Source organism: Pseudomonas sp. CAN1 (assembly GCF_030462585.1).
In the GTDB taxonomy this organism is placed as follows: domain Bacteria; phylum Pseudomonadota; class Gammaproteobacteria; order Pseudomonadales; family Pseudomonadaceae; genus Pseudomonas.
Window position 1 is genome coordinate 171617 of record NZ_JASMRU010000008.1, and the last position, 55656, is coordinate 227272.

The 55656-nt window shown below is 66.3% G+C and carries 53 protein-coding genes (2 of these 53 only partly in view); 22 read left to right on the forward strand and 31 right to left on the reverse strand.

From position 1 onward, the window contains the following. Nucleotides 1-187, reverse strand: partial view of a Glu/Leu/Phe/Val dehydrogenase dimerization domain-containing protein gene (locus QO207_RS14100; protein ID WP_301532999.1) — the 5' portion only. Its footprint begins 848 nt before the window's first position; the window shows 187 of its 1035 coding nt (coding positions 1-187); its start codon is at nucleotides 185-187; the stop codon falls past the left edge of the window. Nucleotides 188-340: 153 nt separating this feature from the next. On the opposite strand from QO207_RS14100, the gene QO207_RS14105 reads away from it, so the two are divergent. After that, complete coding sequence (locus tag QO207_RS14105) at nucleotides 341-1150, forward strand: SirB1 family protein (RefSeq protein WP_301533000.1); 810 nt, start codon at nucleotides 341-343, stop codon at nucleotides 1148-1150. 5 nt (nucleotides 1151-1155) lie between these two features. Here QO207_RS14105 and QO207_RS14110 read toward each other — a convergent pair whose 3' ends face one another. The 3 genes from QO207_RS14110 to QO207_RS14120 all read right to left on the reverse strand — a co-directional run bounded on the left by QO207_RS14110 (nucleotide 1156) and on the right by QO207_RS14120 (nucleotide 7083). Next, the gene (locus QO207_RS14110; protein WP_301533001.1) at nucleotides 1156-3696 is read right to left on the reverse strand and encodes a LuxR C-terminal-related transcriptional regulator; all 2541 of its coding nucleotides are present in this window, start codon (nucleotides 3694-3696) and stop codon (nucleotides 1156-1158) included. 182 nt (nucleotides 3697-3878) lie between these two features. Further along, nucleotides 3879-5249 carry a DUF1329 domain-containing protein gene (locus tag QO207_RS14115; protein WP_301533002.1) on the reverse strand — a complete coding sequence of 457 codons (1371 nt, stop codon included), beginning with the start codon at nucleotides 5247-5249 and terminating at the stop codon, nucleotides 3879-3881. A 22-nt stretch (nucleotides 5250-5271) separates the two neighbouring features. After that, the gene (locus QO207_RS14120; protein ID WP_301533003.1) at nucleotides 5272-7083 is read right to left on the reverse strand and encodes a DUF1302 domain-containing protein; all 1812 of its coding nucleotides are present in this window, start codon (nucleotides 7081-7083) and stop codon (nucleotides 5272-5274) included. Between the two features lie 303 nt (nucleotides 7084-7386). Here QO207_RS14120 and QO207_RS14125 point away from each other — a divergent pair, with 303 nt between their 5' ends. From QO207_RS14125 to QO207_RS14135, 3 genes are all read left to right on the forward strand, one after another. After that, a complete protein-coding gene (locus QO207_RS14125; RefSeq protein WP_301533081.1) occupies nucleotides 7387-8139 on the forward strand; it encodes a nuclear transport factor 2 family protein in 753 nt (250 codons plus the stop codon). A 113-nt stretch (nucleotides 8140-8252) separates the two neighbouring features. Then, the gene (locus QO207_RS14130) at nucleotides 8253-9674 is read left to right on the forward strand and encodes an FAD-binding oxidoreductase (protein ID WP_301533004.1); all 1422 of its coding nucleotides are present in this window, start codon (nucleotides 8253-8255) and stop codon (nucleotides 9672-9674) included. A gap of 41 nt (nucleotides 9675-9715) precedes the next feature. Then, the gene (locus QO207_RS14135; RefSeq protein ID WP_081516238.1) at nucleotides 9716-10063 is read left to right on the forward strand and encodes a cupin domain-containing protein; all 348 of its coding nucleotides are present in this window, start codon (nucleotides 9716-9718) and stop codon (nucleotides 10061-10063) included. 186 nt (nucleotides 10064-10249) lie between these two features. On the opposite strand, the gene QO207_RS14140 is transcribed toward QO207_RS14135, so the two are convergent. The 5 genes from QO207_RS14140 to QO207_RS14160 form a co-directional block, all read right to left on the reverse strand. Beyond that, nucleotides 10250-11017 (reverse strand): crotonase/enoyl-CoA hydratase family protein, encoded by a 768-nt coding sequence (locus QO207_RS14140; protein ID WP_301533005.1) that lies wholly within the window; start codon nucleotides 11015-11017, stop codon nucleotides 10250-10252. 124 nt (nucleotides 11018-11141) lie between these two features. Beyond that, the gene (locus QO207_RS14145; RefSeq protein ID WP_301533006.1) at nucleotides 11142-12053 is read right to left on the reverse strand and encodes an SDR family oxidoreductase; all 912 of its coding nucleotides are present in this window, start codon (nucleotides 12051-12053) and stop codon (nucleotides 11142-11144) included. 111 nt (nucleotides 12054-12164) lie between these two features. Continuing rightward, nucleotides 12165-12458 (reverse strand): hypothetical protein, encoded by a 294-nt coding sequence (locus QO207_RS14150; protein WP_301533007.1) that lies wholly within the window; start codon nucleotides 12456-12458, stop codon nucleotides 12165-12167. Nucleotides 12459-12571: 113 nt separating this feature from the next. Beyond that, on the reverse strand, nucleotides 12572-13450 hold the full coding sequence (locus tag QO207_RS14155; protein WP_301533008.1) for an alpha/beta fold hydrolase: 879 nt from the start codon (nucleotides 13448-13450) through the stop codon (nucleotides 12572-12574). Continuing rightward, the gene (locus QO207_RS14160; protein WP_301533009.1) at nucleotides 13450-14232 is read right to left on the reverse strand and encodes a class II aldolase/adducin family protein; all 783 of its coding nucleotides are present in this window, start codon (nucleotides 14230-14232) and stop codon (nucleotides 13450-13452) included. The genes QO207_RS14155 and QO207_RS14160 overlap by 1 nt, the downstream gene beginning before the upstream one ends. A 424-nt stretch (nucleotides 14233-14656) precedes the next feature. Here QO207_RS14160 and QO207_RS14165 point away from each other — a divergent pair, with 424 nt between their 5' ends. Beyond that, nucleotides 14657-15370: a WbqC family protein gene (locus tag QO207_RS14165; RefSeq protein ID WP_301533010.1), complete on the forward strand. Its 714-nt coding sequence runs from the start codon at nucleotides 14657-14659 to the stop codon at nucleotides 15368-15370. A gap of 18 nt (nucleotides 15371-15388) precedes the next feature. Here QO207_RS14165 and QO207_RS14170 read toward each other — a convergent pair whose 3' ends face one another. Together QO207_RS14170 and QO207_RS14175 are read right to left on the reverse strand one after the other, a co-directional pair. Then, nucleotides 15389-16075: an LrgB family protein gene (locus QO207_RS14170; protein ID WP_301533011.1), complete on the reverse strand. Its 687-nt coding sequence runs from the start codon at nucleotides 16073-16075 to the stop codon at nucleotides 15389-15391. Next, on the reverse strand, nucleotides 16062-16439 hold the full coding sequence (locus QO207_RS14175; protein ID WP_301533012.1) for a CidA/LrgA family protein: 378 nt from the start codon (nucleotides 16437-16439) through the stop codon (nucleotides 16062-16064). Before QO207_RS14175 ends, QO207_RS14170 begins: the two co-directional genes overlap by 14 nt. Nucleotides 16440-16565: 126 nt before the next feature. Here QO207_RS14175 and QO207_RS14180 point away from each other — a divergent pair, with 126 nt between their 5' ends. After that, entirely contained in the window at nucleotides 16566-17462 is an 897-nt protein-coding gene (locus QO207_RS14180) for a LysR family transcriptional regulator (RefSeq protein ID WP_301533013.1), read from the forward strand. Between the two features lie 30 nt (nucleotides 17463-17492). On the opposite strand, the gene QO207_RS14185 is transcribed toward QO207_RS14180, so the two are convergent. From QO207_RS14185 to QO207_RS14195, 3 genes are read right to left on the reverse strand one after another with little or no spacing between them, the layout of a single operon-like run. Beyond that, entirely contained in the window at nucleotides 17493-18548 is a 1056-nt protein-coding gene (locus tag QO207_RS14185) for a hypothetical protein (RefSeq protein WP_301533014.1), read from the reverse strand. A gap of 10 nt (nucleotides 18549-18558) precedes the next feature. Continuing rightward, nucleotides 18559-19029: a cupin domain-containing protein gene (locus tag QO207_RS14190; protein WP_301533015.1), complete on the reverse strand. Its 471-nt coding sequence runs from the start codon at nucleotides 19027-19029 to the stop codon at nucleotides 18559-18561. Then, nucleotides 19029-19484 (reverse strand): flavodoxin, encoded by a 456-nt coding sequence (locus QO207_RS14195; RefSeq protein ID WP_301533016.1) that lies wholly within the window; start codon nucleotides 19482-19484, stop codon nucleotides 19029-19031. Before QO207_RS14195 ends, QO207_RS14190 begins: the two co-directional genes overlap by 1 nt. A 145-nt stretch (nucleotides 19485-19629) precedes the next feature. Between QO207_RS14195 and folM the strand changes: the two genes are divergently transcribed. The 5 genes from folM (at nucleotide 19630) to QO207_RS14220 (ending at nucleotide 22109) form a co-directional block, all read left to right on the forward strand. Continuing rightward, entirely contained in the window at nucleotides 19630-20355 is a 726-nt protein-coding gene (folM, locus tag QO207_RS14200) for a dihydromonapterin reductase (RefSeq protein WP_301533017.1), read from the forward strand. 32 nt (nucleotides 20356-20387) lie between these two features. Continuing rightward, entirely contained in the window at nucleotides 20388-20948 is a 561-nt protein-coding gene (gene folE / locus QO207_RS14205; RefSeq protein ID WP_301533018.1) for a GTP cyclohydrolase I FolE, read from the forward strand. A gap of 1 nt (nucleotide 20949) precedes the next feature. After that, a complete protein-coding gene (gene folX, locus QO207_RS14210) occupies nucleotides 20950-21321 on the forward strand; it encodes a dihydroneopterin triphosphate 2'-epimerase (RefSeq protein ID WP_301533019.1) in 372 nt (123 codons plus the stop codon). 125 nt (nucleotides 21322-21446) lie between these two features. Beyond that, entirely contained in the window at nucleotides 21447-21758 is a 312-nt protein-coding gene (locus QO207_RS14215; protein ID WP_301533020.1) for a DUF1244 domain-containing protein, read from the forward strand. Nucleotides 21759-21770: 12 nt separating this feature from the next. Continuing rightward, nucleotides 21771-22109: a HopJ type III effector protein gene (locus QO207_RS14220; RefSeq protein ID WP_301533021.1), complete on the forward strand. Its 339-nt coding sequence runs from the start codon at nucleotides 21771-21773 to the stop codon at nucleotides 22107-22109. Between the two features lie 1082 nt (nucleotides 22110-23191). Here the strand turns inward: QO207_RS14220 and trxB are convergent. After that, nucleotides 23192-24136, reverse strand: coding sequence for a thioredoxin-disulfide reductase (gene trxB, locus QO207_RS14225; RefSeq protein ID WP_301533022.1), 945 nt, complete (start codon nucleotides 24134-24136; stop codon nucleotides 23192-23194). Nucleotides 24137-24559: 423 nt separating this feature from the next. On the opposite strand from trxB, the gene QO207_RS14230 reads away from it, so the two are divergent. Further along, nucleotides 24560-26491 carry a diguanylate cyclase gene (locus QO207_RS14230; protein WP_301533023.1) on the forward strand — a complete coding sequence of 644 codons (1932 nt, stop codon included), beginning with the start codon at nucleotides 24560-24562 and terminating at the stop codon, nucleotides 26489-26491. A 97-nt stretch (nucleotides 26492-26588) separates the two neighbouring features. After that, nucleotides 26589-27332: a sulfate transporter CysZ gene (cysZ, locus tag QO207_RS14235; RefSeq protein ID WP_301533024.1), complete on the forward strand. Its 744-nt coding sequence runs from the start codon at nucleotides 26589-26591 to the stop codon at nucleotides 27330-27332. A gap of 40 nt (nucleotides 27333-27372) precedes the next feature. Here the strand turns inward: cysZ and QO207_RS14240 are convergent, their stop codons facing one another. Further along, nucleotides 27373-28410 (reverse strand): hypothetical protein, encoded by a 1038-nt coding sequence (locus QO207_RS14240; protein ID WP_301533025.1) that lies wholly within the window; start codon nucleotides 28408-28410, stop codon nucleotides 27373-27375. A gap of 224 nt (nucleotides 28411-28634) precedes the next feature. Between QO207_RS14240 and QO207_RS14245 the strand changes: the two genes are divergently transcribed. Then, a complete protein-coding gene (locus QO207_RS14245; protein WP_301533026.1) occupies nucleotides 28635-29831 on the forward strand; it encodes a glycosyltransferase family 1 protein in 1197 nt (398 codons plus the stop codon). Nucleotides 29832-29834: 3 nt separating this feature from the next. On the opposite strand, the gene QO207_RS14250 is transcribed toward QO207_RS14245, so the two are convergent. From QO207_RS14250 to QO207_RS14265, 4 genes are all read right to left on the reverse strand, one after another. Continuing rightward, nucleotides 29835-30794 carry a DegV family protein gene (locus tag QO207_RS14250; RefSeq protein ID WP_301533027.1) on the reverse strand — a complete coding sequence of 320 codons (960 nt, stop codon included), beginning with the start codon at nucleotides 30792-30794 and terminating at the stop codon, nucleotides 29835-29837. Nucleotides 30795-31563: 769 nt separating this feature from the next. Next, nucleotides 31564-32676 carry an NADH:flavin oxidoreductase gene (locus tag QO207_RS14255; RefSeq protein ID WP_301533028.1) on the reverse strand — a complete coding sequence of 371 codons (1113 nt, stop codon included), beginning with the start codon at nucleotides 32674-32676 and terminating at the stop codon, nucleotides 31564-31566. 72 nt (nucleotides 32677-32748) lie between these two features. Further along, entirely contained in the window at nucleotides 32749-33339 is a 591-nt protein-coding gene (locus QO207_RS14260; protein ID WP_301533029.1) for a TetR/AcrR family transcriptional regulator, read from the reverse strand. Between the two features lie 74 nt (nucleotides 33340-33413). Then, entirely contained in the window at nucleotides 33414-34304 is an 891-nt protein-coding gene (locus QO207_RS14265) for a LysR substrate-binding domain-containing protein (protein ID WP_301533030.1), read from the reverse strand. A 107-nt stretch (nucleotides 34305-34411) separates the two neighbouring features. On the opposite strand from QO207_RS14265, the gene QO207_RS14270 reads away from it, so the two are divergent. Continuing rightward, nucleotides 34412-34717, forward strand: a complete 306-nt coding sequence (locus QO207_RS14270; RefSeq protein WP_301533031.1) for a carboxymuconolactone decarboxylase family protein — start codon at nucleotides 34412-34414, stop codon at nucleotides 34715-34717. Nucleotides 34718-34721: 4 nt separating this feature from the next. Next, nucleotides 34722-35129 (forward strand): tautomerase family protein, encoded by a 408-nt coding sequence (locus tag QO207_RS14275; protein ID WP_301533032.1) that lies wholly within the window; start codon nucleotides 34722-34724, stop codon nucleotides 35127-35129. On the opposite strand, the gene QO207_RS14280 is transcribed toward QO207_RS14275, so the two are convergent. From QO207_RS14280 to QO207_RS14290, 3 genes are all read right to left on the reverse strand, one after another. Then, on the reverse strand, nucleotides 35116-35856 hold the full coding sequence (locus QO207_RS14280) for a nitroreductase family protein (protein ID WP_301533033.1): 741 nt from the start codon (nucleotides 35854-35856) through the stop codon (nucleotides 35116-35118). The genes QO207_RS14275 and QO207_RS14280 overlap by 14 nt on opposite strands. Nucleotides 35857-35971: 115 nt before the next feature. Then, nucleotides 35972-36457, reverse strand: coding sequence for a glutathione peroxidase (locus tag QO207_RS14285; protein ID WP_301533034.1), 486 nt, complete (start codon nucleotides 36455-36457; stop codon nucleotides 35972-35974). Nucleotides 36458-36674: 217 nt separating this feature from the next. Next, a complete protein-coding gene (locus QO207_RS14290; RefSeq protein WP_192430782.1) occupies nucleotides 36675-37160 on the reverse strand; it encodes a peptidylprolyl isomerase in 486 nt (161 codons plus the stop codon). On the opposite strand from QO207_RS14290, the gene QO207_RS14295 reads away from it, so the two are divergent. The 4 genes from QO207_RS14295 (at nucleotide 37129) to QO207_RS14310 (ending at nucleotide 41835) form a co-directional block, all read left to right on the forward strand. Next, the gene (locus tag QO207_RS14295) at nucleotides 37129-37461 is read left to right on the forward strand and encodes a DUF3565 domain-containing protein (protein ID WP_301533035.1); all 333 of its coding nucleotides are present in this window, start codon (nucleotides 37129-37131) and stop codon (nucleotides 37459-37461) included. The two genes, QO207_RS14290 and QO207_RS14295, sit on opposite strands and share 32 nt — an antisense overlap. Before the next feature lie 2 nt (nucleotides 37462-37463). Next, nucleotides 37464-38654: an acetate kinase gene (locus QO207_RS14300; RefSeq protein ID WP_301533036.1), complete on the forward strand. Its 1191-nt coding sequence runs from the start codon at nucleotides 37464-37466 to the stop codon at nucleotides 38652-38654. A gap of 61 nt (nucleotides 38655-38715) precedes the next feature. Further along, nucleotides 38716-40842, forward strand: coding sequence for a phosphate acetyltransferase (gene pta / locus QO207_RS14305; protein WP_301533037.1), 2127 nt, complete (start codon nucleotides 38716-38718; stop codon nucleotides 40840-40842). 81 nt (nucleotides 40843-40923) lie between these two features. Next, nucleotides 40924-41835, forward strand: coding sequence for an acyltransferase (locus QO207_RS14310; RefSeq protein WP_301533038.1), 912 nt, complete (start codon nucleotides 40924-40926; stop codon nucleotides 41833-41835). A gap of 130 nt (nucleotides 41836-41965) precedes the next feature. Here the strand turns inward: QO207_RS14310 and QO207_RS14315 are convergent, their stop codons facing one another. From QO207_RS14315 to QO207_RS14325, 3 genes are all read right to left on the reverse strand, one after another. Next, nucleotides 41966-42679, reverse strand: a complete 714-nt coding sequence (locus tag QO207_RS14315) for an OmpA family protein (protein ID WP_301533039.1) — start codon at nucleotides 42677-42679, stop codon at nucleotides 41966-41968. An 84-nt stretch (nucleotides 42680-42763) separates the two neighbouring features. After that, nucleotides 42764-43405 carry an MBL fold metallo-hydrolase gene (locus QO207_RS14320; protein ID WP_301533040.1) on the reverse strand — a complete coding sequence of 214 codons (642 nt, stop codon included), beginning with the start codon at nucleotides 43403-43405 and terminating at the stop codon, nucleotides 42764-42766. Between the two features lie 83 nt (nucleotides 43406-43488). Beyond that, on the reverse strand, nucleotides 43489-44508 hold the full coding sequence (locus QO207_RS14325) for an AraC family transcriptional regulator (protein ID WP_301533041.1): 1020 nt from the start codon (nucleotides 44506-44508) through the stop codon (nucleotides 43489-43491). Nucleotides 44509-44629: 121 nt separating this feature from the next. On the opposite strand from QO207_RS14325, the gene QO207_RS14330 reads away from it, so the two are divergent. Beyond that, nucleotides 44630-45469, forward strand: coding sequence for a metal-dependent hydrolase (locus tag QO207_RS14330; RefSeq protein ID WP_301533082.1), 840 nt, complete (start codon nucleotides 44630-44632; stop codon nucleotides 45467-45469). A gap of 438 nt (nucleotides 45470-45907) precedes the next feature. Here the strand turns inward: QO207_RS14330 and QO207_RS14335 are convergent, their stop codons facing one another. After that, nucleotides 45908-46846 carry an alpha/beta fold hydrolase gene (locus QO207_RS14335; protein ID WP_301533042.1) on the reverse strand — a complete coding sequence of 313 codons (939 nt, stop codon included), beginning with the start codon at nucleotides 46844-46846 and terminating at the stop codon, nucleotides 45908-45910. 162 nt (nucleotides 46847-47008) lie between these two features. On the opposite strand from QO207_RS14335, the gene QO207_RS14340 reads away from it, so the two are divergent. Continuing rightward, nucleotides 47009-47881: a hypothetical protein gene (locus QO207_RS14340; RefSeq protein ID WP_301533043.1), complete on the forward strand. Its 873-nt coding sequence runs from the start codon at nucleotides 47009-47011 to the stop codon at nucleotides 47879-47881. Nucleotides 47882-48338: 457 nt separating this feature from the next. Here the strand turns inward: QO207_RS14340 and QO207_RS14345 are convergent, their stop codons facing one another. The 4 genes from QO207_RS14345 to QO207_RS14360 form a co-directional block, all read right to left on the reverse strand. Continuing rightward, the gene (locus QO207_RS14345) at nucleotides 48339-51062 is read right to left on the reverse strand and encodes a LuxR C-terminal-related transcriptional regulator (RefSeq protein ID WP_301533044.1); all 2724 of its coding nucleotides are present in this window, start codon (nucleotides 51060-51062) and stop codon (nucleotides 48339-48341) included. Nucleotides 51063-51297: 235 nt separating this feature from the next. Further along, nucleotides 51298-52665 (reverse strand): DUF1329 domain-containing protein, encoded by a 1368-nt coding sequence (locus QO207_RS14350; RefSeq protein WP_301533045.1) that lies wholly within the window; start codon nucleotides 52663-52665, stop codon nucleotides 51298-51300. 154 nt (nucleotides 52666-52819) lie between these two features. Further along, the gene (locus QO207_RS14355) at nucleotides 52820-54697 is read right to left on the reverse strand and encodes a DUF1302 domain-containing protein (RefSeq protein ID WP_301533046.1); all 1878 of its coding nucleotides are present in this window, start codon (nucleotides 54695-54697) and stop codon (nucleotides 52820-52822) included. 210 nt (nucleotides 54698-54907) lie between these two features. Continuing rightward, a protein-coding gene (locus QO207_RS14360) for a fatty acid--CoA ligase (protein ID WP_301533047.1) crosses the window boundary here: on the reverse strand, nucleotides 54908-55656 show its 3' end. It continues 934 nt past the right edge of the window; only the last 749 of its 1683 coding nucleotides appear in the window; its start codon lies beyond the right edge, outside the window — the gene reads right to left on this strand; it ends in the stop codon at nucleotides 54908-54910.

Below are 55656 nucleotides of genomic sequence, written 5' to 3' on the forward strand. Positions count from 1 at the left end.
TGCCCTGGGCCAGGCGCGCGGCGTCGCGCAGGGCGGCGTCCTGGCTGGGGTACGGCAGGTAACGGCAACCACCCAGCGCGGGGCCGAGGCGGGAGTTGTGGATGGCGATGATGGCCTTGAGTCCCGTGGCCGGGTCCTGGGCAAGATGCAGTGACTCGAGCCGGGTGGCTTCCATCATGTCGAACATGGCGGCGCTCCCTTGCTGTGAAAGGTCGGCTGTCCGGTACGGACCTGATCAGTATAGGCAGCGCCTGTCACATCACCTTGACGGGCGACGACCGCACCACTGGACGAGTGCCCGGCGCTCCGGTTACAACCGCAGGGTCAGCCGGAGAACGCCATGGACCCGCGTCAAGCCTGCCTTGCCTGTCTTGCCCAGGACCCGCCCGCCCTGTTCGAAGCGGCCCTGTGGATCGCCGCCGAACACGAACCGCAGTTGCCGCCGGAGCAGGCGCAGCGGCAGTTCGACTCGCTCGCGCACCAGGTCGCGGTGGCGCTGCCATCGGGCGCGGGTGATGCCGAGCGCGCGCAGTTCCTGCTGCGCCGGCTGAGCGAGCTGGGTTTCGCCGAGGATGACCAGTACCCGCTGCACCCGCGTGCCGCCCTCCTCCCCCAGGTACTGCAACGGCGCCATGGCCAACCGCTGTCGCTGGCGCTGATCGCCCTGGAACTGGCGCGGCGCAACGGCATCACCCTGGTCGGGGTGAACTTCCCCGGACGTTTCCTGCTGCGCGTGCCCGGCGCCGATCACCTGCTCGACCCCGCCACCGGTCGCCGCCTCTACACCCGCGATTGCCGCGACCTGCTGGTGCGCCAGCTGGGCGCCAATGTCGAGCTTTCCGCTGCGCACCTGCGCACCGCCAGCGCGGCGGACATGCTGCAGCGCCTGTCGCGCAACCTGCGCCAGTTGCACCTGGCCTCCGGCGAGCCGCTAGCGGCGCTGAAGGATGCCCAGCGCGTGCTGGAGCTGGGCCCGCCCAGCGCGAGCGACCACCTGGCCCGCGCCGATCTGTACCATGTGCTGGATTGCCCGCAGGCCGAACGCTACGACCTGGAGCGGGCGATGCTGCTCAGTGACGACGCCGCCGAGCAACTGCGCCTGGCCCAGCGCCTGGCCGAAATCAGCATCCCGCCCAAAGCGCTGCACTAGGCAAGTCAGACCTTCAGCAGGCCCAGCTCCTTCGCCCGCGCCACCGCCTGGGTGCGCCGCTCCACCCCGAGCTTGCCATTGATGCGACGGGCGTGGGTCTTCACCGTGTGCAGGGAGATGTACAGGCGCTCGCCGATTTCCAGGTTGGAGCAACCGCGGGCGATCAGCTCCAGCACCGAGAGTTCGCGCAGGCTCAGCAGGTTGTGCGGGGCCATTTCGCCGGCGTGGGGGCGCAGGCCGAACAGGCCGGGCTGGCGGCGCTGGGTTTCGCGCAGGGTCGCCACCAGGCCGAAGCGCTGGGCCAGGGCGACGCCTTCATCCAGCGCGCTACGCGCCTCATCCAGGCTGCCGGAGAGGAAGTAGGTTTCCGCCAGCGCCAGCCAGACATCGCAGGCCAGGGTATTGCGGCCCTGGCGCAGCAGGTCGGGGAGCATGGCCAACAGGCGCTGCTGGGCAGCGTCGGCATCGCCGTCGTAGAGCTCGGCCAGGGCCAGGTGATGCTCGACCCGCAGGATCTGGTCCGGTGCCGCCGCCGGCGGGCAGAGGTGATCGGTGCGGTAGCGCGCGGCCACCCGCTGCAGCACCTCCCGCGCCGGGCCGGGGCGGTTCTGCCGCAGGTTCAGCGCGCCGCTGGCCAGCAGCAGCGGGCCGCGGTAGATGGGTTCGGGTACATGTTGCAGCTGCATCAGCCGCTCGACTTCCAGCAGGCGGCTGAAGGCGCCATCGGTGTCGCCGTCCAGCGCGTCCAGCCAGGCCATCCCGGTGAAGCCGTAGATCAGGCTCGGATCGTGGCTGCGGCGGGTTTCGGTGAGGCCGGCGATGAACAGCTCGCGGGCCTCCTCGTCGCGGCCCTGGCGCAGGCACAGCCAGCCCCGGCGCAGGGCAACGCGGCCGGCCATGGCGTTGCAGGTGATGCGCATCTCGTGGAGGTATTCCTGCACCCGCGCCAGCAGCGTGTCGGCACGTTGCAGTTCGCCGCGCTGCTCCAGCCACTGGGCGCGGTCCAACTCCAGCAGCGCCTCGAAGGTGGTGCTGCCTTGCAAACGCGCGCGCCGCAGCGCCTCGCGGTTGATCAGCCGGGCTTCCGCCAGCCGCCCTTCGGCCTGGGCCTGCTGGGTCAGCGCGGAGAGGCAGATCAGCGTCTGCGCCCAGGCTTCCTCGGGCAGATGTTGCAGGGCCTCGCGCAGCTGCTCGCGGGAGCCGGGCAGGCCGCGGGCATGGGTGAGCATGCCGTTGAGGCCCTGCCACTGGGCGATCAGCGAGCGCTGGCGGTGCTCGCCGGGCATCGGCAGGAAGCGGGTGAAGCCGGCCAGCAGCGATTCGACGTCATCCAGGCGACCGACGAAGAGCAGCGTCCAGGCATTGAGGATCAGCAGGCGCGGGGTGCTGCACAGCAGCTCCTCGGGCAGCGACTCGCGCAGCTGCAGCACACGTTCGACGTTGCGCCCGTGCAGCAGCTGTTCCTCGGTCAGGCGCTGCAGCAGGCTGGCGGAGACGTCCGGCTGCTCGGCGTAGAGGGAATGTTCGAAGGCGGAATGGATTTCCCCGCCCTGGGTGAACCACTGGCAGGCGCGCCGGTGCAGGGTCGCGGCCGGCCAGCGCGACAGGCTGGCCAGGGCACGGGCGAGCATGGGCGAGACCTGGAACCAGTGCTGGGTGTTGTCCACCGGCTCGATCAGCACGCCCCAGGCCTGCAGGCCGTCCAGGCCGACGCCGGGTTCGTCGAACAGGTAGTCGCACAGCTCGCGGTTGAAGCGTGCGATCAGCGCCAGGCCGCAGAGGGTTTCCGCCAGCTCCGCCGGCAGGCTGGCCAGCACTTCGCGCTGCAGGTAGTCCTGCAGCAGGCCGCTGCCGGTTTCGCCGATCTGGGTAACACAGGGGGCGATGGGTTCGTTGCCGAGGCTGAGCAGGCGCAGCCGTACGCCGGCGAACCAGCCCTGGGTCGACTCCTGCAGGGCCAGCCGCTGGGGCTGCGGCCATTCGAGGCCGGCGGTGTGCAGGTAGGCGTCCAGCTCGCACTGGGTCAGCGCCAGCGCGTGGGCGCCCAGCTCCAGCAGTTCGCCTTCGAGCAGCAGACGGGTGAGGTTGCAGGCTGGCCGGCGGCGGCTGCCGAGCCACCAGCCGACCTGGGGCGAAGCCACGGCGAGCAGGCGGTCGAAGCAATCGTCGAGGGCTGCGTCGGGTGCGCGGGGATAGTCGTCGAGCATCAGCCAGAGCGGCTCGCTGGCGTTTTCCAGCCAGGCGCCCAGTGACTCTTCGCCAGACCACGGCACGCCGAGGGCTTCGCCCAGGCGCTCGCAGAACTGCTCGGGCGTCAGGCTGCGGCCACCCAGGCCGAGCCAGACGACACGGGTGCCGTTGGGCGCCAGGCGCGCGCACTCGCTCATCAGCACCGTCTTGCCGCAACCGGGCGGCGCCACCAGCAGGCGCAGGCGGCATTCGGCGCCGCTCAGGCTGGCGTGCAGCCGTTCGCGGGGCAGGTGCTGGCGGGGCAGGCGAGGCAGCGCCGCACCATGCTGTGGACCGTGCAGGGCGATTGTCGACATGGGCTTCTTCCGGCCATTTGCTGGCCAGACTATGCCCGCGCGTGGACCCGCGGAAAGGACCATCAGCCAGATTCATGGGGCGTCATAGCGCAGCAATGCCCCATGGCAGAGCTTTCGTTGCCCCTTAAAAAAAGAAACCCGGCATCCACGCGGGATGCCGGGGCCAAGGAGCGGGGTGTTACTCAGCGCACGCCGGTGTTACGCAGCGCCGCAGGGGTGAAGTCAGCCATGCTGGCTTTCTGGCCGAACTGGTAGCCACGCTTCTCTTCGTTGTTCAGGCCGAAGGTCACGTAGCGGCCGGCGAGGATGTCGTACAGCGACTCGGCGGCGTACCCGGTGGCCAGTTCGGTGTAGAAGGTCATCTCGTGGCCTTCACCGACGCGCCACAGCTGACCGCGACCGTCGTACAGCTCGGACTCGGCGATCTGCCAGCTGTCCTCGTCGAGGTAGAATTTGCGCTGGCCATAGATGTTGCGCTCACCGGACTTCAGGGTGCCCACCACTTCCCACACACGGTGCAGTTCGTAACGGGTCAGGTCCTGATTGATGTGGCCCGGCTTGACGATGTCGTCGTACTTCAGCTCCGGCGAGTTCAGGTGGTAGCTGTTGTACGGGATGTACATCTCGCGCTTGCCCACCAGTTTCCAGTCGTAGCGGTCCGGTGCGCCGGAGAACATGTCGTAGTTGTCCGAGGTACGCAGGCCGTCCGAGGCGGTACCCGGACCGTCGTACGCTACCTGCGGGGCACGGCGCACGCGGCGCTGGCCGGCGTTGTAGATCCACGCCAGGCGCGGCTCCTTCACCTGGTCCAGGGTCTCGTGCACCAGCAGGACGTTGCCGGCCAGGCGCGCCGGGGCGGTTACCTGCTGCTTGAAGTAGGTGAGGATGTTGCCGGTCTTGCTGACATCCTGGTCACCCATGTTCTGCGGTACCGCGATCGATTCCTCGAAGCGGATCGGCGTGTAGCTGCCGTTGGTCTGCGGCACGACCTGCACCACCGAACGGGAGATGTTGCCGCCGTGGTAACGGGTCAGGTGGTTCCACAGCGCCTGCACACCGTTCTGCGGCAGCGGGAAGGCGTAGTAGCGGCTCTTCTCGAAGTTCTCCAGGCCGTTGCCGTCATTGATCGGCTGGACGAACTCGGCGCTGCGCTTGATCGCGGCGTAGATGTCGTCAGGCAGCGCGAAGGTGCGGTGGGTCTTGTACACCGGGATCTTGTAGGTATCCGGGTAGCGCTTGAACATCGCCAGCTGGCCGCCGGAGAGCTTGTCCTTGTACTGGTCGACGTTCTGCGCGGTGATGGTGAACAGCGGCTTCTCGTCGGCGAACGGGTTGGAGAGGAAGCCCTTGGCGTCCAGCTTGCCGGCGGTACGGGAGATCCCGCCAGTCCAGGCCGGGATGCTGCCGTCGGCGTTGCCTTCCTTCTGCGAGCCCATGGGCGTCAGGCTGGTGCCCAGCTTGGCCACTTCGTCGGCGGACACCGCCGCCATCACGCCGCAGGACAGCAGGCTCAGGGCCAGCGCGCCGCATTGGAGGATTCTTGTCGTTCTCATGTCGATTCCTTGAGCAGGCAGGTCAGAAGTTCACGCCGAAGCTGAGCGAAACGAAGTCCCGGTCGACGATGGTGTTGTAGTCGCCGCCGAAGAAGTTCGTGTAGTTCAGGCTCGCGGTGTAGGTGTTCTGGTACTCCGCGTCCAGACCGACGCTGGCGGCCTTGCTGCCTTCGTTGAAGACCGGGCCGTAGCCGTTCACGTCATGGGACCAGGCAATGTTCGGCTTGAGGTTCACCCCGGCGAAGACGTTGTTGTAGTCCCAGATGGCGCGGGCGCGGTAACCCCAGGACGACGAGGTGTAGAAGCCGCCGTCACCGTACTCGGCATCGGCCGTGGCGTTCTCCGGCACGCCGTAGACCGAGTCGCGGCCGTAGCGCTCGCCGACCTTGTCGGTCATGCCGCCGACGTAGGTCATGCCGACTTCGCCCACCAGGGTGAGGCGGTCGGCGCCCATGGTCTGGTCGAAGAAGTGGGTGAAGGTGGTCTGCGCCTGGGTCACTTCCTTGCGGATGTAGCCGTGGCTGACCTGGTTGGCCGTGGCCAGCGCACCCGCTGCACCGCCGCTGGTGAAGCCGCCGACCACGGTGGTGGCGAGCAGCGGCGTCAGGTCGGTGGTGTTGAGCTGCAGCGGCATGTTCGGCCGGTAGCTGATCTCGCCGTTCCACGCGGTGCCGGTGGGCAGGGTGGTGGAGAAGCTCAGGCCGTACAGGCGGATGTCTTCCGGGTATTCCAGGAAGTAGTTGCCACGACCCAGCAGCAGCGGCTGGGCCAGCGCAGCACCACCGGGCACGGTCAGCGCGCGCAGCACGTTGCCGATGTCGGCGGCGTTGGCGTTCTTCATGCTCACGATGGGTGTGCGGCTGTGGTAGTTCATGGCGTAGGCGCCATATTCCACGTCGTCGCCCAACCAGCGCAGGGCCAGGCCCCACTGGCCGGAGTCGCGGGCGTCCTTGTCGGCGGCGCGCGGCACCATCAGGCCCTCGGGGGTGACAGTCACGCCCAGGGAGTTCAGCAGTGCCTTGGTCGCCGGTGCGTTCAGCGAATTTACCGAAGCCGGATCGAGGATGTTGTAGTTGGTGTTGCAGCCGTCGGCGGCGACGTCGGTGGTGGAGAAGAAGGTGCCGCAGTTGTCCAGTACGGTCTGGTCCCACTCCAGCTGGTAGAAGCCTTCCACGGACAGGCTGTCGGTGACGCTCTGCGACAGGTAGAGCATGTTCACCGGGATCAGGCCTTCCTTGATTTCCGAACCGGGACGGCGGAAGGCGGAGACGTCGATGGGGTTGATGGCGTTGATGCTGTTGCCGATGAAGGTGCTCTCACCCCAGCTCACCACCTGCTTGCCCAGGCGCACGGTGCCCGGCAGTTCGGCGATGGAGTAGTTGTAGTAGCCGAAGGCATCGAGCAGCTGCGCGCCGGAAGACTTGGCGCCTTCCTTGCGGCCGTCGTCGGAGATGTCCTTCCAGGCGACGCTTTCGTCCTTCAGGCGGAAGTCATACCAGTACTTGCCGCGGGTGAAGACGCCGAAGTCCCCGTACTTCAGCTCCAGGTCATGGATGCCCTTGAAGATCTTCGAGAAGGTATGACCCTTGCGGAAGTTCAGCCGGCCATCGTCGTTGGTCTGGGTCATGCCGTGGCCGCCGTTGGCGGCGCCGATCAGATCCTGTTTCGGACTCTGGGTGCTCCAGCTTGCCCCCACGGAAAGGCTGGAGTCGAACTGACCTTCGATTTCCCCGATGTTGAAGTTGATTGCCTGAGCCTGGGTGGCGCATCCCAGGGCGACAGCAGTGGCGAGAAGTTGCGGTTGGAAGAATCCGCGCCTTGTTTTTGTTGTCATGCGGCTCTCCTGACGGTGTCTAGGTGGCCTTACCCTACTGAGCGACCGGGTGGGGACCAAGCGCTCCAAGGTGGTATTTGGCGTGTCGCCCGAAAGAGTGAATCCCCCCTCTGGCGCGGGCCACGGCGGGCGATATTGGCGCAGGCGATGACGGATCATCGAGTGCATGGATAGTGGACGGGGCTTGTAAGTGGATTGCCACTACCCGAGCGGCGCCGTCTGGGGCATCCTTAGCTACCTATGCAAGCCATCGACCAACGCCCGACCGACAGCCACCTCACCGAGCAGACCCGCGAGGTGGTGCTGCGCTACCACCAGTGCTGGAAGCACCGCGACCTCGAAGCGGTGCTCGCGCTGTATCACCCGCAGGTGCTGTACAACGACTTCTTCCAGAACCGCACCCTGGGCTACACCGACCTGCGCGACTACGTGCAGGGCACCATGCCCAGCCGCCCGGAAGAATTCCTCGACCACATCGACCGCATCCGCGTGGACGGCGACACCGCCTTCATCCAGTACCGCATCGCGGTGACCCTGAGCGGCCGCCTGGCGACCTTCCATTCCAGCGAAGCGATCACCGTGCGCGACGGCCTGATCTGGCGCATCAACGAATACGCCTCGGTGGTACGCGAAGGTGGCGAAAGCCGTCCGCAGGCCATCGACCCGCGTCCGGCCACCAGCCGTCTGGGCCTCTCGCCGCGCCAGTTGAGCCAGCTGGCCAGCGACCTGGAAGACTATTTCAGCAAGAGCCAGCCGTACCTCGCGCCGGACCTCGACCTGACCCAGGTGGCCACCGCCACCGGCTATACGCGCAACCAGATCTCCTACCTGCTCAACCAGGTGATGGGGCTGAGCTTCTACCAATACGTCAACCAGACGCGCCTGACCCACCTGCTCAGCCAGCTGCGCCCGCCGCTGCCCTCGCGCATCGACGAGCTGGCCTTCTCTGCCGGCTTCAACTCGCTCTCGGCCTTCTATCGCTGCTTCCGCCAGCAGACCGGCCAGTCGCCCCGCGAGTACCTCAAGCGCCTGCGCGAGGAACATCAGGAAGCCTGATGCGCCCCTGCCGGCGGGTACGCGAGCAATCCTCGCGTACCCGCGCGCACGACAGAACCCCGCGCCAAATCTAGGCTTGCCGACATTCCCCCTACTTCCTTTCGGAGTCGTCTATGTCGGCATGGCGTCATATCAGTCTGTGGATGAACCAGCTGGACGATGATCTCGTCCCGCGGCCGTCCCTGCAGGGCACCCTGGACGTCGATGTGGCCATCGCCGGCGCCGGTTATACCGGCCTGTGGACTGCCTACTACCTGAAGCTGCGCGCACCGCAGCTGAAGATCGCCATCGTCGAGGCCGAGACCGCCGGCTTCGGCGCATCGGGCCGCAACGGCGGCTGGCTGATGGGCAACATGCTCGGCGAGGACCGCCTGCTGGCCGGCCTGTCGCCCGAGCAACGTCGCGCCTCCTACGACCTGCTGCACGACATTCCCGACGAAGTGGCCCGCGTGCTCGACCGCGAAGGCATCGACTGCGACTACCGCAAGGCCGGCGTGCTCTACACCGCCGCGCGCTACCCGGAGCAGGAAACCCGCCTGCGCGAGTACCTCGCCCACCTGCACGCCGAAGGCCTGACCGAGGACGACTACCGCTGGCTGAGCAAGAGCGAGCTGGACGAACAGCTGCGCATTCCCAGCTCGCTGGGCGCCATCCACACCCCGCACTGCGCCACCATCGACCCGGCCAAGCTGGTCCGTGGCCTCGCCCGCGCTGTGGAACGCCAGGGCACGCAGATTTTCGAGAAGAGCCGCGTCACCCACTGGGCGCCCGGCCTGCTGCGTACAGAACAGGGCGAGCTGAAAGCTCACTGGGTGGTGCCGGCCATCGAAGGCTACGCCGCCGACCTGCCGCCGCTGGGCAACTACCAGCTGCCGGTGCAGAGCCTGCTGGTGGCCACCGAGCCGCTGCCCGAATCGGTGTGGGCGGAAATCGGCCTCGACAAGGGTCAGGCCTTCAGCGAATTCAGCCGCCAGGTCACCTACGGCCAGCGCACCCCGGACAACCGCCTGGCCTTCGGCGCCCGCGGCGGCTACCGCTTCGGCGGCAAGCTGCGCAATGACTTCAGCCTGACCGAGGATGAAGTCGGCCTGCGCCGCTACCTGTTCAGCGAACTGTTCCCGCAGCTCAAGGACGTGCGCATCACCCACACCTGGGGCGGCAACCTGGGCATGTCGCGACGCTTCCACCCGCACATGCTGATCGACCGTCGCAACGGCATCGCCCTCGCCGGCGGCTACGGCGGCGAAGGCGTCGGCGCCACCAACCTGGGCGGCCGCACCTTGGCCGACCTGATCCTCGGCCAGGACAGCGCCCTCACCCGCCAGCCCTGGGTCATCAACGACAGCAGCGTGCAGGACGGCCTGCGTGGCTGGGAACCGGAACCCTGCCGCTGGCTGGGCTACAACGCCATCATCCGCAGCTTCGTGCACGAGGACGATGTGCTGGCCAACCCGCACAGCGCGCCCTGGCGCCGCCGGCTGGCCGAGAAGGTCGCCGCCAGCATGGAAAACCTGATGACCTGGAAGGTCGGCTGAAACGCCGACCTCTGGAACAAGAACCCCACTGGAGCCCCCGTATGAAACTGACCCACCTGAAGAACACCCTGCACGCCGAACTCGGTGAAGCCAACCCGGTCGCCGTGCCCCTGGGCGAGCCGATCTCGGAAACCCGCGTGGAATCCATCGAGCGCACCGACCGCGTGGAAACCGGCATCTGGGAATGCACCCCGGGCCGCTGGCGCCGTCAGATCGTCGAGCAGGAGTTCTGCCACTTCATCGCCGGCCGCGGCACCTTCACCCCGGACGGTGGCGAACCGATCGCCTTCCAGGCCGGTGACGCCTTCCTGCTGCCGCAGAACAGCCTGGGCATCTGGGACATCCAGGAAACTACGCGCAAGACCTACGTGATCATCGAGCGCGATTGATCTGTCTGCTGGGGTGAAGGGTTAGCCCGGCGCTCGGGCTTTTCCCTCACCCTGAGAGAGGCAGCAGTCCGTGCTGGTTGGATGGATAGTGTTTTACCTGTAGGAGCGAGCTTGCTCGCGAACCGGATTCACCGGCAACACCGATGCTAGGCGGGTTCGCGAGCAAGCTCGCTCCTACACACGGAATCAAAACTCCCCGTGCCGCCCTTCCCCCTCGGCGAAACGCTTCGCCCCGTCCACCGTCTCGCCGCTTTCGATCACCGCCATCCCGCCCTGGAATTCGTTGGCCAGCGCCACGTCGAAGGACAGGTTCCACTGCGCGAAGACACTATCCCGATCCGCCAGCATGCAGCGCTGCGGAAACTCGGCGATCTCCCGCGCCAGCTCCTCGGCTGATTCCAGCGCCTGCCCACTGGGCACCACGCGGTTGGCCAGGCCCATGGCCAGGGCTTCCTGGGCACCGACCGGGCGGCCGGTGAGGATCAGATCCAGCGCCCGCCCCTGGCCGACGATGCGCGGCAAGCGCACGGTGCCGCCGTCGATCAGCGGCACGCCGAAGCGCCGGCAGAAAACCCCGCACACCGCGTCTTCGGCCATCACCCGCAAATCCGCCAGCAGCGCCAGTTCCAGGCCGCCGGCTACGGCGTAACCCTCGATGGCGGCAATCAGCGGCTTGGACAGCTGCATGCGGCTCGGCCCCATGGGCGCGTCGCCTTCCATTTCCAGGCGGTTGCGCCGCTCGCCGTCCTCGGCCACTGCCGCCAGGTCGGCGCCCGCGCAGAAGGTCCCGCCAGCGCCGGTGAGCACCGCGACCCGTGCTTCCTCGTCCTGTTCGAATTCGCGCAGGGCATCGGCCAGCGCCTGGGCGGTGGGCAGGTCCACGGCGTTGCGTACCGCAGGGCGGGCGATGACCAGGGTGGTCACCGGGCCGTTCTTCTGGATTATCACGCTCATGGCGAACTCCTCGGGCCGGGAAGCGGAAAAGCAAAGGGCCGGCTAGCTGCCGGCCCTTTCACCTTACTGCGTTCGCCACCGTGGAACAGCCCCGCTGGCCGGTCCGCCGGTCAGGCTGACCGGATCAACCGGTGTATTTCTGCAGGTTGGCCATCATCTCGCGCAGCGCCTCGACGTTGTCCTTGGGGTGCGCGGCGTTCTCGAAGTCGCAGATCTGCGCGAAGTTGGCCGCCACGTCCTCGACGCTGAAGCCCACGCGCGGGTCGAAGCCCACGCCCAGGCTGCGCTCCCAGCGCACCTTGCCGATCCAGCCGCCGCCGACTTCGAACAGGCCGGAGGTTTCCTGGCAGGCTTCGCTGCCCAGGTACACCACCAGCGGGCTGACCAGCTCGGGCTTGAGCGCCTCGAACACCTGCGGCGGGATCAGCCCTTCGGTCATGCGGGTGCCGCCGGTGGGGGCGATGGCATTGACGAAGATATTGTTCTTGCGCCCTTCGATGGCCAGGTTGCGGGTCAGGCCGTAGAGGCCCAGCTTGGCCATGCCGTAGTTGCTCTGGCCGAAGTTGCCGTAGATGCCGGAGGTGGACGAGGTGAAGATCACCCGGCCATAGCCCTGCTCGCGCATGAACGGCCAGGCGGCGCGGGTCACCTTGTAGGCGCCCTCGACGTGGACCTTGTAGACCAGGTCCCAGTCGGCGTCTTCCATCTTGTGGAAGGTCTTGTCGCGCAGGATGCCGGCGTTGTTCACCACCACGTCGATGCGGCCGAATTCCTCGACGGCCTGGCGGACGATCTTCTCGCCGTCGGTCACCGAGTCATGGTTGGCGATGGCGGTGCCGCCGGCTTCGCGGATTTCCGCGACCACGCGGTCGGCAGCCGAGGCGTTGGCGCCTTCACCGTGAGTGCTGCCACCCAGGTCGTTCACCACTACCTTGGCGCCGTGCTTGGCGAACAGCAGGGCGTGGGCACGGCCGATACCGCCACCGGCTCCGGTAACGATCACGACTTTTCCGTCGAAACGCAGGGCATCACTCATGATTGGGGCTCCAGGCAGAATGGTTTTTCCGGAGTGTCCGGCAGTCACGATCCGGTCACAACCAAGACGACCGTGGCTGAATGGTGCCCGATAAGGCCAGGGGATGATCCGTCAGCGCATCGGCAGGTTCAGCTGCGTACGCGGGCCGAGCTTGAACAGCCACCAGTCGTACTCGCTCCAGAACAGCAGCAGGCCGATTGCCGGCAGCAGGGCCAACGCACCCAGAGCGGCAGGCACCCAGTCCTGGGCCAGCCAGGCGAAATAGCCGCCGGCGGCGCAGATGCCGAGCAGCGCCAGCAGCAGCGGAATGGCCACATAGGCGAAGTCGCGACGCAGGTACAGCAAGCCCCGGTACAGCAACGAGCCCTGCGGCTGGCGGACGGGAATGACGGCTCTGAGTGGCATGGCAGCGGCCTCCGTTTGGAAAACCGGGAAAGCTACCGCTGCCTTACAGACACGATCCATCAGCCACTTCCGATTCTGCTGACGGATCGATCCGCAGTTCGATCAATCCCTGCCTAGGGCGCCCGTTCCTGTCGGAAGGCCAGGTAGTGCTGCAGCACCGGCTCCGGCGCCTCCACCTGCGGGTAATGGCCGATGCCGGGCAGCTCGACGGTATCCGGCTGCGGGATCAGCTCGCGGTAGCGCACCACCATGTGCGCGCCGGAGATCGGGTCTTCCGGCCCGTCGATCAGGCGCAGCGGCACCGCCGTGCGTTGCATCGCGCCGACCCAGCGTTCGCGGTGCTGGCGGCGGTCGAGGATGTAGTGGATCAGCCGGTGCATGACCCGCGGCCCGTCGTTGTGGCGGATCAGCTCCCAGAAGGTATCCAGCTCCGCCTCGCTCGGCTGGGTCTGCGGGCCGAACACCTTGGCGAAGTTCTGCGCCAGACGCCGGCGGTCGAACAGCCGGCCGAACAGCGCGCCGAACGGGCCGAGCAGCAGCTTCTGCGACAGCACCGCGCGGTGGGTCTCCGGGAACAGCCCGCCATTGAGGAACACCAGCGAAGCGAGGGCGAACCCGCCTTCCTCGTGCCGCGCCAGCAACTCCTGGCCGACGCTGTTGCCGTAGTCGTGCACCAGCAGGTGGACCGGCTCGCGCACGCCCAGGTGCTCCAGCAGCGCCTGCTGCAGGTCGGCCTGTTCGTGGATGCGGTAGTCGTGGCCCTTCGGCTTGGCGGAGTCGCCGAAACCGAGCATGTCGCAGGCGATCAGCTGGTAGCGCTCGGCCAGAGGTTGCCAAAGGTAATGCCAGTCCCAGGAGGCGGTGGGGAAACCGTGGACCAGCAGCAGCGGAGCGCCGCTGCCGGCGCTCCAGTAGCGAATCCTGTGGCCACGGAAGGTGAAGTCGCTGCCCTGCGCGCGCCAGTCGCGCAGGGCGATCCCGGCCAGCGCCATCAGTCGCGGTAGCCGGGGTTCTGCAGGTCCAGCTTGCGCAGCAGCGCCGGCCACGCCAGGGCGCCACCCATGCCCTGCTTGCTCTTGGTCACGGCCGCGGCCATGGCACGGGCGCCATCGAGGATCTGCTGCGGAATCAGGATCAGTTCGGCGCCGCCGCCCTGGGCCAGCACCTGGATTTCGCAGGCGCGCTGCAGGGTGAACATCATCAGGAAGGTGTCGGCGATGGTCGCCGAGCAGGTCAGCAGGCCGTGGTTGGGCAGGATCATGAAGTTGGCCATGCCCAGGTCCGCCTGCAGGCGCGCCTTCTCGTCATGGTTCAGCGCCACGCCTTCATAGCCGTGGTAGGCGAGGCTGGAGAGGACGAACAGCGACTGCTGGGAAATCGGCAGCAGGCCCTGCTTCTGCGCGGACACGGCGATGCCGGCAGCGGTGTGGGTGTGCAGCACGCACTCGACGTCGTGGCGCACATCGTGGATGGCGCTGTGGATGGTGTAGCCCGCCGGATTGATGTCGTAGGGGCTGTCCATCAGCTTCTTGCCCGAGGCGTCCACTTTCACCAGGCTCGATGCGGTGATCTCGTGGAACATCATGCCGTAGGGGTTGATCAGGAAGTCCTCGGTGCCGGGGACCTTGGCCGAGATGTGGGTGAAGATCAGGTCGTCCCAGCCCTGCAGGGCGATCAGCCGGTAGCAGGCGGCGAGGTCCACGCGGGTCTGCCATTCGGCGGCGGAGACCTGGTCCTTGACGTTCACGGTGGGCAGCGGATGAGCGGCGTGCATGGTCGGTAGCCTCTTCGTTGTTGTTGTTCGATGGCGCAGTCTAGTCAGGGTGGCGGCGAATCGACTGTCACAGAACTGACAGTTGCCCCTGTCACTGTCTGGCGAATGTCCCGCCATAAGCGCGGGCCGATCAGTCGCCTTGCGCGAGGATTTTCCTTACCTATAGTGGGCTCAGTTGCCTACAGCAGCGCCGCTTGCCGCCGCTGCCCGGCAAATCCCTCCAGAAGCGCCATCCAGACACCTCGGCACCCTGCCGGCGAGTCGGGACTGGCGGAAGCGTGCCCGCTTTCCTTTCCTGCCCCGGCGCCGTTTTTGGCGTCTCCAGCCCACCTGGAAATATTTCGCAATATCTTTCGCAGCGCCGCGAGCGCGTAGTACCCGGGAGTCGGGAGGAGACTCCAGTTCGGCCAAAGAGGCAGCCGACGTGAAACGAACCGCCATCATGCAGCCCTACTTCTTTCCCTATCTGGGCTACTTCAGCCTGATCAAGCACACCGACCTGTTTGTGCTGTTCGATACCGTGCAGTACATCCACCACGGCTGGATCGAACGCAACCGCATCCTCAAGCAGCAGGACGGCTGGCTGTACATCCGCGTGCCGCGAGTCAAACACCACCGCGAAACGCTGATCAAGGACGTGCGCCTGGACAACAGCCAGGACTGGCGACGCAGCCTGTTCTCGCAGCTGGACGTGTACCGCAAGGTCGCGCCCTATTACCGCGATGTGCGCGAGATGATCGCCGCCTCGCTGGACCACCCGTTCGAGGACATCGTCTCGCTGAACAAGGCCACCCTGGAGGCGACCTGCGCCTACCTGGGCTTCCCCCGGCAGATGCCGGTGCTCTCGCGCATGAGCCTGGAGATGGATCACCCGCAGGCGCCGGACGAGTGGGCGCTGAACATCTGCAAGGCGCTGGGCGGCGTGGAGGAATACTGGAACCCGCCGGGCGGGCAGAGCTTCTTCGATCGCGGCAAATATGAAGCGGCCGGGCTGACGCTGCGCTTCCAGGAGCCGAAGCTCATGCCCTATGAGCAGAAGCGTCCGACCTTCGAGGCGGGCTTGTCGATCATCGACGTGATGATGTTCAACTCCCCCGCCGACACCTCGCGCATGCTCGATGCGTATGAACTGAGCTGAGCGCGCCCCTGACTGTGCTTACAGGCACCAGGCCAGAACCGGCGCCATCAGCAGGTTGAACAGCCCGGTCAGGACCATCAGCAGACCGGCCGCCGAACCTTCCTCACCACCGAACTCGTAGGCCCGGCTGGTGCCCGCACCGTGGGCGCCGACGCCCAGCAGTGCGCCACGGGCCAGGGCGGAGCGCAGGTGCAGCAGCTTCATCAGCACACCACCGATCAGCGCGCCGAACACCCCGGTGATCATCACGAAAGCCGCAGTCAGCGCCGGCACGCCGCCGAGGTCGTGGGACATTTCCATGGCGAACGGCGTGGTGATCGAGCGCGGAATCAGCGACAGGGTCACCTGGCCGTCCAGCGCCAGCGCATGGGCCAGCGCCCAGGAACTGCCGACCGCCATGGTCGAACCCGCCAGCATGCCGGTCAGCAGTGCCGGCCAGTGGCGGGCGAGCAAGGCACGCTGCTGCCAGATCGGGATGGCGAAAGCCACGGTCGCCGGGCCGAGCAGTGCCACCAGCCAACTGGTGTCACGGGCGTAGTCGGCGTAGCGGGCCTGCAGCGGGATTGCCAGGGCGAACAGCAGCACCGGCACGAAGACGATGGGCGACAGCCAGTACTGCTGGAAACGGCGGTAGAGGGTACGGCTGAGCAGGTAACCGCCCAGGGTCACGGCCAACCAGAACAGGGCTTGCTTATCGAGGCTCATGGCGCGAACTCCTGTTGCACATCCATTCCACTGCCAAGGCGGTGGAGAGCATCACCATCACGGTGCTGGCAGTGATCACCAGCAGAATCTTCCAGCCTTCGCTGCGCAGCAGCGGGCCGTAGTCGAGCAGGCTCATCAGCGCGGGGATGAAGAACAGCAGCATCTCCGCCAGCAGCAGGCCGGCGCCGCCCTGCAGCAGGGCCGGGCGGATCGCCCCGCAGGCGAACAGCACCAGCAGCAGCGCCAGCCCGATCACCCCGCCCGGCAGCGGCAGGCCAGTGAGCGTGGCGATCCAGCTGCCGACCCACCAGAAGGCGGCCAGGACGGCGAGTTCGAAAATCAGGCGGGCGGCGCGGCGGAACATGGCGGCGATCTCGATGCGTTGGGCGGATGAGGAAAATCGGTTGGGAATTCGCTTGGGAATGGTGCAAAGCCTACTTCCGCGCCTATCATCCCCAAAGCGAATAGATCGAATCGGAGCCATTCCAGAATGGAATTCAAGCAGCTGCGCACCTTCGCCGAAGTGGTGCGCCACGGCAGTTTCACCCAGGCGGCGGTGTACCTGAACGCCAGCCAGTCGGCGGTCAGCAAGCAGGTCGCCCAGCTGGAGCAGAGCCTGCGCGTGCAGCTGCTGGAACGCAGCGGCCCGCACATCCGCCTGACCGCCGCTGGCGAAGTGGTGCTGCGCCGCGCCGAAGACATGCTGCGCCTGCGCCGCGAGCTGCATACCGAACTGGACGATCTCACCCAGCTGCACCGCGGCGAGCTGCGCCTGGGCCTGCCGCTGCTGGGCGCCGACGCGCTGTTCGCCGGGCGCTTCGCCGAATACCGGCGGCGCTATCCGAATATCGACGTGCACCTGATCGAAGGCGGCAGCAAGACCATGGAGGAAATGGTCCGGAGCGGCGAACTGGAACTGGGCGGCGGCCTCACCCCGGACGAGCCCGGCTTCGACTGGCAGCCCTTCTGCAACGAGCCGCTGGACGTGCTGCTGCCCGCCGCGCACCCGCTGGCCGGACGCGAGAGCCTGGAGCTGGCGGAGCTCTCCGACACGCCCTTCCTGCTCTACCAGCAGAGTTTCACCCTCAACGACCGCCTGCTGCGCGCCTGCCGCGAGGCCGGTTTCGAGCCGAAGGAAGGCGGCCGCAGCGGCCAGGCAGACTTCCTCGGCGCGCTGGTCGCCGCCGGGCAAGGCGCGGTGCTGCTGCCACGGGTGGTGGCGAAGGACCTGGAGCGACCGGGGCTGGTGCGCGTGGTGCTGAGCCAACCCGACCTGCGCTGGGACATCAGCTTCATCTGGCGCCGCGACGCCTACCTGTCGAACGCGGCCAAGGCGTGGCTGGCATTGATGGTGGAGATGCCGCTGCATCCGCCAGGTTCGGAGTGAGGCGGGTTCGCGCGCAAGCTGATGCCGGAGCTAGGAGTCCGGCGAAACCTCGAAGGTGTCGAAGACGAACACCCCGGCCTCGCCATTGGGCAGCGTGGCCTCGATGCGCCCGTCGGGCTGCTGGACCACCGTCATGCCTTCGGCAATCGTCTCGCCGTCCGCGCGCTGCGCCGCCTTGCCGTTTACCGGCGTGAACAACCATGCGCCTGGGAAGCGGTCGCGCAGGGTGCGGTTGACCGAGCGCAGCTGGGTACCGGCGGGATAGCTCATCTCGCCGAGGGTGAAATCCCGCGCCAGGTTGGCGCTCTCGAAGCCGAACAGCTGGCGTTCCCGGTCCAGCAGCAGCGTGACGCCGGAGAGCGGCAGCGGGCCGAGCTGCAACGGCGCGTGGACGTCGATGCGCCAGACGTTGGCATCGCGCAGGCCATCGCCATAGCGGGTGGTGTAGCGCATCAGATCGCTACCCGGCGGAATCTCCAGGCCGGCCACCCGGTTACCCGGCGCCAGCAGGCATCCGCGCAGCTCGCGCTGCGAACCCGCGCGCACTGCCAGGTTCACGGTCTTCTCGGCATTGCAGCGCCAGCCATCCACCTCGACCAGCTGGGCCACGCGCAATTCGTAGACCGGCAGCTCCACCGAGCTGCCCGCCGGCGCCTGGTCGTCCCAGGTGGTGCTGAAGCGCACGGCCAGCGCGGCAATCCCGAGGATCTGCGTCGGCGCCGGGAACTCGGCCTCTTCGGCGTCCTGCAATTCGTGGGAGCTGGGCAGCGTCAGGCGCGTTCCGGCCGGCAGATCGAGCCCGCGAATTCGTGCCGGCTCGCTGAGCGTCGGGTGGCGCGCCGCCTCTTCCTGCTGCTGCTCCTCGCTCACCACGTGCCAGACATAGACCAGGTAGGCCTGTGGAAAACTCATCAGCAGCAGGACGACCAGCAGGCTCCAGGAAACCAGCCGATGGCGCCCCCACCACTGCCGCGCGGAACGGGAAAACCCCAACACCAGCAGCCACAGCAGCAGCCCCAGCACGGCGAGGGAGGAAGCGGCGAGCACGAGCAGGAAGGTCGTGGAAAACAGCGGCACCGGAATCATCTGAAACTCCTCAGATCAGATCGGCGAAATCATCCTTCAGGCGCGGCCAATCCCGCTGCGCCTGTCCATCGTCCGCCAGCAGGCGGAAGCCGGCGAAGTCGAATGCGGGGGACACGGTGCAACCCACCAGCACGTAATCCCCCAGGCAACGCGCGGCCTGCCAGGCATGGGCGGGCACGGCGCGCTGCGGCAGGCTGCCCTCGCCCACCGGGCCGAGGATTTCGCGGCGCACAGCGGCATCCGGCCGTTCGGCAACCAGCAGCTCCAGCGGGCTGCCCTCGTGGAAATGCCAGAGTTCGTCGGCATCCACACAATGCCAGCGGCTGACGATGCCCGCCGGCAACAGGAAAAGGATGGCCGACGACTGCGGGCGACCATCGGCGCCGGCCAGGGCGGACTCGAACACGCGCCGGTAGAAGCCGCCCTCGGGGTGCGGGGCGAGCTGCAGCGTGTCGATCAGCTGGCGGGCGCGGGGATGCATCAGGCCTTCAGCGCGGCGATGACGTCGGCCAGCCAGGGCTCGGAGTCGGTCTCCTGGTCCACCGTCTCGCTGCCGTCCAGGCGCAGCATCGGCACCACTTCCTGCACGCCCAGTTCGGCGAACAACTCGCGCACCTGCTCACCGCCGCCGCAGTAGGTGTCGCCGTAGCTGGAATCGCCCAGCGCCAGCACCGCGCCGGGGCGGCCGCGCCATTCGGCCGGCAGGCGGTCGCGGATGGCGTGGAACAGCGGCTGGAAGCTGTCGGGCAGATCGCCCATGCCGGTGGTAGCGGTCACCACCAGGAAGGCTTCGGGAGCGAATTCGAGCATGGCGTCCAGGGTGGCGCGCGGGTCGTACCAGGCTTCGAAGCCGGCGGCTTCGAGCAGGCGCTTGGCGTGACGGGCGACTTCTTCGGCGGTGCCGTAGACCGAACCGGACACAATGGCGACTTTCATGTTCACTCCCACAAGGCAAGACAAGGCCGCCCATTATGCCCCATCCGTGCCGCACCGCGCCGGGGCTGGTATAGTTTTGCCCTACCCGGCCGCTGGGACATTGTCCGTCGCGGTGCTTCCCCCAGTGGATTTTCGCGAGGCGCGCATGGGCCAGACCCCAGCCCCCATCCTGATCACCGGCGCCAGCCAGCGCATCGGCCTGCACTGCGCCAGACGCCTGCTGCAGGAAGGCCAGCCGGTCATCGTGACCTATCGCCAGGACAAGCCCGGCATCGCCGAACTGCGCGAGCTGGGCGCCACCTGCCTGCACGCGGAACTGGCCGACGAGGTCGGCATCCTCGCCTTCATCGACGAACTGAAGTCCACCACCGACCGCCTGCGCGCGATCATCCACAACGCCTCGGCGTGGATCGGCGACACCCCCGGTGAGGAAGCCCAGGCCTTCGAATCGCTGTTCCGCCTGCACATGCTCGCGCCGTACCTGATCAATCTGCGCTGCGCGCCGCTGCTCGAACGCGACGCCACCGAGCGCGGCGCCCCGGCGGACATCATCCACCTCTCCGACGACGTCGCCCGCAAGGGCAGCGCCAACCGCATCGCCTACTGCGCCAGCAAGGCCGGCCTGGACAACCTCACCCTGTCCTTCGCCGCGAGTCTTGCGCCACGCATCAAGGTCAACGGCATCGCGCCGGCACTGATCCTGTTCAACGAAGGCGACGACGACGCCTACCGCGCCCGCACCCTGGCGAAATCCGCCATGGCCATCGAGCCCGGCCCGGACGTGATCTACCAGAGCGTGCGCTACCTGCTCGACAGCCCCTACGTGACCGGCACTACCCTGACCGTCAACGGCGGCCGGCACCTCAAATGACCCGCCCGGCGCGGGCGCGAGGAATTCCCACCATGATCGAAGACATGTCCGAGCACTACCGCCAGATCCTCCTGGGGCTCGGCGAAGACCCGACCCGCGAAGGCCTGCTGGACACTCCCAAGCGCGCAGCCAAGGCCATGCAGTACCTCTGCCACGGCTACGGCCAGACGCTGGATGAAATCGTCAACGGCGCACTGTTTGCCTCGGATAATGACGAAATGGTCATCGTCCAGAACATCGAGCTGTACTCGCTGTGCGAACATCACCTGCTGCCCTTCATCGGCAAGGCCCATGTCGCGTACATTCCCACCGGCAAGGTGCTGGGGCTGTCGAAGGTGGCGCGCATCGTCGACATGTTCGCCCGCCGCCTGCAGATCCAGGAAAGCCTGACCCGGCAGATCGCCGAGGCGGTCCAGCAGGTCACCCATGCCGCCGGCGTGGCGGTGGTGATCGAGGCGCAGCACATGTGCATGATGATGCGCGGGGTGGAGAAGCAGAACTCGGTGATGAACACCTCGGTGATGCTCGGCGCCTTCCGCGAATCCACCAATACCCGCCAGGAATTCCTGCAACTGATCGGACGGAGCAAGTGAAATGACGCAATTGCAGCCGGGCATGGCGCGGATCCGGGTCAAGGACCTGCGCGTACGCACCTACATCGGCATCAAGGAAGAGGAAATCCTCAACAAGCAGGATGTGCTGATCAACCTGACCATCCTCTATCCGGCCACCGACGCCGTGCAGGTCAACGACATCGAGCACGCGCTGAACTACCGCACCATCACCAAGGCGATCATTGCCCACGTCGAGGAGAACCGCTTCGCCCTGCTGGAGCGCCTGACCCAGGAGCTGCTCGACCTGGTCATGGCCAACCCGGCCGTGCGCTACGCCGAGGTGGAAGTGGACAAGCCCCATGCCCTGCGCTTCGCGGAATCGGTATCGATCGCCCTCGCCGCGCAGCGCTGACGCCGCCTTTTCTGCTGCACGCCCGTGCCAGTCGGCCAACGGGCGTTGCTGGCAGATCGCCGGCCTCTTAGAATCCCGCCAGCCCCGCCATGCGCCTCTGATGCGCCCCAGTTGAGAGACACGCCATGACCGAGCCGATGAACCTGACCGACGAACAGCGCACCGCACTGGAAGCCGCGGCGTTCCGCACCCTGGTGCAGCACCTGCGTACCCGCAAGGATGTGCAGAACATCGATCTGATGAATCTTGCCGGGTTCTGCCGCAACTGCCTGTCCAAGTGGTACAAGGCTGCGGCCGACGACATGGACCTGGCAGTCAGCCCGGACCAGGCCCGCGAAGAGATCTACGGCATGCCTTACGCCGAATGGAAGGCCAAGTACCAGACGGAAGCCTCGCCCGAGCAACAGGCGGCCTTCGACCACGCGAAGAAACACTAAGAGTTTGCCTTGATGACCCTCACTGATTTCCGCTCGCGCCTGCGCAGCGAGCAGCACCTGTTCACCGATACCCTGGCGTACATCGCCGAGCACTACAGCTACAGCCCCAGCGCCTTCACCAACGGCAGCGTGGAAAACCCCGCCGGGCAGAACGAAGGCTCCTGCAAGACCCTGGGTTTCGCGATCCTCGAAGGCCTGAGCCAGGAAGAATCGCTGCTGGCGTTCGGCGAGCACTACCGCGCCGTGCGTGACAACCCCGAAGGCAGCGACCACGCGAACATCCGCGCACTGCAGACCACCGGCCTTGCCGGCGTCAACTTCGAGCGCCAGCCGCTGTCGCGTCGCGGCTGAGGCTTTACGGCTCGATGAAAAAGCCCCGCTGATGCGGGGCTTTTTCATGGGGGACGCAAACGGGGCGAGGCCCGCACATCATTGGGGATACGCTCTGGTATCAAGCTGCCGCGGGAGCGGGCCATGCTCGTGTTCGCGCCCATGGAGCCCTCGCACAGACTGGCTCCGGCATCTGGACTTTTGCTTTTGTAGGAGCGGAGCTTCTCCGCGATGCTTGGGCTTGGGCTTGGGCTTGGGCTTGGGCTTGGGCTTGGGCTTGGGCTTGGGCTTGGGCTTGGAAGTTTCCGCGCCGCTTCGGCGTGCGCGCGAACTTCTGGTTTCGCCCCCTCGGGCGACCTACTTTGGCAAACGCCCCAAAGTAGGCAAAGGTCTCGCCCCTACATCCGGCTTTTCGCTTCGCGAAAAGTACCCTCGGTTCTTCGGAGTTCCAGGGGCCCGCGTTGACGGGCCATCCTTGGCCCGACAACGCTCTCGCGACATCCATGTCGCTCAACCCCTGAAACTCCGATCACCTTCGGCCTCCTGAAAGGGGCACTCGGCGCGTGCGGATGTTCCTCAGGAAGACCTCAAGAGCAAAAGCGAGAGCCGGTGTTTGTGTAGGGCGGATAACCCGGAACGGGTTATCCGCCGATTGCCACACCGGCGGATAACGCTGCCGCGTTATCCGCCCTACGGCTTGGAACACGTACGCCCGCGGAGTACTTCAGGACCATCCTGTGCAACCAATCCTAAACGCCGCCTGTAGGAGCGAGCTTGCTCGCGAACCGCACCCTGCCACCGCCCCCGGCAAACGCTGTCGTAGGATGGCGTGGAGCGCAGCGATACCCATCATTTCCGCTGCACCCACTGCATGGGTATCGCAAGCTCCACCCATCCTACGTTCGTGGTTCTGCCTGGCCTCGGCGCGGGCTCGACATCAGGTACGTAGGGCGCATAACCCGGAACGGGTTATCCGCCGATTGCCACACCGGCGGATAACGCTGCCGCGTTATCCGCCCTACGAAGAGCACCCGCCTCGCCGAGCGGAAAAGAAAAAGGCCCCGCAAGCGGGGCCCCTTCCTGCACGCCGGCTCTTCGGGCCGTTACAGGGAATCCAGGTAGCGTTCCACGTCCAGCGCGGCCATGCAGCCGGCGCCGGCGGAGGTGATGGCCTGGCGGTAGACGTGGTCGGCCACGTCGCCGGCAGCGAAGACGCCGGGGATGTTGGTCGCCGTGGCGTTGCCGTCGCGGCTGCCGTTCACCACCAGGTAACCGTCCTTCAGCGCCAGCTGGCCTTCGAACAGCGAGGTGTTCGGCGTATGGCCGATGGCGACGAACAGGCCGTCCACCTTCAGCTCCGACGTTTCGCCATCGTTGTGGCGCAGGCGCACGCCGGTGACTCCCATGGCGTCGCCCAGCACTTCTTCCACCTGGGCGTTCAGGCGCAGTTCGATCTTGCCCTCGGCGATGCGCGCCCGCAGCTTGTCCTGCAGGATCTTCTCGGCGCGGAAATTCTCGCGGCGGTGCACCAGGGTCACCTTGCTGGCAATGTTGGCCAGGTACAGCGCCTCTTCCACGGCGGTGTTGCCGCCGCCGACCACCGCAACTTCGCGGTTGCGGTAGAAGAAACCGTCGCAGGTGGCGCAGGCTGAGACGCCCTTGCCCATGAAGCTCTCTTCCGAAGGCAGCCCCAGGTAACGGGCGCTGGCGCCGGTGGCGATGATCAGCGCGTCGGCGGTGTAGGTGCCGCTATCGCCCTTGAGGACGAACGGCTTGCCGGCCAGGTCCGCGGCATGGATGTGGTCGAAGACGATCTCGGTCTCGAAGCGCTCGGCGTGTTCCTGCATGCGCTGCATCAGCGCCGGGCCGGTCAGGCCATGGGGGTCTCCCGGCCAGTTGTCGACTTCTGTGGTGGTGGTCAATTGGCCGCCGGCCTGCATGCCGGTGATCAGCAGCGGCTTGAGGTTGGCGCGGGCGGCGTAGACCGCGGCGCTGTAGCCGGCAGGACCCGAACCCAGAATGATGACCCGTGCATGACGATCGGACATGGCAGCCTCCTAGATGGGTGGGAGAGACGCAGAGAAAGAAAAGGGAGCTGCCAAAGCACCAGGGGGAAGGTTGGGAGGGCGGCAGCTCCACGAAAAGGTTTCTTGCGCGGAACGCATGGCCCGGAGACTGAAGAACCATGCGATGTGACCGTGGTCACAAAACGCATTGTCCCGCAGAATCCCCGGATTCCCTTGAGATAAGTCAGGGATTTCCGCAGGAGGTCCCGCGCCCTTGAGATAGATCAGGCAATCGCGACCAGGCCCTCGAACTCTTTCGATCCAGCATGGCGCGCAGCTTACCGGCGCCCGGCCAACCTGCTGAAATGCCCATTCTCAATCCAGCCCATAGACCGCGCCTATGCCCCGGCACGCGCCGGCAGGCTGACTAGACTGAAACAGACGCCAAAGGCCAAACCTCAACGCATGAACCTTCGCGCCCGCCTGCTCTGGCTGTGCCTGCCCCTGTTCGCCGCGAGCCTCGCAGGGGTCTGGCTGCTGTCGGACATGATCCTGCTCGACCGCTTCGACCGCGGCGATCGCCAGCGCCTGGCCGACGAGGTGCGCATCGTCCACAACCGCGTGGCCTTCGAGAAGCAGCGTTACCTGGACATCGTCCACAGCTATGCCTGGTGGGACGCCAGCTACCGCTTCATGCGCCTGCCGCAATCGCGCTTCGTCGAGGACAATCTGGACAAGGACCTGCTCGGCATCCTCGGCTTCGACTACGTGATGTATGTCGACCGCGAAGGCCGCGTCACCGGCCAGCAGTGGAACCTGGGCAACCTGCAGCAGCGCTTCCCCGAGCAGCCGATGCCGGACGCCGACACCCTGCGCAAGAACATCCTGGCCACAGCGATCCGCCTCGGCGCGCTGGACATGGATGGCGACTCGCGGCACACCCTCGACCAGCTGTTGCAGGTGGACGGCGTGCCGCAACTGCTGCTCAGCTACCCGATCAGCAGCTCTTCCGGGCATGCCGAACCCGCCGGCGCGATGATTGCCGGGGTGCTGCTCGACAGCGCCCGCCTGTCCAACCTGCAGACGCAGATGGGCGCGCGCCTGCGCCTGGTCCACGACCAGGTCCAGGGCAGCGACTGGCGCACCCTGAACATCCCCACCGGGCGCGGCGCCACGCTGCTCAGCTCGCGCCGGGTGCTGGACGAGAACACCCAGCAGATGTCGCTGCTCTACCTGGACTCGCGCGGCAAGCCGCAGCTGCGCCTGGAAGTCACCAGCCCGCGCCCGCTCTACCAACAGGGCCAGCAATCGGTGCGGCTGTTCCTCTACCTGACCCTCGCCCTGCTCGGCGGCGCGACGCTGCTGGCGTACCTGGCGCTGGAGTTCCGCATCATCCGCCGGGTCACCAGCATGAACCGCGAGGTCGCCGCCATCGGCGAAGGCGACAGCCAGGCGCGCCTGAGCAGCCAGGGCCAGGACGAACTGGGCCAGTTGGCCAACCAGATCAACCTCACCCTCGACCGTGTGGAACGCAGCGAGGCGCGGGACCGGGCGATCCTCGACGCGATCCGCGACGGCTTCTTCGAGATGGACAGCCAGGGCATCATCCGCACGGTCAACCCAGCCCTGTGCCGCATGCTCGGCTACAGCGCCACGGGCCTGAGCGGCCAGCACTTCAGCGTGCTGCTGCAGGACGAAGACCGGCAGCGCGCCCGCAGCCTGTACCGCCAGGCCCGCGACGATGAGCAGGAAACCACCTTCTCCGCGCCCTTCCGGCGCCGCGACGGCCGCCTGGTCAGCTGCGAGACGCGACTGTCGGCGATCCGCGACAAGCAGGGCGAATTCCAGGGCTTCCGCGGCATCCTGCGCGACATCAGCGACCAGGTGGCCTATCAGAAGCAACTGATCGACCTGGCTTTCCGCGACACCCTCACCGGCCTGGGCAACCGCAAGGCCTTCAATGAGCAGCTGCAGCAGGCGGTGACCCGCTGCAGTCGGGTAGCGCTGCTGTACATCGACCTGGACCGCTTCAAGCAGGTCAACGATCGCTTCGGTCACGCCACCGGCGATGCCCTGCTCAGCACCGTCGGCGAGCGCATGCGCAGCAGCCTGCGCCAGCCGGACCAGGCCTTCCGCCTGGGCGGCGACGAGTTCGCCGTGCTGCTGGAAAACGCCGAGCCGGCACAGGCCGAAGGCCTCGGCGCGCGACTGCTGGAAGTGCTCGGCGCGGAGTACCGGCTGGGCGCTCAGCTGATCGATTTCGTCACCCCCAGCATCGGCATCGCCTTCTTCCCGCAGGATGCCAGCGACGCCGACGCCCTCACCCGCGCCGCCGACATCGCCATGTACCAGGCCAAGCAGGAACGCAATCGCTGCTACCGCTATTCCCCCGCCTGAATCAGCATCCGCCGACACATACCCGGCAAAACAGACGGCTCGCCGGGCCTTTGCCGGGTCTGCTAAGGTCGCCAACGGATCAACCCTGGAGATGCCGATGTCCACCCTGAGCGGCCCGCAATACCTGAGCGAAGGCCTGAAACTGATGATGCGCCCCGGCCTGCGACTGTTCGTCCTGCTGCCCCTGAGCATCAACCTCCTGCTGTTCGTCGGCCTGATCGGCTTCGCCATCAACCAGTTCAGCCACTGGGTCGACTGGCTGATGCCGAGCCTGCCGGACTGGCTGAGCTTCCTGCAGTTCATCCTCTGGCCGCTGTTCGTGGCGCTGGTGCTGCTGATCGTATTCTTCACCTTCACCATGCTCGCCAACCTGATCGCCGCGCCGTTCAACGGCTTCCTCGCGGAGAAGGTCGAGGTGGTGGTGCGCGGCAAGGACGACTTCCCCGAATTCAGCTGGGGCGAGCTGATGGCCATGGTGCCGCGCACCGTCGGCCGCGAACTGCGCAAGCTCGGCTACTTCCTGCCGCGCGCCCTCGCGCTGTTCATCCTCAGCCTGATCCCCGGCCTGAACCTGATCGCCACGCCGCTTTGGCTGCTGTTCGGCGTGTGGATGATGGCCGTGCAGTACATCGACTACCCGGCGGACAACCACAAGCTGGGCTGGAACGAGATGCTCGCCTGGCTGCGCAGCAAGCGCTGGGCGTGCATGGGCTTTGGCGGCATCACCTACCTGGCGCTGCTGATCCCGSTGGTCAACCTGGTCGCCATGCCTGCCGCCGTGGCCGGTGCGGTGCTGTTCTGGGTTCGCGAGGACGGCGAGAAGGCGCTGCAGAAGCAGTAATCCGCTCCGGCGGCTGCCCGGCCGGCGGCCGCCACCTCGATCAGATGGCGCTTTGTCCGTCGCCCGCAAAGACCCGGAACTCCAGCGCCTCGCGCTGTCCGGGGCAGGGAATTTCCCTTGGCCATTGGCCGCCCTCACCGGCTCGCAGCAGGCGCAGGTCGGCCAGCGCCGAATCCCACCAGACCCGCTTGCAGACCCGCTGGTAATCGCCGCCCTGCAGCGCGCAGCCATAGAGCAGCTTGCGCCCGATGGAGCGCAGCTCGGGGGAAAGCCCCCTGAGCCGGCGCTTGATGGAGAACCGCGCGAGCCGCGAGGGCTGCGGCCGACCTATGGGCAACTCCGTGCACAGATCGACCTGCAACGGATCGAAGCGGTCGCCATAGCGCTTGAAGAACAGTTCCTGCATGGCGTGGAGAAAACCCTTGTAGGCGAAGTAGTGCTCGACGTCCGGACGCGCCTCCGCGACCTGCCGCCCCTGCAGCTCGAAGGACAGGGCAATCTGCTCGATGGTATGCAGCCCGGCGGCGTGGCCGGCCCACTGGTCGATGCGCTGCACCAAGCGCTGCATCAACTCCTGATCGTCACAGGTAAGGCCGAACACGCCGCTGTTGCACAGGCGCAGATGATCATCGGGAGCCGCGCCATCGCGCTCCAGCGCAGCGACAAACCCGGCGTACTCACTCCGCTGCTTCGCCTCCACCCAGTGCATTTCCACCGTATCGACCAGATGGCGGCCATTACCGAAGCGCTCGAACAGGCGGATTGGCGGGCTGCGGAAGACTGTGTCGGTATCGATGAAGATTGTCTTGTCGGCCCACTGGCACGCCGCAGCGATGGCACAGGCCTTGCGCCGGTGCGTGTAGCCCGAGGAGCCGAGCCAGTCATCAAGGGTTTGCCGCCCCAGGCCCCGCGTTTCCACCGGCCAGCCTTCGAACGCCTGGGGCTGGTCGGTCAGCACGCGGATGACCGGCAGCTCCTGCCCCCGGCTGGCTGCCAGCGCGCTGAGGATGCTGAACTTGGCTTCTCGCTCGTAACTCAGCCGCCCGCCATAGAGCAGGTAGACCAGCTGCTTTTCCACGTACCGCACACCCGCGCTCACAAATACCTCGGCATCACGGCGGGGCCGGCTAGCCCCGCGGGCGGCCACTGTATTCAGGGGGCTTTCGCCGCGACCAGACACAGCCCCCGGCAGGCGTGCCGGGAAGGCCGATCTGCCAACTCGTCGACAGGCTGCCGGGCGCTGTCACCTTTTGATCATCGCATTGTCATTGGCGCGTTACCGCGCGCCGGGACACTGCCTGCATGACCACGAATCCCCTGCGCATCGCGCTGATCAGCGAGACCTTTCCGCCGGAAATCAACGGCGTTGCCAATACCCTCGGGCGCCTGGCCTCGGGGCTGATGCGCCTTGGCCACCAGATCCAGATCGTCCGCCCGCGCCAGCAGGTCGACGAAGGCCGTCACAGCGACCGCGAACTGGTGCTGACCCGCGGCTGGCCGCTGCCGGGCTATCCGGGCCTGCAATGGGGCCAGTCGTGCCTGCACAAACTGCTCAAGCATTGGCAAGGCACACGCCCGGACGTCCTCTACATCGCCACCGAAGGCCCACTGGGGCTGGCCGCCCTGCGCGCCGCGCGACGCCTGCGGATTCCGGTGATCAGCGGCTTCCACACCAACTTCCAGCAATACAGCGCGCACTACGGCTTCGGCCCGCTGATGCGCCTGGTGACCGTCTACCTGCGCTGGTTCCACAACCGTACCCAGACCACCCTGGTGCCCAGTGTCAGCCAGTCGCTGGAATTGCAGCGGCGCGGCTTCGAGCACCTCGCGCAGCTGTCGCGCGGGGTCGACAGCCAGCTGTTCCAGCCGGGCCGGCGTGACGATGAGCTTCGTCGCGAATGGGGCCTGGGCGAGCGGGATATCGCCGTCCTGCACGTCGGCCGGCTGGCGGCGGAGAAGAACCTGTCGCTGCTTGGCAGCAGCTTCCGCGCCCTCTGCGCGGCGCATCCGCAGCGCAAGCTGCGCCTGGTGATAGTCGGCGACGGCCCGCAACGCGCGCATTTGCAGAAGGAGCTGCCCGAGGCGGTGTTCTGCGGTTTGCAGCGCGGCGAGGAACTGGCCCGCCACTACGCCAGTGGCGACCTGTTCCTTTTCCCCAGCCTGTCGGAAACCTTCGGCAATGTAGTGCTCGAAGCGCTGGCCTCCGGGCTCGGCGTGGTCGCCTTCGACCAGGCGGCAGCCGGGCAGCACATCCGCCATGGACACAACGGCGTGCTTGCCTCGCCGGGCGACGACCAGGGCTTCTTCGAGGCGGCGAGCTGGCTGCTGGGCGACGCCGAGCACCTGCGCCGGGTGCGACTTAACGCGCGCCACCACGCCATTCATCAGGCGTGGGACGCGGTGGTCGAGCGCTTCGAGGGTTATCTGCTGGAAGCCTGTCGGCAGACCGTGCCGGGGAAGAATCCCACGGCAATCGGTCGCGCCCAGGTCCCCAAGTAGGGATCAGGCGAAGGGCTTGGGCTCGGCGGCGAAGGACAGGCTCATGGCGCCCGCACCCAGGTTGATGCCGCCGGTGGGGCTGAGCATCGCCAAGTGCACCTTCACACCCTTCACCTCGCAGGCATCTTCCAGCGCCGCGAAACCGGGCAGGTCACGCAGTGCGGAAGGGTCGCCGGCGTAGCTCAGGCACATCTGCGGCGCCAGCAGCTCGCCCGCCTCGACCCGCGCACGGGCGAAGTTGAGCAGGCGCTCGGCGGATTTCTCGTAGTTCGGCGACACCGACACGGGTTTGTCCTCGCCCTGCACCAGGCTCAGCACCGGTTTCATGTCGAGCATCGAACCCAGGCCGAGGAAGGCTCCGCGCAGACGGTCGCCGATGCTGCTGCGGTCGCCCTTCTGGAAGCCCCGGCGGCGGATGTGCCCCAGGTCGCTGGCGACCAGGAAGGTGTTCATCTGCTGGCTGAGCTGCTCCAGGCGTGTGCGCACGGCGTTGGGATGCTGGTCCTCACCGAGCAGGCGCGCGCCTTCGGCGGCCAGCACGGCAAGGCCGGCGAAGACCGTCTGGCTGTCGATCACCCGCAGCGCGAACGGCCCGGCGATGCCGGCGGCGGCGCGGCGTTCCTTGTAGCTCTGCAGCAGGCTGAAGGAGGCCTGGGTGGCGTTTTCGAAGATCGGGCTGCGCTGGCTGGTCACGGTCAGGCAGATCACGTAATCGAAGTCGGTGACCAGCTTTTCGAGGAACCAGTCGTGGGTCTGCGCCGGCGTCAGCGGTTCGCTGCCGTCCTCGGGGCCGACCTTGGGCAGGTCCTGGGAATAGAACCGCAGGGTAGTCTCGGGATCGCGGTCATCGACGATGCGCCGCTCGCCCACACGAATGCCGATGGGCAGCACGCGAATGTTGTTGGCAGCAAGGAATTCCGGGGGAAGGTCGCAGGTTGCATCGACCACCAAGCCGATCCGCATGTCTTACTCCTATGGCCGTATCCCGGCCTATTTTTGTGTGAACGCCGTCATACTCTGCCCGTTTCGGACCGGGAAGTCAGCATGCGGAAAGGTGGGTCTCGGAAAAGATTTGTAAACGCCTGGGACGGGGCTTTCAGACCATTCAGGCAATCAATACCCAGCCATAGACGTAACGCCATCTGTAGGAGCGAGCTTGCTCGCGAACATCTCCGGCGACGGGGTTGGTTCGCGAGCAAGAACTAGGCGTCCCCCTCGGTCCTACAAAGAGCCCACCCCACACCGATCCTGCTTTGGCTTTGGCTTTGGCTTTGGCTCTTGAGGACTTCCAGAGAAATATCCGCGCACTCCGACTGCCCCGTTCAGGAGGCCTCGTTGAAGCGGAGTTTCAGGGGTTGAGCGACATGGATGTCGCGAGAGCCGCGATGGGCCAGGGATGGCCCTTCGCGGCGGGCCCCTGAAACTGCGCTTCAACGAGGGTATTTTTCGCCTAAGCGAAAAACCGGATGTCCGGGGCAAGACCTTTGCCTACTTTGGGGCGTTTGCCAAAGTAGGTCGCCCGAGGGGGCGAAACACGAAGCCTGCGCATACGCCGAAGCGGCGCCGAAGTACCCAAGCCAAAGCAGCAACATTGGAGCAGGATCAGAAGAAGGCGCCGGCCCTGCCGGCGGATCGCGGATAAGATCCGCTCCTACAGGGTGTTCCGTGCATTCAACGAAAAAGCCCCTGGCGCCGATGGCGCCAGGGGCTTTTCATTTCAGCGGATCGCGAATCAGGCCAGCGACATCAGCGCATCGCGGCTGAACGGCTTGATGTCCTCCAGACGGCCATCGCGCACCTTCACCGCCCAGTCCGGGTCGACCAGCAGGGCGCGGCCGACGGCCACCAGGTCGAACTCCTCCTTGTTCAGGCGCTCCAGCAGCCCGTCGATACCCGACGGCTGGGCGACTTCCTCGGTGTTGCCGAAGAAGGCCAGGAACTCGCTGCCGTCCAGGCCGACGTTGCCCACGGTGATGGTCGGCTTGCCGATCAGCTGGCGGGTCCAGCCAGCCAGGTTGAGGTCGGAGCCTTCGAATTCCGGAATCCAGAAGCGACGGGTGGAGCAGTGGAAGATATCCACGCCGGCATCCGACAGCGGCTTGAGGAAGGCTTCCAGCTCTTCGGCGGTCTGCACCAGGCGGGCGCTGTAGTCCTGCTGCTTCCACTGCGAGAAGCGGAAGATGATCGGGTAGTCCGGGCCGACCGCGGCGCGCACAGCCTGGATCAGCTCGATGGCGAAGCGCGAACGGTTGGCCAGGCTGCCGCCGTATTCGTCGGTGCGCTTGTTGCTGCCGTCCCAGAAGAACTGGTCGATCAGGTAGCCGTGGGCGCCGTGGATTTCCACGCCGTCCATGCCGATGGCCTTGGCGTCGACCGCAGCCTGGGCGAAGGCGGCGATGACTTCCTGGATATCCTCTTTGGTCATCTCATGGACCAGCACGGTGCCGTCCTTTTCCTTGCCGCTGGGGCCGTAGCCCGGAACGCTGGCGTCCGGTTCGGTACCCAGGCGGCGCACGGCGCCGACGTGCCACAGCTGCGGGACGATCTTGCCGCCTTCGGCGTGAACGGCGTCGACCACCTGCTTCCAGCCGGCCAGGGCGTCTTCACCATGGAAGCGCGGCACGTTCGGGTAGCCGTTGGCAGCCTTGTGGTTGACCGTGGTGCCTTCGGTGACGATCAGGCCGACGCCCGCTGCGGCACGGCGACGGTAGTACTCGACCACCTGGGCGTGGGGGACGCCGCCCGGGGTGAAGTTGCGGGTCATCGGCGCCATCACGATGCGCGTGGGCAGTTCCAGGCCGCCCAGGCGGAAGGGCGAGAACAGGGTGTCTACGGATGCGGTCATTGAAGTCTCCATGACGACCAGGCGACCGGTCGTCTCGTTCTTTTACAAAGGGGTTGGGATGACTCAGGCAGTTCAGGCCCGGAGCAGGTGCTCCAGGCGTTCGATAAAGCGTTCCACCGGCATGAGCGAGGCGCTGACTTTCATTCGCGCCAGCACGCCCTGCCAGGCGTTGCCGATGAACTCGGCCAGGGACTCGACGTTCTCGGATGCAGGCAACTCACCGGCGCGCTGGGCCTCAGCGAGACAACCGCGCAGGGTGTCGATGGACTGCTGGAGGATACCGTCGACGCGCTCGGCGATCGGCGGCGACAGCTCGGCCATCTCGAAGCTCAGGCTGCCGATGAAGCAGTGGTATTCGAGCTTCTCCTGGCGGGCGAAGTGCGCCAGGAGTTCGCGGTAATAGGTGAGGATGCGCGCACGCGGGCCCAGTGCCGGATTGCCCAGCGCCTCGGCGTAGCGGGCCAGGCGCGGTGCGTAGAGATGTTCCAGGGCCTGCAGGGCGAAGTCTTCCTTGCTTTCGAAGTAGTGATAGAAGGAGCCCTTGGGGATGCCGGCGGCCTGGACGATGTCCTGCACGCCGGTGCCGTGGTAGCCGCTGCGGGTCATCGCCAGGGAGCCCTTGGCGAGGATCAGGTCGCGCTTGTCGAGTCGGATGCTGTTCATGGCGGCAAGAATATGACCGGTCGTCTCGCTTTTGCCAGCACCATTGATCGCAGTGATTTTCCTCCAGAAGCGGATCAGCGCATTGCCAGGCTTTCCAGCAGCTCCGCGACGCCTTCCTGAAGCAGTTCACGCAGGCGCACCACCAGCGCTTCCGGCTCGGCTTCGCTACGGTGCAGGCACAGGCCCAGCGGCGCCATCAGCGGTAAACCCGCTCGCTCGGCATCCAGCCGTTCGACGCTGGCCGGCAGACCGATGGGCGTGCGCAGGCCGACTCCAAGCCCTGCACCGACCGCCGCCCAGATTCCGGACAACCCGGCGCTGGTAAACGCCACGCGCCAGGCGATGCCGGCCCGGTCCAGCGCCGCCGTGGCCGCGCTGCGCAGTAGGCACGGCGCCTCCAGCATCACCAGCGGCAAGGGTTCTGCACCGGGAGACGGGAGTGACTCCGGCGCGCCGATCCAGCATTGCGCCACCGCACCGATGCGCTCCATGTGCGGGGTGCGCTCGCCGGTTTCCCAGGCCAGCGCCAGGTCCAGCTCGCCGCTGCGCACGCCTTCGATGAGCTGCTGGTTGCGCGCCGTGCGCACCTCGATGCGCACCTTGGGATGGGCACGGGCGAAGCGTGCCAGCACGGCAGGCAGCAGGGTCTCGCCGAAGTCCTCCTGCAGGCCGAGGCGCACCCGGCCTTCCAGCGAACCGCCGCGCAGGGCGCCGGCTGCTTCGTCATTCAGCTCCAGCAGGCGGCGGGCGTAGCCCAGCAGCGTCTCGCCCGCCTCGGTCAGCGCCATGCCACGGCCTTCACGGCGCAGCACCGGGGTGCCGGCCTGTTCTTCCAGCTTCTTCAGCTGTGCGCTGACCGCGGACGTGGAACGCCCCAGGCGATCCGCCGCACGGGCGAAGCTGCCCAGCTCGATACCGGTAACGAAGGTGCGCAGCACGTCCAGGTCGAAGTTGATGCGGGCCACGGCAACAATCCTGATTATTCGAACTGTCGGTCAAATATTTCCCGATTTTCCGAATCAACTTGCCGGGCTAGCCTGAACTCGTCAAGCCACAGAAGAGGAACGGCACGATGTCTTCTCCACCCCAGGTTTCCCCCGACCTGCAGCGACAGGCTCCCAAACTGGCGCAGATTACCGAGGAAGTGCTGTTCGGCGATATCTGGCAGCGCCCGCAGTTGGCCCCGCGAGAGCGCAGCCTGGCGACCGTTGCTGCCCTGGTCGCGCTGGGACGCCTGGAGCAATTGCCCTTCCATCTCCAATTGGCCCGCGACAACGGCCTGACCCGCGAAGAGCTGGGCGAGCTGATCACCCACCTGGCTTTCTATAGCGGCTGGCCGACGGCCGCTTCTGCTCTCAATCGTCTCGAAGAGGAGTAACACCATGCCTACCGTCCGCATCTCCCTGCTCAAGGGCAAGCAGCCCGAGTACCTGCGCGCACTCGCCGACACCGTCTACGACGCCATGCACGAGGCCTTCAACGTGCCCGAAGGCGACCAGTTCGTGATGATCCACCAGCACCAGCCGGAAGAGTTCGTCTTCAACCGTCATTACCTCGGCGGGCCGCGCAGCGACGACTTCGTGCTGATCGCCATCACCATCGGCCGCCCGCGGGATTCGCAGACGCGGCAGGCGTTCTACCGCCGGCTCAACGCGCTGTTGGGCGAACGACTGGGAATAGCCAGTGAGGATGTGATGGTGCAGATCACCAACAGCGACGCGGACGACTGGTCCTTCGGCGGCGGGCGCATGGGCGTACTGACCAGGCCCGATGCGCTCAGTGCCAGCTGACGCGCTGCTCCAGCGGGAAACGCAGGCGCGGGTTGTAGACGCCATTGTCGGCAGCCCGCCCGGCGGCCAGCAGCATGATCGGTATGGCGCGCCGGGGAATCTGCAGCACCTTGCGCAGCCGTACTTCGTCGAAGCCTTCCATGGGGCAGGTGGCGTAGCCGTGGCTCTGCAAGGCCAGCATCAGGTTCTGCGCCGCCAGCGCAGTGGACTTCACCGCCCACAGGCGCATCTCGGCATGGCTGTTGGGCTGGCGCATCAGAGCACGGCGCAGACCGACTACCGAGTAGAGCGCGCGCTTGAACAACCCGCGCAGGCCGAACGCGCCTTGGTTGTACTGAAAAGGCGCGCTGCGCAGGTAAAAGTCGCGCACCTTGTCCGGCACTTGCGGCTCGGGCCACTGGTCGAGGATGGCCGCGCAGGACTCGCGCCAGGTATCCGGGCGCGCCAGCACGGCGATCAGCACCGGGGCGGTGCGCGCGGCGTTCTGCCCCAGGCACACCGGCACCAGCTGGCGGCGCAGTTCGGCATCGCGGATCACCTGGAAGCTCCACGGCTGCAGGTTGCAGGCGTTGGGCGCCAGCACCGCCTGTTCGAGGCAGTCACGCAGCACGGCCTCCGGCACCGGCTCATCGAGGAAGCGGCGCACCGCGCGGCGCTGTTCGATCAGCGCGCGCAAGGCATCGGGGGTAGCGGGCAGGCAGGCGGACTCGGCGGCGAAACGGCTCATGGCGGGCTCCGGAAGCAGGTCGCCCGATTAAGCCGGCAGCATGGCCGTGGAACAAGATGAAGGGGAGAAATGCCGGCGGGATTGGCGCTTGCGCCCTCTCCCGCCGGTGGATCGATCAGACGCCCAGCGCCTTCTCGATGGCCTGGATCAGCGCCGGGTCATCCGGCGTGGTGCGCGGGCTGAAGCGCGCCAGCACGCGGCCGTCCGGGCCGAGCAGGAACTTCTCGAAGTTCCAGGTGATGTCGCCGGGGAACTCGGCGCCCTCGCCCGCCAGCAGGCGGTACAGCGGATGGCGCTCGGTGCCGTTGACCTCAAGCTTGCCCGACATCGGGAAGCTGACCCCGTAGTTCAGCGAACAGAACGACTGGATCTCGGCTTCGCTGCCCGGTTCCTGCCCGGCGAATTGGTTGCAGGGCAGGCCCAGCACCACGAAACCCTGGTCCTTGTATTGCTGGTAGAGATTTTCCAGAGCGGCGTACTGCGGGGTCAGGCCACATTTCGAGGCGACGTTGACCACCAGCACGACCTTGCCCTTGAGCGGCGCCAGCGGCAGATCCTGGCCGTCCAGACCGTGCAGCGTCAGATCGTGAAAAGCGCTCATTGCTTGCTCCTTGAAGAAGTAGGCACGCAGTGCCCGCGCAGGGAGCGGACAACCTGTCCGTCGTGCTGCGCAATCCCAGTGGATGCGGGAAAAATGCCCTGGCCATGTTGCAGTCGATCAGGTGGCATGAGAAAGGCGCCCGAAGGCGCCTTTCCCGCTTGAGCTTAGCAGCTCAATGATGGCTTCACCCGGTCGATCTCCGGCCGGGCGACAGCAATCAGTGGTGGTGACCACCTTCGCCATGGACGTGACCATGGGCAACTTCTTCGGCGGAAGCGTCGCGGATATCGACCACTTTCACCTTGAAGTTCAGGCGCTGGCCAGCCAGCGGGTGGTTGCCGTCGACGATCACGTCATCGCCTTCGATGTCGCGGATGGTGACGATCTGCATGCCGCCGTCCGGAGCGGAAGCGTGGAACTGCATGCCCACTTCCAGCTCGTCGACGCCTTCGAACATTTCACGGGTCAGGGTGGCGACCAGTTCGGCGCTGTACTCGCCGTAGGCATCGGCCGGCTCGACGGTCACGTCCAGCTCGTCACCGACCTGCTTGCCTTCCAGAGCCTTTTCCAGGCCGCCGATGATGTTGCTGGCGCCGTGCAGGTAAACCAGCGGAGCGCCGCCGGCGGAGCTGTCGATGACCTCACCCGCGTCGTTGGTCAGGGTATAGTCGATGGAAACCGCCTTGTTGGCCGCGATCTGCATGGTTCGAAACCTATCTGATATAGAAGTTGAGCGCGTAAGTTTACGCGGCGACGCCCCCGAATGCGACCCGAAGACAGACGGACGGGATCACGCGGCCCCGCCGCGCCTGCTTGACTTTCATCAGGACGAAGACGGCCACTGGGTGGCAGTCTTGTCCTGCGGCCACACCCAGCACCTGCGCCACCAGCCGCCCTGGCAGTCGCGGCCCTGGGTGCTCGACCCGCAGCAGCGCAAGGCGCAGATCGGCCGCTGGTTCCCCTGCGGCTGGTGCGCCAAGGAAAACGACAGCAACAAGGAGTAGGCATGCCGGCTCGCAATATCCTGGTGATCAACTGCGGCAGTTCATCAATCAAGTTCGCCCTGGTCCGCGAAGGGCGCGAAGACTTCATCCTCCACGGCCTGGCCGAACGCCTCGGCGCCAACGGCGCCAGCCTGCGCTGGCAGGGCGAGACCGACGAGCAGCCGCAGACCCTGGAGCTGCCAGGCGCCGACCACAAGGCCGCCCTCGCCCGCCTGTTGCCGCTGGTGGCCAAGGCCGCCCAGGGCGAACTGCATGCCATCGGCCACCGCGTGGTGCACGGCGGCGAACGCTTCACCCAGGCCTCGCGCCTGACAGATGAAGTGCTCAGCGCCATCCGCGAGACCTCGCCGCTGGCGCCGCTGCACAACCCGGCCAACCTGGTGGGCATCGACGCCGCCATGGCGCTCTACCCGGACCTGCCGCACATCGCCGTGTTCGACACCGCCTTCCACCAGAGCCTGCCCGAGCGCGCCTTCCGCTACGCCATCCCCGAGCCGCTGTACCGCGAGCAGCACGTGCGCCGCTACGGCTTCCACGGCACCAGCCACCGCTACGTGAGCCATAAGGCCGCGGAAATGAGCGGGCTGGCGGTGGGCGACAGCTACTGGCTGTCCGCGCACCTGGGCAACGGCAGCTCCACCTGCGCCATCGCCAACGGCCAGAGCCGCGACACCAGCATGGGCCTGACCCCGCTGGAGGGGCTAATGATGGGCACCCGCTCCGGCGACGTCGATCCGAACCTGCACAGCCACCTGGCGCGTACCCTGGGCTGGAGCCTGGAGAAGATCGACCACATGCTCAACCACGACAGCGGCCTGCTCGGCCTGTCGGGGCTGTCCAACGACATGCGCACCCTGGAAAACGCCCGCGAGCAGGGCCACGCCAATGCGGCGCTGGCCATCGAAGTATTCTGTTACCGATTGGCCAAGTCCCTGGCCTCGCTGACCTGTGCGCTGCCGCGGCTGGACGGCATCATCTTCACCGGCGGCATCGGCGAGAACTCGGCGCTGGTGCGCAACCTCACGGTCAAGCACCTGCACGTGCTCAATCTCGAACTCGATGGCGAGGCCAACGCGCGTTGCGTGCGCGGCGTCGGCGGGCCGATCCACCTGGCCGGCCACCCCCGCGTGCTGGTGATCCCGACCAACGAAGAGAAGCAGATCGCACTCGACACCCTGGCCGTCCTCGACTGAAGATTCACCGGTTGTGCCCCACAAGGGCAACGCCCACTCCCGCACGGCTTAAGGAGCCCGGATGCACACCTTCTTCCTCGCACCGACCGGATTCGGTGTCGGCCTGACCTCGACCAGCCTGGGGCTGATTCGCGCCCTGCAACGTGCCGGCCTGAAGGTCGGCTTCTTCAAGCCGATCGCCCAGCCCCACGCCGGCGACGATGGCCCGGAGCGCTCCAGTGAACTGGTCGCGCGCACCCATGGCCTCAACGCGCCTACCCCGCTGTCGCTGGCCAAGGTCGAGCGCATGCTCGGCGACGGCCTGCTCGACGAGCTGCTCGAAGACATCGTCGGCATGTACAACAGCGCCGCCGTCGACAAGGACGTGATGATCGTCGAGGGCATGGTGCCGACCAAGCACGCCAGCTATGCCGCGCGCATCAACGCGCACCTGGCGCGCAGCGTCGACGCCGAGGTGATCCTCGTCTCCGCGCCGGACAACGAGACAGTCAGCGAGCTGTCCGACCGCATCGAGATCCTCGCCCAGCTGTTCGGCGGCTCGCGCGATCCGCACCTGGCCGGCCTGATCGTCAACAAGGTGCGCGGCGGAGAGAGCGAAGACATGCCGCGCGACGCCGAGGAAGCCGCACGGCTGTTTGGCGAACGCCTGAAGGAACATTCCCCGCTGCTGCGCGACGGCGACGTCCGTCTGCTCGGCTGCATTCCCTGGCAGGACGAAATGAACGCCCCGCGCACCCGCGACGTGGCTGACCTGCTGGACGCCAGCGTACTCAACGCCGGTGACTACGAACAACGCCGCGTGCAGAAGATCATCCTCTGCGCGCCCTCCGCTCCCAACACCGTGCACCTGCTCAAGCCCGGCGTGCTGGTGGTGGTGCCGGGCGACCGCGACGACATCATCCTCGCAGCCTGCCTGGCTGCCATGAACGGCGTGCCGCTGGCGGGCCTGTTGCTGTGCTCGGGCCTGATGCCGGACGCGCGGATCATGGAGCTGTGCCGCAGTGCGCTGCAGAGCGGCCTGCCGGTGCTGACGGTGAAGACCGGCTCGTTCGACACCGCCGGCGACCTGTCGCGGATGAACAAGGAAATCCCGGTGGACGACCGCGAACGCGCCGAGCGCGTCACCGAGTTCGTCGCCGAGCACATCGACTTCGGCTGGCTCAAGGACCGCTGCGGTTCCCCCCACGAACTGCGCCTGTCGCCGCCGGTGTTCCGCTACCAGCTGACCCAGCGCGCCAACCGTGCCGGCAAGCGCATCGTCCTGCCCGAAGGCAGCGAGCCGCGCACCGTGCAGGCCGCCGCCATCTGTCATGCCCGTGGCATAGCCCGCTGCGTGCTGCTGGCCAAGCCCGACGACGTGCAGGCGGTGGCGCAGATGCTCGGTATCGTGCTGCCGGAGGACCTGGAAGTGGTCGACCCGGACCTGGTGCGCAGCCGCTACGTCGAGCCGATGGTCGAACTGCGCAAGGGCAAGAGCCTGAACGCGCCGATGGCCGAACAGCAATTGGAAGACAACGTGGTGCTGGGCACCATGATGCTCGCCCTGGACGAGGTGGACGGCCTGGTCTCCGGCGCCATCCACACCACCGCCAACACCATCCGCCCGGCCCTGCAGCTGATCAAGACGGCGCCCGGCTACAACCTGGTGTCCTCGGTGTTCTTCATGCTGCTGCCCGACCAGGTCGTGGTTTACGGCGACTGTGCGGTGAATCCCGATCCTTCGGCCAGTGACCTGGCGGAGATCGCCCTGCAGAGTGCCGCCTCGGCGCAGTCCTTCGGCATCACCCCGCGGGTGGCGATGATCAGCTACTCCACCGGCGACTCCGGAACCGGCGCAGATGTCGAGAAAGTCCGCGAAGCTACACGCATCGCGCGGGAAAAACGCCCCGATCTGTTGATCGACGGTCCCTTGCAGTATGATGCCGCCGCCATCGCCAGCGTGGGCCGTCTGAAGGCTCCCGAGAGCCAGGTGGCCGGACGCGCCAATGTGTTCGTGTTCCCCGACCTGAATACCGGGAACACCACCTACAAGGCGGTCCAGCGCAGCGCCGACTGCGTCAGCATCGGGCCGATGCTGCAGGGCCTGCGCAAACCGGTGAACGACCTGTCACGCGGGGCGCTGGTGGACGACATCGTCTACACCATCGCACTGACGGCGATCCAGGCAGACAGCAGCAAGGACAGCTGACTGAAACGGCACGAGGGATGTGCCCAAGAACGCATCACGCGCCCAACCGACCGGGCGCCTACGTACAAGGACCATTCCTCGATGTTGAGTTTCCTCCCGCACACCCTGCGCGGCATTCTCGCCACCCTGATCCTGGTGACGAGCACGCTGTGCTGGTGTATCCCACTGCTGGGCATGTCGATCATCAAGCTGCTGCTGCCGTTCAGCGCGGCGCAGCTGGCGCTGAGCAAGATCATGAGCGTGATCGCCGAAAGCTGGATCACCTGCAACAAGGGCTGGATGAACCTGGTCCGCAGCACCCACTGGGATGTGCAGGGCCTGAAGGGCCTGGAGTACGACCACTCGTACCTGGTCACCAGCAACCACCAGAGCTGGGTCGACATTCTCGTCCTGCAGTACCAGCTCAACCGCCGCATCCCGCTGCTGCGCTTCTTCCTCAAGCAGGAGCTGATCTGGGTGCCGGTGATCGGCCTGTGCTGGTGGGCGCTCGATTTCCCCTTCATGAAGCGCTACACCAAGGCCTACCTGGCCAAGCACCCGGAGAAGAAAGGCAAGGACCTGGAAACCACCCGCAAGGCGTGCGCCAAGTTCAGCCGCATCCCGGTGGCGATCTTCAACTTCCTCGAAGGCACCCGCTTCACCCAGGCCAAGCATGACGAGCAGAACTCGCAGTTCCAGCACCTGCTCAAGCCCAAGGCCGGCGGCATCGCCTTCGTCCTCGACGCCATGGGCGAGCAACTGCGCACCCTGGTCAACGTCACCATCCATTATCCCGACGGCCGCCCGACCTTCTGGTGCCTGCTGTCCGGCCGCCTGCGCTCGGTGGTGGTACGTTTCGAGGAGATGGAAATCCCCCGCCAGTTCGTCGGCAAGAGCTACGACCAGGACGAAGGCTACCGCGCCGAGTTCCAGCTGTGGGTGAACCAGCTGTGGGAGCGCAAGGATCAGCTGCTGACCCAGTTGCACCGCGAATTTCCCGCCGCCAAGGCCTGACCTTTTTTGTAGGAGCGAGCTTGCTCGCGAACCGCATGGCACCGAGCAGCGCCGGTTCGCGAGCAAGCTCGCTCCTACGAAGAGTCCACAAAAAAGCCCGCCAATCGGCGGGCTTTTTCATGGGCGCTGCTTACTGCTGCTGGTACTGCTGGGTCTGCGCGTTCGGCAGGGCCTTCAGGTTCACTTCCACGCGGCGGTTCTGCGCGCGGCCGTTGACGTCGGCGTTGGACGCTACAGGCTGGTCCGGGCCCATGCCGCGGGTGCTGACGCGGGACGGGTCGACGCCCTGGGAAGTCAGGTAGGTCGCCACCGACTGCGCACGACGCTGGGACAGGTTCATGTTGTGCTGGCGGCTGCCGGTGCTGTCGGTGTAGCCGACGATCTCGACGCTGTTCTGGTTGAACTCCTTGAACGAGTTGGCCAGGTTGTTCAGCGGGGTATAGAAGGACGGCGCGATGTTCGCCGAATCGGTGGCGAAGGTGATGTTACCCGGCATGATCAGCTTGATGTCGTCACCCTGGCGCTCGACCTGCACGCCGGTGCCCTGCATCTGCTGGCGCAGCTTGGCTTCCTGCTTGTCGGCGTAGTAGCCGTAGCCCGCGGCAGCGGCGCCCACGGCGGCTGCGCCGATCAGCGCGCCCTTGCCACGGTTGTTGTGGTTGATCGCAGCACCGGCGACGGCGCCGGCCAGTGCGCCCAGGCCACCGTACTTGGCGGTCTTGCTCACGCCACCTTCGGGCGGAACCTGGGTGTTGGGATCATAGGGATTCTGGGAGGCGCAACCGGCCATGAGGGCAAAGGCGGTGGCAGCCGCGACCATGGACAGACTACGTGCGGTGAACATGACGGATGACTCCTCGAATAGCGAAACACCCAGTAGCGGGCGGCAAGTTAGAGCGTAGGTCGTGCAAATAATTCCGCAGCAACCTTAAGCACGGATGAAGGGATTCTCGCGCATCTCGTCACCCAGGTTGGTGTCCGGGCCATGCCCCGTGACCACGGTCGCTTCTTCGTCCAGCGAATACAGCCGCTCACGAATCGAGCGCTCGATGGTGGCGTAGTCGCCGCCCCACAGGTCGGTTCGACCGATGCTGCGACGGAACAGCGTGTCGCCAGCGATCAGCAGCTTGTCCCGAGGGAACCAGAAGCTCATGGAGCCGGGCGTATGCCCCGGCGTGTGCAGTGCCACGCCGCAACCGCAGGCCAGCTCCTCGTCATCGGCCAGCCACTGGTCCGGCGAAGGCACCGGGGTGTAGGGCACGCCGAACATGCGGCACTGCATCTCCAGGTTGTCCCAGAGGAACTGGTCGTCCTTGTGCAGGTGCAGGGTCGCACCGGTCTTCTCCTTCATCTGCCCGGAAGCGAGGAAGTGGTCCAGGTGCGCGTGGGTGTGGATGATGCTGACCACCTTCAACCCCAGCGCGTCGAGGCGCTGCAGGATCAGTTCGTGGTCGCCGCCCGGATCGACGACGATGGCCTTCTTCGTCAGCGGGTCGCCGATGATGGTGCAGTTGCACTGCAATGGGCCGACGGGGAAGGTTTCGCGGATCAGGGCAGGCTGTTCGCTCATCGAAGACTCGCTCGGTTGCGGAAGAACACGGCGGCCATTTTCGCCGATTCCGCCCTCCCCTGGCGAGCCGCCGGGTCAATGCATCAGTCGCCCTGGCGGTAATCGGTGGGCAGCTTGCCGGTCCATTTGCGAAACGCCCGGCGGAAGTTCGACGGGTCGTTGAAGCCCAGCAGCAGGGCGATCTCGTAGAGCGGCAGGTGGGTCGTGGTGAGGTATTGCAGGGCCAGGCGCTTGCGCACGTCGTCGAGCACTTCCTGGTAGGTGGTGCCCAGGTTCGAAAGATGTCGACGCAGGCTGCGGCCGCTGGTGTGCAGGTCGGCGGCGACCGCCTCCAGGTCTGGGAATTCGCCGGGGCGCGCCAGCAACAGGCGGCGGATGCGGGTCAGCAGGCCTTCCTGCACGTCCAGCGTGGCCAGCAGCGCCTCGCACTGCTGCTCGCACATCTGCACCGTGGCCGGGTTAGCCAGCGCCATGGGCCGCGCCAGGTAATCGCTGGGCAGGCCGATGAAATGAAATGGCTGGTCGAACAGCACCTCGCAGCCGAATGCCTCGGCATAACGCTCGACATAATCCGGCTCGGCATGGGCGAAGCCCACGCTGACGCCCTGCAAGGGTTCTCCCACCAGGAAGCGGGCGATGGTGTGCAGGCTGGTCATCAGGCCTTCAGCGGCGAAGCGGCTGGTGGGGCCGAGGGGGATCGACTCGCTGGCGCGCAGGTAGGACACGCCACCGTCTTCCACCATTTCCAGGTCATAGGCCAGGCCGAGCACACGGTAGTACTTGAGGGCGAAGCCGATGGCGCGGCCGAGGTTGGCGCTGGACAGCACCGCGTAGCCGAGGATGCCGTGGGTCGAGACGTTCAGCCGCTGCCCCAGCAACAGCCCGAAGGCCGGCTCGTTGCAATGCACCAGGGCGGTACTGGAGAGCTGGTGGAAGTCGATGAAGGACAGGCGACCGTTGGGGCTCTGCAGCACCTCGGGGCGCACGCGGGCCAGTTCGAACAGCCGCGCGCGGGGCACGCCCAGCTCCTCGGCGAGATCGAGCAGCGCCTGCGCATAGGCGACGGGCACCAGTTCGGCGGTGAAGTTGAGCGGTTGTTTCATCGTTTTTCTTATGCTGACCGCTGGCCGGATATGACCGGAAAGTTGGCAGACAATAACCTTGTGACGCTTTCCCTACAAGCCCAGAGTAATGACCATGGACAACCACAACAATGGAGCCGCCATGGCCAGCACCACCCCCGCAGGACTGGAGATCAAGCCCCGGCACATGGACTTCGATCTGCCCGATCCGCTGCCGCGTCACTGGCACGGCGGAGACGCCTTCAAATCCCACCTGTTCGACGCCATGTCGGTGCTCTTCCCCGATGGCGAACGCTTCTTCATCGACTCGGTGCGGCAGTTCCGCGACCAGATCAGCGACCCGGTGCTCAAGGAGCAGATCCGCGGCTTCATCGGCCAGGAAGGCCACCACAGCCGCGAACACCTGACCTACAGCCAGCGCCTGCGTGACCTGGGCTACGACATCACCGCCATCGAGAAGCGCGCCCAGGCGCGCATCCGCTTCACCCAGAAGAAATTCCCGGCCCGCCGCCAGCTGGCCGCGACTGCCGCGCTGGAGCACATCACCGCGATCATGGCCAACGGGCTGCTGACCGACCCGCGCACCATGGAGGGCGCCGACCCGGTGATGCAACGCCTGTGGCGCTGGCACGCGCTGGAGGAAACCGAGCACAAGGCGGTGGCCTTCGATGTCTACAACCAGGTCTGCGGCAGCCGCAAGCTGCTGCGCCGGGCGATGCGCATGGCGACCTTCTTCTTCGTGCTGGATACCTTCCGCGGGCTGGTGCACATGCTCAAGGTCGACGGCCTGCTGTGGAACTGGCGCGTCTGGCGCGACGGCATCAAGTGGACCTGGGGCAAGCACGGCGTATTCCGCCCGCTGCTGCGCGAATACATGGACTTCTTCAAGTCCGACTTCCACCCCTGGCAGCACAACAACCTCGATGTGCTGTACGAGGTGCGCAAGGAGTACGACGCGCAGCCGCTGGCTCACGCCGGCTGATTCGCCCTCCGCTTCGAACACCGCCCCGCCCTGTCGGGGCGGTTTTGTTTCTGGCGTCAGGCACGGACTTCCCCTGTAAGAGCGGGCATGGCCCGCTCCTATCATCTAGTCCTGCGCTCGGATCAGCCCTCACCCTAACCCTCTCCCAAGGGGAGAGGGGACCGTCCGGTGCAGGATGAAACCACAGCGTCAGACGGCACGATCTGCCCCCTCTCCCTGAGGGAGAGGGCTGGGGTGAGGGGGAATGCCCAGCACGAAATTTCCGGGGAAAGACAGTTGCTCCTGCAAGCTAGCCCCGCGCAAGAGCGGATTCATCCGCGATAGGCATCGCCCAGATGGAGGACGTGCCGGCGGAAAACCAATCGCGGACGGAGTCCGCTCCTACCCCCCATGAAAAAGCCCGGCGCTTGGCCGGGCTTTTTGTGGCGCGATCAGCAATCAGCCATGCAGGAAGCGCAGCGCATCCGCCGCCGACTCCTCGGGGATTTCCTCCATCGGGATATGCCCCACGCCCGGATAGACCTTCACCTCGATACCCGGCACGTCGCGCTGCCACATCGGCACATGGCGCGGCGAGATCCAGCGGTCGCGTTCGCCCCACATCAGCATTGTCGGCACCTTCAGGGCAGCGACGCGGGTCGGGGTGGTCGGCAGTTCCTCGCGGTTGGCCTTCACCAGCACGCGGAAGATGTCGATCATCGCGCGGCGGTTGCCCGGCCGGCGGCTGATGTCATAGTAGCGGTCGATCACCCCCGGCTTGATCTTGCGCGCATCGCCGTAGACTTCCTTGATGCCCTGGGCCACCAGTGCACGCGGCATCCACATCGGCATCATGATGCCGGCGCCGGGCAGCACCGCGCTGGCGATCATCAGCGGGACCTTCTGCATGTAGTAGCCGGCCGGGTCGATGAGAATCAGCCGCTCGACGCGGTGGGCGTTGCCCAGCGCGTAGTTCCAGGCGATGTAGCCGCCCAGGGAGTTGCCGGCGATGGAGACGTTCTTCAGGTCCAGACGATCGAGGAACAGGCTGAACACCTTCACCAGGCGCTCGCCGTCGTAGTCGCGGTCCTCGCCGCCGCCGGTGAGCCCGAAGCCGGGCACGTCCAGGCGGATGATGCGGAAGTGCTGGGCCAGTTCGGCGACCCAGCCGTCCCAGGTGTGCAGCGACGCCATCACGCCGTGGACCAGCACCAGCACCGGTTTGTCGGCACTGCCTTCGTCACGGTAGTGGACGTCGAAACCGTCGACGCGGATGAACTTCGAACCGGACTCCGGTGATGCGTAGCGCGCCTTCAGCGCGGCCAGTGGCAGGGCGCCGAAACCGTAGCGGGCGAGGCCCTCGGCCAGCGGCGGTTGCACAGACAATGTGGCGGTCATGGACGAGTGACTCCCGTGCTTGTTGTTCTCGAATGCCGATCTCACCACAGCGCCCGCGCCACCGCGCCCAACCTAGGTAGTGTGATGGCGCGCCACGGATGACGCCGGCCGCGCACCTCGCTAACCTAGCCCGACCCGCCCTCGCGCAAGGAAAGCCCGTTCGTGCCGACCCTGACTCGCCGTTCGCTGTGGCCGCTGGCCGTGCTGTTGCTGCTCCTGTGCCGCCCTGCCCTGTCCGCCGACCTGTTCTACCTGGGCCAGAAGATTCCCGACATCCAGCGCCCCTGGACCAGCGCCGACTACCAGTTGCTGATCGAAGCGCTGAAGAAGATCGACGAAACCCAGGTCAACGGCCTGCCCCGGCGCAGCGGCGAATTCACCGGGCCGATCTACCAGCGCATGGTCAGCGAGGAAAACTTCCGCCCGCAGCTGAACATCTACGCGCCGCTGGAGCTGCGGCAGAACGAGGCGCGCGAGGTGCTGTTCAAGCTCAAGGAGCTGATGCGCCTGTACTTCAACTTCCGTGCCGCCAAGCAGCCCTATGGCGCCGAGGCGCTGGGCCTGATGAGCTACTCGCTGCGCGAACAGGCGATCCTGTTCAACCTGACGGTGGAGTTCTGGATGACCCTGGCGCAGAGCGAGCAGCGCAACCCGGTGCGCCTGCAGGGCATGCAGGAAGCCAAGGCCGCCGCCTCGATGCTCACCAGCAGCGCCCTGGACTACCTAGGTCTTACCTCCCAGTTCGACCGCCAGGACCTGGTGCTCTACAGCGCCGAGTTGGCCAAGCAGATGCCCGAACTGTTCATCCACCTGCCGCCGGAAGTGCGCGCGCAATTGCTCATGCGCGTCGACGAACTGGCGCAGAAGCATGCCTATGCGGAAGTGCGCGAGAACATGCGCGACCTGCTGCCGGTGCTGCAGGCGATCCAGACCGACGTGCAGAAGCAGCTGGCCGCTCCGACCAAGGGGCAACCTGCGCCGAAGGCGCTGGATCTGAGTGCGCCGCCGGATGCGGAGAAGAAGAAGGGGATGTGAGCCGCGAGGATTCCCGCTCCAGCACGAGCCGGTTTACGTAGGAGCGGACTCCGTCCGCGATCGCTTCCCGCCCACTGAGCAGCCCCAGGCCAATCGCGGACAGAGTCCGCTCCTACGCCAGCCGGTGACGACGGAAATCTGCGCCGCGCCGTAGGGCGCATAACCCGGAACGGGTTATCCGCCGGTTGCCTCGCGGCGGATAACGCTGGCGCGTTATGCGGCCTACGAACGGGTCGAACCGACACACGTAGGAGCGGACTCCGTCCGCGATCGCTTCCCACCCACTGAGCAGCCCCAGGCCAATCGCGGACAGAGTCCGCTCCTACGCCAGCCGGTGACGACGGAAATTTGCGCCAGACCGTAGGGCGCATAACCCGGAACGGGTTATCCGCCGGTTGCCTCACGGCGGATAACGCTGGCGCGTTATGCGCCCTACGAACGTCGGAGCGCGGTGCCCCTAGCGCAACAACCCCATCTCCTTCGCCCGCGCCACCGCCTGGGTGCGGCGTTCGACGCCGAGCTTGTCGTTGATGTGCCGCGCGTGGCTCTTCACGGTGTGCAGGGAGATGAACAGGCGCTCGCTGATTTCCTGGTTCGAGCAGCCCTGGGCGATCAGTTCCAGCACCGCCAGTTCGCGGCCACTCAGACAATCATTGAGCACCGCGCTGCGCTCCGCCGGAGCCGGCAGGCGTTCACGCAGGGCGTCGATAGCGGGTGAGGCAGCGCGCACCGCCAGTTGCTCACGCAACCAATCCGGGTGCTGCAGCAGCACTTCCTGCAAGGGGATCAGCAGGCCCACAGCCAAACCATTCAGGCACTCGCCCAGCTCGAAGGCAGCCTCGCGCAGTTGGCCATCCTGCAGCAGCGCCGCGACCAACTGGCCCTGGGCGAAGCGCGCCTGCAACTGCGCACCGCCCTGCAAGGCACCGCTGGCCACGGCGCGCAATCGCGCCTCGGCGTCGGCCAGACGACCTTCGCGGCGCTCCAGTTGCGCCTGGAGCATCTCCACGTTGCGCGGCAACTGCGGCGAGCATTCCGGTGGCGTCGCCGGCTCGTCGCCGGTATAGGTATCGCGCAGGCGCTCCAGCCAGGCGCTGGCCAGTTCGACCTGGCCCTGGCCGAGCCACAGTTCGCACTTGATCAGGGTGATGGCCGACAGGTAGTAGACCGGCGGCACATCCCACACGTGCATCATCCGCTCGACCTCGGCGAGGTGGGCGAAGGCGCGGGTGTAGTTGCCCAGCCGCCCTTCCAGGCTGGCCAGCACGCAGAAGCCGATGACCAGGCTGATGTCGCGGCAGGCACGGGCTTCCTCGATGCCGGCCTTGAGGCATTTGCGCGCCTCGTCCGGCTGCATCGCCAGGCTGCGCAGGTAGCCCTGGTAGAGCATCAGCCGGCCGCGCACCGCATAGCGGCGTTGGGAAGACAGGCCGGAGAGCCGCGCCAGCCCCTGGCGCACTTCTTCTTCGGCCCGCAGCACCTCGCCGCGCGCTTGCAGCACACGGGCGCGGTCGTAATGCACCATGGCCTCGAACAGCGGGTTGCCGAAGCGTTGCGCCAGTTCGAGGGCTTCGCGGTTGAGCCCGCGCGCGCGCCACAGGTCGTCGCGCACGATGGCCAGGTTGCTCAGGGTCGACAGACACAGCAGGCGCGGGCCGAAACGCTCGGGGCCGAGGCCGTGCAGGGATTCTTCGCAGTGCCGCTCGGCGGCAGCGATTTCGCCACGGCCGCGGGCGATCACCCCGGCCAGGGCCTGCCATTGCGCCAGCAGGTCCAATTGGGTCGCAGCATCGGCCGCCGGCAGGAAGCGCGACAGCTGCGCGGCCAACTCCTCGGCTGCATCCAGCTGGCAGGCCAGCGCCAGCGCCCAGCTGTACAGCACGATCAGCCGCGGCGTGCTGGCCAGCAGGCTGTCGGGCAGGTCCATCTTCCAGCGCAGCAGCGTGGCGACGTTCTGCTCGGCCAGCAGCTGCTCCTCGGAAAGGCTCTGCACCAGGCTCGCCGCGACTTCCGGGTGGCCGGCGCGCAGGGCCTGCTCCACCGCGTCATCGAACAGCCCCTGGGCGCTGAACCAGCGGCAGGCGCGCAGGTGCAGCGCCGCGCCGGAAGGCCCGGAGCCGGGCAGCGGGCGCGCCAGCAGCAGGTCGGAGAACAGGTGGTGATAACGGAACCACTGGCCGTGCTCGTCCAGCGGCACGAGGAACACCTGGTGCTGCTGCAGGTGGCGCAGGATCGCGGCGCTGTCATGGGCATCGCGCAGCGCGTCGCACAGCTCGGCGGAGAAGCGTTCGAAGCGCGCGGTCTGGGCCAGGAACACCTGGACCTCGGGCGACTGCTTGTCGATCACCTCTTCCAGCAGATAGTCGCGGATCAGCTCTTCGGCGCCGTGTACCGACAGGTCGGGGACGTTGGCCGCCAGTTCATCACCATGGGCCAGCAGCCACAGGCGCAGGCCGGCGATCCAGCCCTCGCTGCGTTCGACCAGGTTGTCCAGGGCATTGTCGTCCAGCTGCGCGCCATTGGCGGAGACCAGTTGTGCGGTTTCCTCGGCGGTCAGGCGCAGGTCCTGTTCGTTGAATTCCAGCAGTTGCCGCGACAGGCGCAGGCGCGCCAGGTGCCAGTCCGGCCGCTGGCGGCTGGTGACCAGCACCACCAGGCCGGGCGGCTGGTGATTGAGCAGGAACTGCAGGCAGCGATCGAGCACCGCGCCCTGGGCCAGGTGATAGTCGTCGAGCACCAGCAGCAGCGGGCGCTCGACCGACAGGCTGTCCACCAGCTCATCGAGCAGGTCGTCGAGCCAGGCTTCGAAGGCAAACGGCTGGTGGCGCTGGCGCATCTTCAGCAGGGCCAGGGCTTCTTCGCCGAGGGTGGGGAAATGCAGGCGCAGGCCATCGAGCAGGCGTTCAAGGAAACGCCCCGGATCGCTGTCCCGGGCACTGAGCCCCAGCCATAGGCTGCGCCACTGGTCTTCCAGGGTCTGACAGAATTCGATGGCGAGGGAGCTCTTGCCGAACCCCGCCGGGGCAGACACCAGTATCAGCCGACCGGCAAGCCCTCCCGCCATGCGCTCGCACAAGCGCGAACGGGCGACGTGCCCATGCGGCAGCGGCGGCCGGAAGAACCGGTTGCCCGCACTGGGAGGAACATCGGTCAGTCTTGGCAGAGTCGAGAAGTCGGTCATCGGCCTGGCTCTTGCTCTAGCTCTTATAGCGGTCAACGAAGGTCACACTGTGTGACGGAGCCTAGTCCCTTGCGGGCGGTAATTGAAGCCGATTTTGTTACCTTTGCTCACAAGATGACTGGAAAGCATCCGACATTCCCGCCTCCATTCATCTGACAGATGATTCGCCATAAAAAAAGACCGGCCCGAAGGCCGGTCTTTTCTCACCGCGGAACCACCCGTGGGGATCGGGGGATCAGCGCACGCCTTCCTGGCGAAGCGCTGCCGGGGTGAAGTCGCTTTCCGAAGCGCTGTAGTTGAAGTCGTAGGCGGATTTCTCCTCGTTCTTCAGACCCAGCACCAGGTAACGACCGGACAGCAGGTCATACAGGGTTTCCGCGGTGTACCACGGTACCTGATAGTTGTAGTAGTACTGGTTGAACGCCTCGGCCACGCGCCACAGGGTGCCACGACCGTCGTAGTGGTCGATGGCCACGGCCTGCCAGGTGTCCTCGTCGATGTAGAAGTCACGCTTGGCGTAGATGTGGCGCTCGCCCGGCTTCAGGGTCGCTACCACGTGCCAGACGCGGTGCAGCTCGTAGCGGGACAGGTCCTGGTTCAGGTGACCGGGCTTGATGATGTCCGAATACTTCAGCTTCGGATCGTCCATCTTGTAGTTGTTGTACGGGATGTACAGTTCCTGCTTGCCCACCAGTTTCCAGTCGTAGCGATCCGGCGCGCCGTTGTACATGTCCAGGTTGTCGGAGGTACGCAGGCCGTCGGCGGCGGTACCCGGGCCGTCGTAGGACACCTGCGGGGCGCGACGAACGCGACGCTGACCGGCGTTGTAGAGCCAGGCCAGACGCGGTTCCTTCACCTGGTCGAGGGTCTCGTGCACCAGCAGCACGTTACCGGCCAGACGTGCCGGAGCGGTGACACGCTGCTTGAAGTAGAACAGCACGTTGCTCGGCTTGCTGGCGTCGTAGTCCTTCAGGTCGGTGCGGAAGACGAATTCGTCCTGGAAGTACACCAGCGAGTAGGAACCGTTGACCTGCGGAGTGGCCTGGGTCACCAGGCGACGCACGTGGCCGCCGCGGTATCGGGTGATGTGGTTCCAGATGACTTCCAGGCCATCCTTCGGAATCGGGAAGGGGTTGGCTACCTGGAAGTTCTCCAGGCCGTTGCCGCCCTGCAGCAGCTTGGTGGTGGTGGCGTTCTTCTTGGTCGCCTCCAGCACATTGGCCGGCACGGTGGCGGTCCGGTGCGACGGGTACACCGGCATCTTGTAGGTGTCGGGGTAGCGCTTGAACATGGCCTGCTGGCCGGGGGTCAGCTTGTCCTTGTACTGGTCCATGTTCTGCGCGGTGATGGTGAACAGCGGCTTCTCGCTGGCGAACGGGTCGCTGAGGAAGCCCTTGCTGTCGGCGGTGCCGGCGTTCTTGGGCAGGCCACCGGTCCAGGCCGGGATGCTGCCATCGGCGTTGCCGGCCTTTTCCGCGCCCATCGGGGTCAGGGTGGTGCCGAGCTTGGCCGCTTCATCGGCAGAGACAGCCGCCATCACCTGCGAGGCGATGAGGCTCAGCGCCAGGGCGCCGGTGTGCAGCAGGATCTTTGTTGTTCTCATTCGTTTGTCGTCCTCGTTGAGTCTTTGCCCACCGCGATCAGCGCCCTTGCAGGAGCGGCTCGCGGGTCTTGTCTGCTGCCCCGCGCAGCCGGGTCACCCGGCCGTGCGGATGGCCCGCCGCGAGGGCGGGCCGCTTGCCGGTTGAACCGCCGGCTTAGAAGGTCACCCCGAAGCTCAAGCTGACGAAATCGCGGTCTTCGACGGTGGAGTACTTGCCGTCGAAGAAGTTGGTGTAGGCGAGGCTGGCGGTGTAGGTGTTCAGGTAGTCGGCGTCGACACCCAGGCTGACGGCCTTGCGGCCTTCCTCGAAGTTGCCGCCGGGGCCGGGGGAGTAGCCGTCGACGTCGTGCTGCCAGGCCACGTTGGGCTTGAGGTTCACACCGGCGAAGACGTCGTTGTAGTCCCAGATCGCGCGGACGCGGTAGCCCCAGGAGTCGGCGGTGGTGAAGCCGTCCTTCTCGCAGTTGCGGCTGAGGTTGTTCTTCGGACCGGCGCCCAGGGTCGAGCCGTTGAGCAACTGGCAGGTGTCCAGGCCGGCGAAGGACGGCAGCGGGCCGGGGCCAAACACCGGGTCACGACCGTAACGGGCATCGTTCTGGCTTTCCAGGCCGCCCACGTGGGTCCAGCCGACTTCGCCCACCAGGGTCAGACGCTCGGCGCCCATGACCTGGTCGAAGAAGTGGGTGAAGGTGGTCTGCAGCTGGGTGATTTCCTTGCGGGTATAGCCGTGCAGGTCGGTATCCGGCGCGCCGGTGAGTACCGAGGCGTTGCCGTAGACGCCACCCAGCGGCACCACGCCGGCGAACAGGATGTCGGTGGTGTTCAGCTGCACCGGAGCGTTCGGCCGGTAGCTGATTTCGCCCTGCCAGGCAGTACCGGTGGGCAGCGTGGTGGAGAAGCTCAGGCCGTAGAGGCGGATGTCTTCGGGGTACTCGACGAAATACGAGGAGTTACCGGCGATGAGCAGCGGCTGGAAGGCCTGCAGAGGGCCGCCGACCAGGCTGTTGGCCAGGTTGTAGGTGGCCTGGGAAGCACCGCGGCCGCTGAAGATCGGCAGACGGCTGTGGTAGTTCATGTAGTAGCCGCCGAACTCGGTGTTCAGGCTGTCGGCGAAGTACTTGAGGGACAGGCCGTACTGGCCGCTGTCGCGAGCGTCACGGTCCGGGCCACGGCGCACCAGGGCGCCTTCGTTGTCGATCTGCACGCCGAACTGACTGGCCAGGGCAACAGTGCTCGCCGGCAGGTTGCGGGCGCTGGTCAGTACGCGGAGGTTGTCGTTACAGCCGTCGGCAATCACGTCCGGCTGGGAGAAGAAGGTACCGCAGTTGTCGACCGTGGTCTGGTCCCACTCCAGCTGGTAGAAGCCTTCGGCGGAGAGGTTCTCGGTGAGGTTCTGCGACAGGTAGAACATGTTCACCGGGMCCAGGGCTTCCTTGATCTCGGAACCCGGGCGGCGGAAGGCGGTGACGTCGAACGGGTTGATCACGCTGATGCCGTTCTGGATGAAGGTGCTCTCGCCCCAGTTCACCACCTGCTTGCCCAGGCGCACGGTGCCCGGCAGCTCGCCGATGTTGTAGTTGTGGTAGATGAAGGCATCGAGCAGTTGCGCGCCGGAAGCCTTGGCGCCTTCCTTGCGGCCGTCGTCGCTGAGCGGCTTGAAGAGCGTGTTCTCGTCCTTCTGCTCGAAGTCGTACCAGTACTTGCCGCGCAGGAACACGCCGGTGTCCTGGTATTTCAACTCGAGGTCGTGGATGCCCTTGAAGATCTTCGAGTAGGTCTTGCCGGCCTTGTAGTTCAGGTGGCCATCGTCGGAGGTCTGCGACAGACCGGTGCCACCGTTGTTCACGYCGATCAGGTTGTTGCTCGGGTTCTGCGTCGACCAGCTGGCCCCCACGGACAGCGTCGAGTCGAACGAACCTTCGATTTCCCCGATGTTGAAGCTGACGGCCGAAGCAGGAGCCGCCAGTGAAGAAGCCAGACTGACTGCCAGCGGCAACCGCGCCAGACGCCAGATATGTTGCATGGTTTTCATCGACGCTACTCCATGTGTGTTTTTTGTTATGAGTAGTGGCGAATATATCCAGCGTCTTACACCGCTTGATCGCTCGAAAGTGTGATTTCTCCTACAAAGGCCCTGACTAGACGCTTGCGCAGGCCCCCAGCCTGCGCCATCACTGGGCTGCGCCGCGCCAAGCGCTTGCTTGGCGCGACCACCCGCCAACCGTGACTTGCCGGTCGTCGGTCACACCGTGGAGAGGAAAGCGCTGCCGGCCTCCTGCCATTGAGCGATGTCTACCCGGATACGCTTCTTGTCGAGCTTGCCGACGCTGGTCTTGGGAACTTCAGTAACAATGGCGATCTGCGAGGGAATCGCCCACTTGTTGATGTTGCCCTGCTCGACGAAAGGCTTGAGGTGCTCCTTCAGCGCCTTGGCGTCCAGCGCCAGCCCTTCGCGCAGCACCAGCAGCGCAAACGGGCGCTCGCCCCACTGCGGATCGGGCACGCCGACCACGGCCACTTCGCGCACCGCCGGGTGGCGGCTGATGAGGTCTTCCAGCTCCAGCGAAGACAGCCATTCGCCGCCGGTCTTGATCACGTCCTTGATGCGGTCGCGGATGTCGATGAAGCCCATGCCGTCCAGGGTCGCCACGTCGCCGGTGTGCATCCAGCCGCCGGCCCAGAGCTCCTCGCCCTTCTCCGGTTCTCGGTAGTAGCCCTGAGTCAGCCAGGGAGAGCGCAGCACCAGTTCGCCCTGGGACTCGCCGTCGGCCGGCAACAGCTCGCCGTGCTCGTCCATGATCGCCGCCTCGACCATCGGCACCGGCACGCCAGCCTTGATCCGGTAGGTGGTGCGCTCGTCCTCGCTGCCGGCGCACAGCTCCTGGTTGAGGTAGCCGCAGGAGATCAGCGGGCAGGTCTCGGACATGCCGTAGGCGGCGGTCAGCTGAATACCGCGCGCCTTGGCCGCGTCATACAGCGCACGGTTCAGCG

Excerpts from the sequence above, each read along its gene's own strand:
- QO207_RS14105 (WP_301533000.1), top strand. The coding sequence starts at position 341 with ATGGACCCGCGTCAAGCCTGCCTTGCCTGTCTTGCCCAGGACCCGCCC.
- QO207_RS14110 (WP_301533001.1), bottom strand. The coding sequence starts at position 3,696 with ATGTCGACAATCGCCCTGCACGGTCCACAGCATGGTGCGGCGCTGCCT.
- QO207_RS14115 (WP_301533002.1), bottom strand. The coding sequence starts at position 5,249 with ATGAGAACGACAAGAATCCTCCAATGCGGCGCGCTGGCCCTGAGCCTG.
- QO207_RS14120 (WP_301533003.1), bottom strand. The coding sequence starts at position 7,083 with ATGACAACAAAAACAAGGCGCGGATTCTTCCAACCGCAACTTCTCGCC.
- QO207_RS14130 (WP_301533004.1), top strand. The coding sequence starts at position 8,253 with ATGTCGGCATGGCGTCATATCAGTCTGTGGATGAACCAGCTGGACGAT.
- QO207_RS14135 (WP_081516238.1), top strand. The coding sequence starts at position 9,716 with ATGAAACTGACCCACCTGAAGAACACCCTGCACGCCGAACTCGGTGAA.
- QO207_RS14140 (WP_301533005.1), bottom strand. The coding sequence starts at position 11,017 with ATGAGCGTGATAATCCAGAAGAACGGCCCGGTGACCACCCTGGTCATC.
- QO207_RS14145 (WP_301533006.1), bottom strand. The coding sequence starts at position 12,053 with ATGAGTGATGCCCTGCGTTTCGACGGAAAAGTCGTGATCGTTACCGGA.
- QO207_RS14150 (WP_301533007.1), bottom strand. The coding sequence starts at position 12,458 with ATGCCACTCAGAGCCGTCATTCCCGTCCGCCAGCCGCAGGGCTCGTTG.
- QO207_RS14155 (WP_301533008.1), bottom strand. The coding sequence starts at position 13,450 with ATGGCGCTGGCCGGGATCGCCCTGCGCGACTGGCGCGCGCAGGGCAGC.
- QO207_RS14160 (WP_301533009.1), bottom strand. The coding sequence starts at position 14,232 with ATGCACGCCGCTCATCCGCTGCCCACCGTGAACGTCAAGGACCAGGTC.
- QO207_RS14170 (WP_301533011.1), bottom strand. The coding sequence starts at position 16,075 with ATGAGCCTCGATAAGCAAGCCCTGTTCTGGTTGGCCGTGACCCTGGGC.
- QO207_RS14175 (WP_301533012.1), bottom strand. The coding sequence starts at position 16,439 with ATGTTCCGCCGCGCCGCCCGCCTGATTTTCGAACTCGCCGTCCTGGCC.
- QO207_RS14180 (WP_301533013.1), top strand. The coding sequence starts at position 16,566 with ATGGAATTCAAGCAGCTGCGCACCTTCGCCGAAGTGGTGCGCCACGGC.
- QO207_RS14185 (WP_301533014.1), bottom strand. The coding sequence starts at position 18,548 with ATGATTCCGGTGCCGCTGTTTTCCACGACCTTCCTGCTCGTGCTCGCC.
- QO207_RS14190 (WP_301533015.1), bottom strand. The coding sequence starts at position 19,029 with ATGCATCCCCGCGCCCGCCAGCTGATCGACACGCTGCAGCTCGCCCCG.
- QO207_RS14195 (WP_301533016.1), bottom strand. The coding sequence starts at position 19,484 with ATGAAAGTCGCCATTGTGTCCGGTTCGGTCTACGGCACCGCCGAAGAA.
- folM (WP_301533017.1), top strand. The coding sequence starts at position 19,630 with ATGGGCCAGACCCCAGCCCCCATCCTGATCACCGGCGCCAGCCAGCGC.
- folE (WP_301533018.1), top strand. The coding sequence starts at position 20,388 with ATGATCGAAGACATGTCCGAGCACTACCGCCAGATCCTCCTGGGGCTC.
- folX (WP_301533019.1), top strand. The coding sequence starts at position 20,950 with ATGACGCAATTGCAGCCGGGCATGGCGCGGATCCGGGTCAAGGACCTG.
- QO207_RS14215 (WP_301533020.1), top strand. The coding sequence starts at position 21,447 with ATGACCGAGCCGATGAACCTGACCGACGAACAGCGCACCGCACTGGAA.
- QO207_RS14220 (WP_301533021.1), top strand. The coding sequence starts at position 21,771 with ATGACCCTCACTGATTTCCGCTCGCGCCTGCGCAGCGAGCAGCACCTG.
- trxB (WP_301533022.1), bottom strand. The coding sequence starts at position 24,136 with ATGTCCGATCGTCATGCACGGGTCATCATTCTGGGTTCGGGTCCTGCC.
- QO207_RS14230 (WP_301533023.1), top strand. The coding sequence starts at position 24,560 with ATGAACCTTCGCGCCCGCCTGCTCTGGCTGTGCCTGCCCCTGTTCGCC.
- QO207_RS14245 (WP_301533026.1), top strand. The coding sequence starts at position 28,635 with ATGACCACGAATCCCCTGCGCATCGCGCTGATCAGCGAGACCTTTCCG.
- QO207_RS14250 (WP_301533027.1), bottom strand. The coding sequence starts at position 30,794 with ATGCGGATCGGCTTGGTGGTCGATGCAACCTGCGACCTTCCCCCGGAA.
- QO207_RS14255 (WP_301533028.1), bottom strand. The coding sequence starts at position 32,676 with ATGACCGCATCCGTAGACACCCTGTTCTCGCCCTTCCGCCTGGGCGGC.
- QO207_RS14260 (WP_301533029.1), bottom strand. The coding sequence starts at position 33,339 with ATGAACAGCATCCGACTCGACAAGCGCGACCTGATCCTCGCCAAGGGC.
- QO207_RS14270 (WP_301533031.1), top strand. The coding sequence starts at position 34,412 with ATGTCTTCTCCACCCCAGGTTTCCCCCGACCTGCAGCGACAGGCTCCC.
- QO207_RS14275 (WP_301533032.1), top strand. The coding sequence starts at position 34,722 with ATGCCTACCGTCCGCATCTCCCTGCTCAAGGGCAAGCAGCCCGAGTAC.
- QO207_RS14280 (WP_301533033.1), bottom strand. The coding sequence starts at position 35,856 with ATGAGCCGTTTCGCCGCCGAGTCCGCCTGCCTGCCCGCTACCCCCGAT.
- QO207_RS14285 (WP_301533034.1), bottom strand. The coding sequence starts at position 36,457 with ATGAGCGCTTTTCACGATCTGACGCTGCACGGTCTGGACGGCCAGGAT.
- QO207_RS14295 (WP_301533035.1), top strand. The coding sequence starts at position 37,129 with ATGGAAACCGCCTTGTTGGCCGCGATCTGCATGGTTCGAAACCTATCT.
- QO207_RS14290 (WP_192430782.1), bottom strand. The coding sequence starts at position 37,160 with ATGCAGATCGCGGCCAACAAGGCGGTTTCCATCGACTATACCCTGACC.
- QO207_RS14300 (WP_301533036.1), top strand. The coding sequence starts at position 37,464 with ATGCCGGCTCGCAATATCCTGGTGATCAACTGCGGCAGTTCATCAATC.
- pta (WP_301533037.1), top strand. The coding sequence starts at position 38,716 with ATGCACACCTTCTTCCTCGCACCGACCGGATTCGGTGTCGGCCTGACC.
- QO207_RS14310 (WP_301533038.1), top strand. The coding sequence starts at position 40,924 with ATGTTGAGTTTCCTCCCGCACACCCTGCGCGGCATTCTCGCCACCCTG.
- QO207_RS14315 (WP_301533039.1), bottom strand. The coding sequence starts at position 42,679 with ATGTTCACCGCACGTAGTCTGTCCATGGTCGCGGCTGCCACCGCCTTT.
- QO207_RS14320 (WP_301533040.1), bottom strand. The coding sequence starts at position 43,405 with ATGAGCGAACAGCCTGCCCTGATCCGCGAAACCTTCCCCGTCGGCCCA.
- QO207_RS14325 (WP_301533041.1), bottom strand. The coding sequence starts at position 44,508 with ATGAAACAACCGCTCAACTTCACCGCCGAACTGGTGCCCGTCGCCTAT.
- QO207_RS14330 (WP_301533082.1), top strand. The coding sequence starts at position 44,630 with ATGGCCAGCACCACCCCCGCAGGACTGGAGATCAAGCCCCGGCACATG.
- QO207_RS14335 (WP_301533042.1), bottom strand. The coding sequence starts at position 46,846 with ATGACCGCCACATTGTCTGTGCAACCGCCGCTGGCCGAGGGCCTCGCC.
- QO207_RS14345 (WP_301533044.1), bottom strand. The coding sequence starts at position 51,062 with ATGACCGACTTCTCGACTCTGCCAAGACTGACCGATGTTCCTCCCAGT.
- QO207_RS14350 (WP_301533045.1), bottom strand. The coding sequence starts at position 52,665 with ATGAGAACAACAAAGATCCTGCTGCACACCGGCGCCCTGGCGCTGAGC.